Genomic DNA, 56,621 nt, shown 5'->3' with positions numbered 1-56,621 from the left:
TGGCCAAGAAGAAACGCGAGGAGGCGCACGGCGGTCACGGTTGGTTCGTGACGTTCGCCGACCTGATGGCGCTGCTTCTCGCGTTCTTCGTGATGCTGGTCGCGTTCTCCACCCAGGATACTCAGAAGCTGAAGATCGTCGCCGGCTCGATGCGCGAGGCGTTCGGCGTGCAGAGCGATGCGCGCTATTCCGGCATCATCGAGAACGACGGTCTGCCGACCCGGGGCAAGGTCAAGAACACCGAACACGTCAATCCGGAGCTGTCGACCGCCAAGCCGTCGCCCGGCGAGGTGACGCGCGACGAAGGCATCAACACCAAAGAGGATCGCGAGTTCGCGATGGCGTCGGCGTCGCTGCGGCAGGCGCTGCAGAACATGCCGGAAATCGCCGAGCTGTCGAAGAACATCATGTTCGAGGAGACCAAGCAGGGGCTCAACCTCGAAATCATGGATCAGGACGGCCGTCCGATGTTCGCCGACGGCTCCAAGGTGCCGTTCGAGCGAACGCGGCTGCTGCTGCAGCGGCTCGCGGTGCCGCTACGCGCCACGCCGCTGCGGGTCAGCATCGTCGGCCACACGTCGTCCGGCTTGCTGCCGGAGCGCAGCGACTACAATGGCTGGGACCTGTCGTCGGATCGCGCCAATTCGGTACGTCAGATCCTGCAGCGGGAAGGACTGCCGGGCTCGCACATTTTCGCGGTGACCGGCAAAGCCGACAGTCAGCCGCTGTTTCCCGAAGATCCGTCGATTTCCGCCAATCGCCGCGTGACGATCACGTTGATGCGCGAGAGTCCGGCGCTGCCGCCGGGCTTGAAGCCGTAGCGCGCTGGCTGTAGCGCACTTTCTCGACGCCCGCCGCAAACGATCCGATCTCTTCCGCATCCGACATTGTCGGAACGCATGGGCCGTGGTTGCGTTGGCGACGACATCACCGCTAGTTTTGTCGGTGCCTTGGCGGTCGGCGTGGCTTGTGCGAGCGGAAACTCCACAGAGACGGTCGCGGAGGTTCGGATCAGGACCGGAATCGAGCGTTTCACCGCAGCCATGGCCATCGCCACCGCGACCAGCGAAGCCCCCGACAAGACCGGTTTCTGGGCGCTGACGCTCGGCGGAATCGGGGTGGTGTTCGGCGACATCGGGACCTCGCCGCTGTACGCCTTCCGCGAGGCGGTCGCCGGTGCGACCCATGGCGGTCCGGCCGGCCGTGTTCTGGTGCTCGGCGTTCTGTCGCTGATCCTGTGGTCGCTGCTGATCGTGGTCACCGCAAAATACGTGCTGCTTCTGCTGCGTGCCGATAACAACGGCGAGGGCGGGACGCTGTCGTTGATGGCGCTCGGCCAGCGTGCGCTCGGCCGCCGCAGCACGGTGCTGCTGGTGCTCGGCGTGATCGGCGCTTCGATGTTCATCGGCGACTCGATGATCACGCCGGCGATCTCGGTGCTGTCGGCGGTCGAAGGCTTCAAGGTCGCAGCTCCCGCGCTCGAGCCCTATGTGGTGCCGCTGACGGTGGTGATCCTGCTGGCGTTGTTCGCGGTGCAGAGCCACGGCACCGCCGTCGTCGCCCGCGCTTTCGGCCCGGTGATGCTGGTGTGGTTTTCCGCGCTGGCGGCACTCGGCGCGATGCACATCATGGACGACCCGACCGTGCTCGCCGCCATCAACCCTTGGTACGCGGCGCAATTCCTCGCCAGCCACGGTACCATCGGGCTGGTGACGCTGGGCGCGGTGTTTCTGGCCGTCACCGGCGGCGAGGCGCTGTACGCCGATCTCGGCCATTTCGGCCGTGGCCCGATCCAGACCGGTTGGCTCGGCTTCGTGCTGCCGGCGCTGTTGATCAACTATTTCGGCCAGGGCGCGCTGGTGCTGGCGCATCCCGCAGCCCTGGAGAATCCGTTCTACCGAATGGTGCCGGACGTCATGGTATTGCCGTTGACGCTGCTGGCGACCGCGGCGACGGTGATCGCCAGTCAGGCGGTGATCACCGGCGCGTTCTCGCTGATCAGCCAGGCGGTCCAGCTCGGCCTGCTGCCGCGGTTCGAAGTGCGCTACACGTCGGAGACCCACGCCGGGCAGATCTATCTGCCGCGCGTGAACGCCATGCTGCTGATCGGCGTATTGGTGCTGGTGCTGGTATTCCAGACCTCCAGCGGACTGGCCTCCGCCTATGGCATCGCGGTGTCGACCACCATGGTGGTCGACGGCATCATGGGTTTCGTCGTGATCTGGAAGCTGTGGCATTGGAGCACGGCGGCTGCGGCGCTGCTGATCGTGCCGTTCGTGCTCGTGGATGCGATGTTCTTCAGCGCCAATCTGATGAAGCTGCTCGAAGGCGCCTGGCTGCCGCTGCTGTTCGGTCTGTCATTGGCTGTGTTGATCTGGATCTGGCGACGCGGCGTGGGGGTGCTGATGATCAAGGCGCGCCGCGCCGAGGTGCCGCTCGACGATCTGATCGTCAGCCTGGAGAAGCACCCGCCGCACATCGTGAAGGGCACTGCGGTGTTTCTGACCGCCGATGCCGAGTTCGTTCCGCCTGCGCTGCTGCACAATCTGAAGCACAACAAGGTGCTGCACGAGCACAACGTCGTCCTGACCATCGAGACCGTCCACACGCCGCGTGTCGATCCCGCGGATCGAATCCGGCTGGAGCGGGTCAGCGACAAGTTCAGCAAAGTCCGGTTGCGGTTCGGCTTCATGGAGAGCCCGAATGTGCCGAAGGCGCTGGTGCTCGCGCGAGAGTTCGGCTGGGAGTTCGACATCATGTCGACCTCGTTCTTCGTCTCGCGCCGATCGCTGAAGCCGGCGGCCCGGTCGGCGATGCCGATATGGCAAACCAAGCTGTTCATCGCGTTGTCGAAGTCCGCCAACGACGCCACCGACTACTTCCAGATCCCGACCGGGCGGGTCGTCGAGGTCGGCGCCCAGGTCACCATCTGACCGGGGCGGGCCGAGGGCTTCGACCAAAGCGGCGGTGATTTTCCGCGGCGGTTCGCTTATCCAGCAAAGATGGCCGCCAAGACGCTGCAGAGCTTGATTTTCCTCGCGCTAGGGGCAACCCTGGCGCCGCAATGGTCGAGCCTCGTTCTCGGTGTTGCGCTCATCGATCCGGGCAGTGCGATCGCGGGAGATTTGAGAGTGGTAGGCCAGGTTGAAGATTTGACACCGCAGGACGTCGCCAAGGGCATCGCCGATGGGCGCTACCTGCTGGTCGACGTTCGTGAGCCGAACGAAGTGGCGGTGGAGGCCTATCCCGACGCCGTGGTGGTTCCGCTGTCGACCTTCGACCCCAAGGCGATCCCCGATCCGGCAGGCAAGCAGGTCGTATTTGCCTGCCGCTCCGGCAAGCGCTCGGTCACCGCCTCGATGGCCGCTCAGGCTGCTGGGCTGGCCTATACCCGGCACCTCGCCGGCGGCATTCTGGGCTGGAAGGCGGCTGGTCTGCCGACCAAGCCGGGTCGCTGATCCGAACCGCCGTCCGATGAGCAACAAGGTCTTCGCCGATCTGCCGGTCACCGTATTCGAAGCGATGTCGCAGCTCGCGCGCGACAACGATGCGATCAATCTGGGGCAGGGTTTTCCCGACGATCCGGGGCCGGAAGACATCCGCCGCGCCGCCGCCGACGCGGTGCTGAACGGCTACAACCAGTACCCGTCGATGATGGGGTTGCCGGAGCTGCGCCAGGCGATCTCGACCCACTACGCGCACTGGCACGGCGTCCAGCTCGATCCGATGACCGAGGTGATGGTGACGTCCGGCGCCACGGAAGCGCTGGCGAGCGCCATCCTGTCGGTGGTCGAGCCCGGCGACGAAGTGATCGTGTTTCAGCCGGTGTACGACTCCTATCTGCCGATCATCCGGCAGGCCGGCGGCATTCCGCGCCTGGTGCGGCTCGAGCCGCCGCACTGGCGGATCACCGAGGAATCTCTGCGGCGGGTGTTCAACGCCAAGACTAAGGCGATCGTCTTCAACAATCCGCTCAACCCGGCTGCGGTCGTCTATCCCCGCGAGGATCTCGAATTGTTGGCGCGCTTCTGCCAGGAGTTCGACACGGTGGCGATCTGCGACGAGGTGTGGGAGCACGTCACCTTCGACGGTCTCACCCACATCCCGCTTATCGCGATTCCGGGGATGCGCGATCGGACCATCAAGATCGGCTCTGCCGGCAAGATCTTCTCGCTCACCGGCTGGAAGGTCGGCTTCGTCTGCGCCGCGCCGAAGCTGCTGCGGGTCGCCGCCAAGGTTCACCAGTTCCTGGCGTTCACCACCGCGCCGAACCTGCAGGTCGCGGTCGCCTACGGGCTCGGCAAGTGCGACGATTACTTCCTGCAGATGCGCAAGGATCTCGCCCGCAGCCGCGATCGGCTGGCGCAGGGGCTGTCCAGCATAGGCTTTCCGGTGATCCGCTCGCAGGGCACCTATTTCCTCACCGTCGATCTGTCGCCGCTCGGTCTCAACGAGACCGACGAGGCGTTCTGCAAGCGGATCGTCACCGACTACAAGGTCGCGGCGATTCCGGTGTCGGCGTTCTACGAGGAAGAGCCGGTCACATCTGTGGTGCGGTTCTGTTTCGCCAAAAAGGACCAGACGCTCGACACTGCCCTCGAGCGCCTGTCGGATGCGGTTCACGGGCGATAGGGATTCGATGATGCGTGACACGATGCGGCGGCGACTGCTGACTTTGGGCGCGGGGATCGCGTTGTCGGTGTCGCTCATCCTGCCTGGCTCGGCGCAGGACCGCACCGTCAATTTCTACAACTGGTCGAACTACATCGCACCGGGCGTCCTCGACGACTTCACGCGCGAGACCGGCATCAAGGTGGTGTACGACACCTTCGACGCCAACGAGACGCTGGAAACCAAGCTGCTCGCCGGCAAATCCGGCTACGATGTCGTGGTGCCGACCGCGTATTTCCTGCAGCGGCAGATCACCGCCGGTGTGTTCCAGAAGCTCGACAAGTCGAAGCTTCCCAATCTCAAAAACGCCTGGGACTTCGTCACCGACAAGCTGGCGCTGTACGATCCCGGCAATCAGTTTGCCGTCAACTACATGTGGGGCACCACCGGGATCGGCTACAACGTCGCCGCGGTGAAGCGGGTTCTCGGCGACGATGCCGCGATCGACAGTTGGGAGATGATCTTCAAGCCGGAGAACCTGGCGAAGTTCAAGGAGTGCGGCGTCCATATGCTGGATTCCGCCGACGACATCCTGCCGGCGGCGCTGACCTATCTCGGCCGCGATCCGAATTCGACCAACAAGGACGACCTCGAAAAGGCCGCCGAAGTCGTCGGCAAGGTGCAGCCGTCAGTCCGCAAGTTCCATTCTTCCGAGTATCTGAGCGCGCTGGCGACCGGCGAAATCTGCCTCGTGGTGGCATGGTCGGGTGACATCAAGCAGGCGCAGTCGCGCGCTGCCGAAGCCCATAACGGCGTCGAGATCGGCTATGTGATCCCCAAGGAAGGGGCGCAGATGTTCTTCGACAATCTGGCGATCCCTGCCGACGCCAAGAACGTCGCCGAAGCGTATGAACTGATCAACTTCTTGTATCGGCCGGACATCGCCGCGCGAAATTCCGACTTCCTGTCCTATGCCAACGGCAACAGGGCCAGCCGCGAGTTCATCAACCCGCGGGTGCTGAACGACAAGGCGGTTTATCCGGACGATGCGACGCTGGCGCGGCTGTTCGTCATCACCGCGCGCGATCCGGCGACACAGCGCAGCATCAACCGGCTGTGGACGCGGGTGAAGACGGGGCGCTGAGCGCCCCGCAAGCAATCAGCGGCTCGCCACCTTCCGCGCCGGCGGCTCGATACCGCCGGCCGGTTCGAGGTCTCTGAGATCGACCGTTCCCGGCAGCGCATGGTCCGACCGTTTGTCGCCGACGCCGCGCATCGGGATCGGGCTGACCGGCGCGCGGTCGTGCCGTTCGATATCGCCGCGCAGTAGTCGCCACGCCCATCCGGCGGTGCGCCGATAGGTCTGGGCCAATCCGATCATGCCGTAGATCTGCGCGCCGGCATCGACGATATGCGCGCGGAATTTCAGCCAGGCTCGCCGCCGCATCCGCTTGGCGGGCGAGAAGTGCGCGACCTCGTGGGCGGGCCGGGTTTCGGCACTGGAGAACACGTCGGCGGACTTCGAGAACACCAGCGCGCTGAGGAAGCGGATCGGGTTGAAGAAGTAGGTGTAGGCGATCAGCAGATTGAGCTGCTTGAGCCAGGGCCGAGGATGCTTCGATGCGACGACGTAGTTGCCGTCCATGATGTGCGGCTCGACGGTGACATCGCCGGCGCGGCTGAATGCCATGCCGGACTGGAACACGTTCTCGTACCACTTCGAGCCGGGAGCGGGCGTCAGCATCATCACCTGGGTGGTGATCGAGCCCGATTGCCGCAGCAGCCGGATCTGATTGATCAGGCCGTAGTTCGATTTCCACGTCACCAGCGGCTGGCTGTCGTGGTGCATCATCATCGGCATCGGCAGGATGTTGTTTTCGCGCAGCAGCCGGAAGGCGAGCTGGGTCTTGTCCTTGTCCTGCGCCTTCTTGACCAGCGTTGCGGTCATGTCCTCGACGCCGAGCCATACCGCGGCGAAGCCTGCGTCGCGGATCAACGGCAGATGATCGCGCATCCCGACGGTGTCGTGCACGGTGACTTCGGTACCAAGGCGCACCTTGCAGAACGGCCGTTCCGACCGCTTGCGCGCCAGCGTACCGGCGATGTCCAAGGTGCGCTTGGTGTCGTTGAAGAAATTATCGTCGGCCCCGAAGAAATGATAGATGCCGAAGGTGCTGGCGATCTGTCCGATTTCCTCGGCGATGCGCTCGCCGCTCTTGGCGCGGAACTGCGATTGGTTGTAGGCCGGGATCGGACAATACGAGCACCGGAACTTGCAGCCCGCGGTCATCACGATGCTGGAGATCGGACTGTACCGCTTCACCCGGTTGGCCGGCAGCGCTTGGCTCGCGAGCGTGGCGCCGTTGCTCGGTGGCTCCAGCAGCTTGTAGCCGTGCACCGGGTCTGGCAGCTCGTCGAGATCGCCGAGCAGGCGCTGCACACCGGTGTCTACCAGTTCCTCGATCCGATCGCCGCGCGGCGAGGGGCGGCCATAAACGAGCCCCGCGACCTCGTCCAGCGCGCCGCCGTCGCGGGCGCGCTGGAATACCGACCGCATCGACTCGCCGGCCGCCCGCATCGACAGCAGCACTTCCAGCAGTTCGAGGAAGACGTACTCTTCGCCGCTGACGGCGACGTCCGCGGACGCGCCCGGGCCGACATTGAACACATGCCAGGGCTCGTAACGGATGCGCGGGCCGCCGACCATGATCAGGGGCCGCTTGTCCGGGTCGATCTGGCAGGCCTCCCGGATCAGGCGATCGCATTCGGCCGAATGCAGATGCATGCTGGAGATCAGGAACAGATCCGGCATGCGGCCGTCGAGGCGCATCTGCAGCGGGCTGAAGTTCCGGTTCCACTGCTGCAGCACGATCCGGGTCTTGTCGAAGCCGACATCCGCGAGCGCTGATCCGATCGCCCGGACCCCGCCGGGCGCCATGCGGGTATCCGCGAGCACGAAGGGGAGGACTCGGGTGCGATGATCGAAAGCACTGACGATGACGCTCGTCAGGTCATGCTGCCCTGAGAGCCGGCGAAGGCGCGCGCGCAAGCTTGCCATCTTGCCGGGAACCAGGAGTTCATCACCACGGGCACGCCTTGGAAGTTCCATGTATTTCCTCGATCCAGGTGGACGGCCGCAAAGTGATTTGCGCGCGCCACTGTGAGGTTAATACCGGGATGGGTCAAGTTGACCGCCGGCCGCAGGAATATCGGTTCTGTCGGTTCCTTTGCTGTCCGGGAGCTTCACTATGTGAGCAGATCGGATCAGTCAGCGCGGACATTCCGGCAATGAACGGCGCCGTCGCGGTCAGGCTTGGTGGGCCGGGCACGCCCAGGACGGAGCGCACCATGCACGAACTAAGCCGAACTCGAACAATCAGACGGCGCCGAAGGTACTAAGCGCGGACTATGCGGATGACTAGCGCCACCTGCGGTGCAGCCAGAGCCATTGCTCGGGCGTTTCGCGGATCCAGCTCTCGACCACCGAGGTGACGGCCTGCATCGTGCCCTGAATGTCGATCCGGCCGTCGGCGCCGCGGATCGGTTCGATCTCTTCGGTGAGCTCGGCACGGAATCGGCCGTCGGGCCGGCGGATGACGCGCGCGCCGTGCAGCGGGCACTCGATCTGCCGCAGCAGCTTGGCCAGCAACGGATTGGCTTTGGCTGTGCGGCCGAAGAAGGTGACGTCGACCCCTTTGGTGAAGTGCTGATCGATCAGCATGCCGACGTGCTTGCCGTCCTGCAGCGCCTTCGCCAGCTTGAACGGCGCGCTGGAGCCGGCAGCGACGAGCTGCCCCATCTTCACCGAACGGATTTCCTCGACGATACGGTCGGCGGCTTCGATATTCGGCCGGCGGTACAGCACTGCGGTGTCGAGATCGTGCGCGACCGCGGCGACCGCGGGCAGTTCCCAATTACCGAGGTGGCTGGCGAAAATCAGCGCCGGCTTGCCGTCGTCTCGCAGCTTTTCGAACAGTTCGAGGGACCGCGGCGTGATCTCGATGCGGCTGCGCTCTGGATACTCGACGTCGTAGTCCCACGCCGAATCCAGATGCGCGAATTCGGCTACGGCGCGCCCTAGATTGTCCCAGACGCCGGAGAGGATCGCTTCGATCTCCTCGGGCGACTTCTCGGGAAACGCTGCGGTCAGATTGTCGCGGCCGATCCGCTGCTCCGGGAGCCATGGGCCGAACTTGCGGGCGATCGCGCCGAACAGCCTGGCGCTCTTGTCCGGATCGAACTTCCGCGCCAGATGCACCGCTCCGATCGCCACCGGGCCGACGATCTTGCTGACGAGGCTCTTGGCCGCGCGCTGGGCGCGCAGCTTGGCGCGATAGAGGGCGACCTTCATCAGAACCGGACGATGATCTTGCCGAAGACCTGCCGGCTTTCCATCCGCTTCAGCGCCGCACCGACATCGTCGAGCGGCACTTCGGTGTCGATCACCGGCAGCATCCCGGCAGCCATCTTGTCGAGGCTTTCGGCGATGTTCTTCATCGTCGCGCCGAACGAGCCGAAGATCTTGTACTGCTGCTGGAACAGCTGCATCAGGTTGATCGTGGTGGTCGGACCCGAGGTCGAGCCGCAGGTCACCAGCCGGCCGCCGCGCTTCAGGCTGAGCAGCGAGCCGTTGAAGGTGTCGGCTCCGACGTGTTCGAACACCACGTCGACACCCTTCTTCTTGGTGATCTTGCGGCACTCGTGCTCGAAACGGTCCTTGCGATAGTTGATCACGTGATCAGCGCCGAGCTTCTTGACGCCTTCGATCTTGGAATCGTCACCGACGGTGGTGATCACCGTGCAGCCGATCGCCTTCGCCATCATGATTGCGACGGTGCCGATGCCGGAGCCGCCGGCGTGCACCAGCACGGTCTCGCCGGGCTGCAGCTTGGCATTGTCGAACAGCATGTGCTGCACGGTCGAGAACGCGATCGGCGCGCAGGCGGCGTCGCGCAGGTCGACATTGTCAGGAACCAGGATCACCAGACGTGCCGCGATATTCATCAGTTCGCGTGCGAAGCCGTCGACGTGAAAGCCGATCAGCCCGCCGACGTTTTCGCACAGATTGTCGCGACCTTCCTGGCACGCCTTGCAGTGACCGCAGGTCAGCGCGCCGTACATCACGACCTTCTGTCCCGGCTTAAACGCGGTGACGCCTTCACCGACCGCTTCGATCGTGCCGGAGGCCTCGGCGCCGACCACGATCGGCAGCTTGCGCTTGACGAAGGCCATGCCGCGATAGCCCCACACGTCGATGTGGTTCAGCGCCACCGCGGCGATGCGGACCTGCACTTCGCCGGCCGCCGGGGGTGGGGGAGACGGCAGGTCGGCGACCACGAGATTGCGATCGGCAACGAGGGTGAGCGCGCGCATGGGTATCGTCCGAACGGTTGGAGGCTTGCGCCCTGCGTATCGCCGCTGGCGGCCGCGGCGTCAACCGCGGCTGCCGGAACTGCGAATCGCAGGCGATCAGGCCGGTTCGCGGGTCAGGATCAGCGAGGCGTTCTGGCCGCCGAACCCGAACGAGTTCGACATCACGGTCGTGACGCGGGCGTCGCGGGCCTGATTGGGCACCACATCGAGCGGGATCGCCGGATCCGGCACGTCGTAATTGATGGTCGGCGGAATCCGCTGATGCTCCAGCGTCAGTAGCGAGAAGATCGCTTCGACCGCGCCGGCGGCGGACAACGTGTGGCCGACCATCGATTTGTTCGACGACACCGGGAGCGACGAGGCGCGTTCGCCGAACACGCTGGAGATGCCGAGATACTCCATCTTGTCGTTCTCGGGCGTGCCAGTGCCGTGGGCGTTGATGTAGTCGATCTGATCCACGCTCATGCCGGCGTCGGCCAGCGTCTTGTTGATGCAGCCGATGATCGGCTTGCCGTCCGGGCTCGAGCGGGTGCGGTGGAAGTTGTCGGCGAGTTCGCCGCAGCCGGCGATCACGCCGAGGATCGCGGCGCCGCGCGCCACCGCCGACTCGTAGCTCTCCAGCACCAGCGCGCCGGCGCCTTCGGCCATCACGAAGCCGTCGCGGTTCTTGGCGAAAGGCTTCGAGGACGCCTGCGGCGGATCGTTCTGGGTCGACAGCGCCGATAGCAGCGAGAACCTGATCAGCGCTTCGGCGTTGACCGAGCCGTCGGTCGCGACGCACAGCGCGGCATCCGCTTCACCGCGCCGGATCGCTTCGACACCGAGCTGAATCGCGCTCGCGCCCGAGGCGCAGGCGGTCGACAGCGAGATCGGCGAACCCTTGGTGCCGAAGGTATCGGCGAGATGATCGGCGACCGAGCCGAACAGAAAACGATGGTGATATTGCGTGAAGGCACCACCGCCGCTGACACGGAGCAGGGCGTCGTAGTCGATCGCGGTGTTGGCGCCGGTGGCGCGCGCCAGTTCCTGCCGCGGCAGCCATTCCAGCTCGACCGGCGCGACCGCGAGAAACAGCGGGCCGGGGAAGTCACCCTTGCGGCCGATACCGGACTGCGCAATCGCCTCCTCGGTGGCGAGGTCGGCGAGCTTTTCACCGAGCACGACCGAGGAAAACGGCTCGACCGGGACGAAGTCCACCGTGCCGGCCATCGTGCTCTTCAGCCCGTCGATCGGGAAGCGGGTGATGGTGCGGATGCCGGATTCCCCGGCGGTGAGCTTGGTCCAGTTGTCGGTCTTGCCGGCGCCGAGCGAGGTGACCACGCCCATGCCGGTGACGACCACGATCGGCCTGCCGAATTTGTCCCGCGTCACGGTCATTACGTCCCCCTTACCGAACGGCTTCGACCAGCGCCATGCCTTCGCCGCGCCAGTGGCCCGCCCCGATCACGACAATCTGGTCGGGGGTCTTGTTCATTTCAACTTCGAGTCCGGTCGGGTCGTTCGGCGGATACAGCGCGCCGCGCGAGAGCGACAGCGCCGCCAGCGCCAGACCAAGCGGGAATTGCGCTTCCATCACATGGCCGAACGGCGTCGCGGTGCCGCGCACCGGCGCGTTCGGATGATTGCGCAGGAACGCAGTTTCTTCGCCGGTCACCGGCTCGGCGCCGGTCGCGCCGGTGATGATCGCGGCCGAGCCGTCGCGGGGGCCGAGCTGCGCCCACAGCTTCTCCAGCGAGGCAGTGACGTCGCCGGCATTGCGGCGGCGCGACAGGTCGGCGACGACGTTCTTCAGCCGCGCATAGGGCTTGGCGCCGCGCGCTTCGGCATGCGCCTTCGACTCGATCACCAGGAACGCCGCGCCCGAGCCGAGCGCGAAGCCGCCTTTGGGGCCGCGCGCGAACACCGGCGCGTAGTCGTCCTTCAGATTGAAGTCGCCGAACTCATAGAGCATCAGCAAGTCCTTGCGCTCGCCGTTCTGGGCGGCGCCGATCAGCGCGATGTCGCTCTGGCCGGCAGCGATCCGCGCCAGCGCGATCCGCGCGGCGTCGACGCCGGCTTCCTCTTCGCCCATGAAGGTGCGGGACGAGCCGGTGACGCCATGCACGATCGCGATGTTGCCGGCGAGCAGGTTGGAGAGCTGCGCCAGAAACAGGGTGGGGCGCAGGTCGTTCATCAGCCGGTCGTTGAGCGCGCCGGGCGGCACGGTGCCGTAGCCCTCGGCGTTGAGCACGGCGGAGTCGACCGCGAGGTCACGTTCACCGCCGCCGGCCGCGACGATCATGTCCATCCGCGACAGGATTTCAGTGTTGCCCTTGATGCCTGCGGAATCGAGCGCGAGACCAGCCGCGTAGGTGCCGATCCGCTGCCAAGCTTCCATCTGGCGCTGATCACCCTTCTTGGGGATCTGCTTGTCGAAGCTGAGCGGCGCCAGCGGGTGCACCACATAGGGCGAAAAGCCTTTGGTATCGACGTTGATGCGGCGCTCGTTGAGCGCATCCCAATGCGCGTCGAGCCCTTCGGCCAGCGAGGTGGCGAGGCCGATGCCGGTGATCCATGCTTCGATCGGTTCGGCGCGGGACGTGTCGGTGTCAGCCATGGATCATCTGCTCCGGAAATCCGATTTGCTTCGCCATCGCTTCCATATGCCCGCGCAGATCGGGATGCGGAAACGGGACGTGGCGGAAGGTCAGCGTCGCATCGCACGCCAGCTTGCCGCCGCTCTTGATCTTCGCTTCGGTCATAGTGAAGCCGGAGCCTTCGTGCACCACCGAGACGTCGATCGACAGCGTCTCGCCCGGCGTCACGAAGCTGCGCATCTTGGCTTCCTTGACCGCGGCTAGAAACGGCATGCGCTGAAACTGCATCAGCGCGATCAGCAGCCACCCCGAACTCTGGGCCATGGTCTCGATCAACAGCACGCCCGGCATCAAAGGATAGCCGGGGAAGTGACCTTCGAAGATGGTGCTGGTCTCGGGCACCCGCGCTTCGACCGTGATGCTGCGGTCGGCGAGGCGAAGCTCGGCGATTCGGTCGATCAGGTGGAAATATTCAAGGTTCATGGCGTGGGCGGCTTTCGAACCGCGCCACTACGCGCCCTTGGCGGCAACCAGTTCGTCGATGCGAGCGGCCAGATTCTCGAGGACGAAGTACTGCTCGGTGGTCGCCTTGCCGTCGTTGACCTCTTGGGTCCACTTCTCGAGCGGCAGCTTGATACCGAACGCTTTGTCGATCGCGAATGCGATGTCGAGGAAATCGAGGCTGTCGATCCCCAGGTCGTCGATCGCATGGCTCTCCGGGGTGATCGTTTCACGCGGAATGTCGCAGGTTTCCGCGATGATGGTGGCCACCCGATCGAATGTGGAAGTCATTTTAAGCCTTTGATATTATGTCGGAAATGGCCGATTTACGGCGGCTTCAGCCGTCATCCTGGTGACAGTCGATTGCCCGTATAACGGAGCGTTGGCCTGAGTTCAATGGCAGGCAAATCCGCTCACTGCGCGGGTTTTGGGCAGCAGGTGGGGTGCTTCGGCGAATCGTCTAGCGCGGCGCTGCGATTGCCGCGCAGTCGTGGCGGCCCATCAGCACGCAGTCCTGAGTGCGGCGCATATCGGCGATGCTCGTGGCGAGCCAGATTCCCGTCACCGTTAGCCCGATGGTGAGGGCCAGCGCCACGATGTTGGTCAGCATGCGGTGACGAAAATCGCCCGGAGTCTCGTCGGAGACGGAAACTTCCTCGATCTGCTCGACCTGCGTGACGGCTCGGCGGAACGGCAGAATAGTCGCAGACGGCCGAGCATCATCCGGATCGGACGGCAAATCCGCTGCATCCCGGGGACGGAACTGCAGCACGCGGTGGTCGTCGGGAAGGGTAATGATGCGCTGATTCTTCATCGCTGTCGGTCCCAGCCGTCGCCCGGAACGGGTTCGACTCTTGCATCCTAGTAAGGATACGACGCCGGGAAAACTCCGCAATAGACCGGATGTCGTGGCCGCCCGATCCGCTGTTCTCGGCTGTCCTGCCGACTGCCTTTCGGGCCTACTTGAATTGAACGTGCCTGGCTGCCAACGGCACGCTACGTTGCTGGAGGGGAGGCCAAGACGACACAGTCCGGCCGGACCGGGGCCTTCAGGAGATCAGCGATGACCAATCCGCGCGAACCGGTGCTGCACACGATCCCGATCCTGTCGCTGCGGCCAACTCAGATGACGGTCGGCATGCGCGAGGTGAAGGAGAAGCGGCTGCGCTGGCGCCAGCACAAGTCGAAGAAGCAGGCCGAACTGCTCGGCCAGCACATGATTCCGGTGGTGCTCGGCCCGGGCAAGAAGCACTACGTCATCGATCATCATCATCTGGCGCGCGCGCTGCACGACGAGGGCGTCAAGGAGGTGTTAGTGACGATCATCGCCGATCTCACCATGGTCGACCGCGATGCGTTCTGGGTGGTGCTCGACAGCCGGCGCTGGGTGTATCCTTACGACGCCAAAGGCGAACGGCATCACTACCGGGAAATTCCCAAGACCGTCGCAGGCCTGAAGGACGATCCGTTCCGCAGCCTCGCCGGCGAACTCCGTCGCGTCGGCGGATACGCCAAGGACACCACCCCGTTCAGCGAATTCCTGTGGGCCGACTTCCTGCGTCGACGGCTGTCGCGCAAGAGCGTCACCGCCAATTTTCAGAACGCGGCCGAAAAGGCCCTTGCGCTCGCCAAGAGCAAAGACGCGATCTATCTGCCCGGCTGGTGCGGACCGGCTGCGGATGGCTGAGTAGCCGGAGTATTCTCGGCACGGGCGCCGCCGTACCTATCGGCTACCTGAGAGCTCCGACTTCTGAAGCCTCAGCGCAGCGGCTTCTTCAACAGCGAGAACCGGTCCGGGTCGAGACCCAGCGAGGGCTGCAGCATCGGAGCGTCCAGCGTGCGGGCGAGCGGGCGCTCGTTGATGCCCGGATCGTTCGGCACGTCGCGATGCGAGGTGGCGCCGCGCCAGCGCTCCAGCACGGCGCCGACGAAGTGCATGTCGTTGCCGGCCGCGGCCGACGGCATGGTCGAAATCGCCGCCTCGCTGCGCGGCAATTGCTGCGCCGGGACTTCCTTGAAGCGCAGCCTGGTCGGCAGCGCCACGCCTTCGCCAAATGCCAGCACCTCGCGGGTGCCGAGCGAGGGCACGAAGGAGAGCAGGTTGGCGGCGGCGTCCGACACCGCCGATCGCAGCAGTGACTGGTCGCGGTCGTTGGCGAGCCGCATCGCGAACAACGTGTTGCATTGTGACAGGATGGTCGCGTCGAGTTCGGCCGGACGCTGGGTGACGAGACCGAGATAGACGCCGTATTTGCGGCCTTCCTTGGCGATCCGCGCGACCGCCTTGCGGGTCGGCCCGAAGCCGATATTGCGGTCAGCGGCTGCGTAGCGATGCGCTTCTTCGCAGACGAACAGCAGCGGCGACACGCCATCGCTCCACAGTCCGAAGTCGAACGCCATGCGGCACAACACCGACACCACCGAGTCGACGACCTCGGCCGGGAACCCCGCGAGCTGCATGATGGTCATGGGCTTGCCATTGGCGGGCAGGCGGAACAGGTGGCTGATCACCTCGGCCATGGTGTCGCCGCCGACGTTGGCGTTGTCGAACATGAAGGCGTAGCGCGGATCGTTGCGCACGGCCTCGATGCGCGAGATCAGCTTGTGGTAGATGATGCGCGAGGAGCGGTTTTCCAGCTTCCCCATCCGCTCGTCGATCAGCGAAATCAAGTCGACGAGCCGATACGGAACCGGCGTGTCCGCCGTGTAGCCGATCGTCTTCGGATCGACGCGCTTCAAGCCGAGCCGGTCGGTGTTGGTGTATTGTACGTACAGGCCTTTGGCGATCGGGATCACCTCGGCGAGAATGTCGAGCTCCTCCGCCACGCCAGGGCGGCCGGCGAACAGCACGTCGACGATCTCTTCGAAGTTGAACAGCCAGAAGGGCAGCTTCAGATTGCGCGGGTTCAGCACCAGCGCGCGATCGCCGAAGCTGCGGCCATATTCGTTATGAACGTCGAGCAGGAAAATCCGCAGCGCTGGGCGCGATTTCAGGATCTCGTTCAGCAGCAGCGATACGTCGGTCGATTTGCCGACGCCGGTTGAGCCGAGCACGGCGAAGTGCTTCGAGAGCATCTCTTCGATATCGACATAGGCGACGACCGAGGGGTCCTGCTGCAGCGTGCCGACATTGATCTGATCGGAGCCGCTGGGCTCGTAGACGATGCGCAGGTCCTGACTCGAGATCAGTTCCACAGCGTCGCCGATGGTCGGGTAGTTGGTGACGCCGCGTTGGAACTTGGGGCGCAGTGGACCGGGCAGAATCTCGCCGAGCAGATCGACCGACGCAACCGCGATGTGCTCGTCGGTATCGGCGAGGTTTTCGCTGGAGACCTCCGTGATGATCGCAATGATGGTGGAACTCGCGGTGCGGATGCTGATGAAGCGGCCCACGGTGGCGCGGACGGCAGACGGCACCAGCCGGCTCGACGGCAGCAGCCCGACGCGCGCGCCGGAGCCGCGCACCGAGATGACCTTGCCGAACGACGCTTGAGCAACAGCTTCTGCCATGTCTCGCAACTCACGAATGCCGGATGAACGATCGAATGTTGCGGGCGACTATGGGCAGCGTTGCTGGACAAACTGTTAAGTGAGCGCCGTCGCGTCAGCCCTTGATAGGTTGGGTCTCGTGCGTTGGTGGGCTGTCGAGGCCTCTGGCGGGGTAACCGCCGACGCCGATGTGCGCCATTTGAATGACACTCGCGCGATCTGGATTAACGCGCTGTTGACGATGACAAGATGCGCCAATCATCACATTCGGCCTTGGCGAGAGGACGCGATGCCGCATTGGAGGATGGATCAATGGTGGAATCACCGCTGGAGACCGATACTCGGACGCGTGCCGTCGCCTCTTGCGCCGCACGAGCGTTCACATCCGGGCCGAGTTGGTGACCAGCGTCGACGAGTTTCTGAGAGTCATGAGAGATCACGACACCGCGACAGCGGCGCTGATCGCTTGGTGCCGGTGCTATCATCCTTGCGACGCAGAAGCGATCGCGATCACGCTGCGCGGCGATGAGGTGATGGCTGCGGATCGATATCACGGACCGCTGCGGCCCCAAGCAGACGAGACGCTGCGCCGCCGCCGGGTCTGGCTGCATTGGGGGAGGCGCGTCCTATCGGAAGCAGAGAACTGGTATATTCCCGAGCGATTGCCGTTGCCGATGCGCGAAGCGGTTGCCGACGGCGGCCGGCCTTATGGCGCCGTGGTGGCGGCCCTGCGGCCCGAGCGGATCCCGTTAGCTACGCTGCGTACCGATGAGGGCGGGGGCGACCGATCCGGGACGGCGGAGATGCTGGTGCAGCTAGCGCAGGCGAAGGGCTTTTCGCCGCCGGAGGCATTCGTGCTGCACATCCATGCGATCATGACCGCTTCCGGTGTCATGCTGGCCGAGCTGCGCGAGCACTATCGCCGGGACCTGCTGCCATAGGTGAGGGGACGCTGCCGCTGCACGACGATGCGCATGCGGGCGGATCAGTCCTCGACGAATTCGTCGCGGCGATAGCCCTGCGCGTACAGCAGCGCCGTGAGATCGCCATGGTCGATGCGGCCGTGAGCGGCAGCGGCGACCGCCGGTTTGGCGTGGTAGGCAATGCCGAGACCTGCAGCCTGGATCATGCCGAGATCGTTGGCGCCGTCGCCGACCACCAGCGTATCGATCGCGTCGAGATCTTCGGCTTCCCGCAATTCGAGCAGCGTCGCCAGTTTGGCGTCGCGGCCCAGGATCGGCTCAGCGACGGTTCCGGTCAGCTTGCCATCCCGGCTCAGCAGTTCGTTGGCGCGATGCTCGGCGAAACCGAGCCGCTCGGCGACCACATGGGTGAACTGGGTGAAGCCGCCGGAGACGAGGCAAGTGTAGGCGCCGTGCTTGCGCATCGTCTGGACTACGGCCCGGCCGCCCGGCGTCAGCGTGATCCGGGTGTCGAGCACCTGGCCGATCACCTCGAGCTTCAGGCCCTCGAGCAGCGCGACGCGCTCGCGCAGTGCCGGTTCGAACTCGATCTCGCCGCGCATCGCCCGCTCGGTGATCGCAGCAACATGGTCCTTCAGCCCGACGAAGCCGGCCAGCTCGTCGATGCACTCCTGGCCGATCATGGTCGAATCCATGTCGGCGAGAAAAAGCTTCTTGCGCCGGGTCGCAGCAGGCTGCACCACGACGTCGACCGGCAGGTCGCCGCGGGCGGCGCGGAGCCGGTCGGCGAGCACCAGGGGGTCCTCGGTGCTGGCAAAGAAGATGTCGGCGGCGATCTCGTCGTGCAGCCAGACTGCTTCATTGGGCTGGGGCAGCACCGCACGCGCCCCCTCGATCACGGTCGAATCCAGCGCGGGATTGTTCGGATTGCAGATGAGCGTGGCGACGAGCGACATGACAGCGGAAGGTCCGGAACGGCACGGCCGGCGGCCGGCGGCCGTGCTTATCGCAGGGCCGACCGCCAGCGGCAAGTCGGCCTTGGCACTGAGATTGGCACAGGCGGCCGACGGTGTCGTCATCAACACCGATTCGATGCAGGTCTACCGCGACCTCCGCACCATTACCGCCCGACCGACGCCGGACGAGGAAGCGCTGGCGCCGCATCGGCTGTATGGCACGGTGGATGCGGCGGTGAATTTTTCGGCCGGCGCATATGTCGAGGTAGCCGCTGCGGCGTTGGCGGACGCGCGCGCGGCCGGGCGGTTGCCGATCCTGGTCGGCGGCAGCGGGCTGTATTTCAAGGCGCTGACGAGGGGATTGTCCACTGTGCCGCCGGTGCCGGCCGAGGTCCGCGACGCTGTGCGGCTGCGGCTCGACCAGGACGGGGTCCAGGCGCTGCATGCCGAACTGGCGCACCACGATCCGGAAGCGGCGGCGCGATTGGCGCCGGCGGACCGGACTCGAATCGCGCGGGCGCTAGAGGTGGTACTGGCGACCGGTCGACCTCTCGCCGATTGGCACAAGCAAGCCTCGCCGCCGCTGTTGCCGCCGGACGACGTCGTGGCGGTGTTTCTGGCGCCGGAGCGGGAGGCGCTCTACGCCCGGATCGACGCACGATTCGACGCTATGCTGCAGGCCGGCGCACTGGATGAGGTTTCAGCCCTGGCCGAACGCCGGCTCGATCCGCTGCTGCCGGCGATGAAGGCCCACGGCGTGCCCGCGCTGATCCGGCATCTGCGCGGCGAGATTACCCTGGAAGAGGCTGCCGCGATCGGTGCCGCCGACACCCGGCACTACGCCAAGCGGCAGTTCACCTGGTTTCGGCATCAGTTGCCGGAATTCAGTTGGGTGAGGCCGGAGGAGGCGGGTGCCTTCCTGAGCACGGTCATTCCGGCGCGCGAGTGACACACGCGCGCCTCGGTGCTCGCAGCGTCCCATCTGCCTCTTATTACCGCTCGCGAGCATCCTGGAATCCGGCTAAGGTTTGATCCGTTCGGGTCTTCTCCGCCTTGACATTCAGGGTTTGAGGGGTATGGTCCGCGCGCAACCTTTGGGAAGCCGAGCCGGCCACATGCGACACAAAATTTCCGACCTGCTTCTCGTCATCGTACCCAGGCGCACCGCCGGGGGTGGATAGACTCCACCCTGCGAACGGACGGTGCGCTGAGGGCCTTCGACGGGCCCTTTTTTATTGCCTGAACACGGTTCTCCTGAATCGAGCTTGTCCGAACCACCCGAACGTCAGCGCCAGAGGCGCATCCGGAGCCTAAACATGAGCGACAGCAACAGCCACGATCCGAACCAGATGACCGGTGCGGCGATGATCGTCCGCGCGATGAAGGATCACGGTGTCGAGCACATCTTCGGTTATCCGGGCGGCGCGGTCCTTCCGATCTACGACGAGATCTTCCAGCAGTCCGACGTCCAGCACATCCTGGTCCGGCACGAACAGGGCGCCGGCCACGCCGCCGAGGGCTATGCGCGTTCGACCGGCAAGCCGGGCGTGGTGCTGGTGACCTCGGGGCCGGGCGCCACCAATATGGTGACGCCGCTCGCTGACGCGTTGATGGATTCGATCCCGCTGGTGTGCATCACCGGCCAGGTGCCGACCCATCTGATCGGCAACGACGCCTTCCAGGAGTGCGACACCGTCGGCATCACCCGGCCGTGCACGAAGCACAACTGGCTGGTGCGCCGGATCGAGGATCTGGCGAAGGTGCTGCACGAAGCGTTCTACGTCGCCACCTCCGGCCGTCCGGGCCCGGTGGTTGTCGACGTGCCGAAGGACGTGCAGTTTGCCACCGGCACCTATCATCCGCCGCGCAAGGCCGACGTTCACGTCTCCTACGTCCCGAAGACCAAGGGCGACCCGGCGCAGATCCGCAAGGCGGTGGCGCTGCTGGCGAATGCCAAGCGGCCGGTGATCTATTCCGGCGGCGGCGTGGTGAATTCCGGTCCCGAGGCGTCGCGGCTGCTGCGCGAGCTGGTCGAGATCACCGACTTCCCGATCACCTCGACGCTGATGGGGCTCGGCGCCTATCCGGCCTCGGGCAAGAACTGGCTCGGCATGCTGGGCATGCACGGCACCTACGAAGCCAACATGACGATGCATGGCTGCGACGTCATGCTGTGCATCGGCGCGCGGTTCGACGACCGCATCACCGGCCGCACCGACGCGTTCGCGCCGAATGCCAAGAAGATCCACATCGACATCGATCCGTCGTCGATCAACAAGAACATCCGCGTCGACGTGCCGATCATCGGCGACGTCGCCACGGTGCTCGAGGATCTGCTCGGCGTGTTCAAGGCCGAGGCCAAGAAGCCCGACATCAAGCAGTGGTGGCAGCAGGTCGCGACCTGGCGGGCGCGCAATTCGCTTGCGTACAAGAAGAGCAGCGACGTCATCATGCCGCAATACGCGATCCAGCGGTTGTACGAGGCGACCCGCGGCCGTGACACCTACATCACGACCGAGGTCGGTCAGCATCAGATGTGGGCGGCGCAGTTCTACGGCTTTGAACAGCCGAAGCGCTGGATGACCTCGGGCGGTCTCGGCACCATGGGCTACGGCCTGCCGGCGGCGCTCGGCGTGCAGGTGGCGCATCGCGACAGTCTCGTCATCGACATCGCCGGCGACGCCTCGGTTCAGATGACGATGCAGGAGATGGCGACGGCCGTGCAGTACGAGCTGCCGATCAAGATCTTCATCCTCAACAACCAGTACATGGGCATGGTCCGGCAGTGGCAGCAGCTCCTGCACGGCAACCGGCTGTCGCATTCCTACACCGAAGCGATGCCCGACTTCGTCAAGCTTGCCGAGGCTTACGGCGCTGTCGGCATGCAGGTGTTCAAGCCGTCGGATCTCGACGGCGCGATCCAGGACATGATCAAGGTGAACAAGCCGGTGCTGTTCGACTGCCGCGTCGCGACGTTGGAAAACTGCTTCCCGATGATTCCGTCGGGCAAGGCTCACAACGAAATGCTGCTGCCGGCAGAAGCCACCGACGAAGCCACCGCAGCCGCCTTCGCCGGCGGCAAGGCGCTGGTGTGAGGTGATTGCTACCAGGCAGCGCCTCTTGCACGGCCGTCATCGCCCGGCTTGACCGGGCGACCCAGTATTCCAGAGCGAGTGCTCGCGACGCGAGGCCCTGGAATACTAGATCCCCCGCCTTCGCGGGGGATGACGGTGAGCGAGTGGGGCGAGGCCGGTCATCAACTAGCTACTCGCCATCGAAACAATCGAACGACAGATCCACAGGCAAACCAATGACCCAGCCCGCATCCGCGTACTTCATGGAAGAGCGTCACGATCCGAATGAGACCCACACGCTGTCGGTGATCGTGCAAAACGAGCCCGGCGTTCTGGCCCGGGTGATCGGGCTGTTCTCGGGCCGCGGCTACAACATCGAGAGCCTGACGGTGTCGGAGACCGAGGCGCAGAAGCACCTGTCCCGGATCACCATCGTCACCACCGGCACCCCGATGGTGATTCAGCAGATCAAGAACCAGCTCGACCGGATGGTGCCGGTGTATCGCGTCGTCGACATGACGCTGAGCGGCCGCTCGATCGAGCGAGAGCTGGCGATGGTCAAGCTTCGGGGGGTCGGCGAACATCGCGTCGAATCGCTTCGACTCGCCGAAGCCTTCCGCGCCCGGGTGATCGACGCCTCGACCGAGAGCTTCGTGTTCGAGATCACCGGCAACTCGTCGAAGATCAATCAGTTCATCGAACTGATGCGCCCGCTCGGGCTGGTCGAAGTCGTCCGCACCGGCGTCGCCGCGATAGGCCGCGGCGCCGAGGGAATGTGACCGCTACGCCGCGATCGCCTCGGCGATCTGATCGAGCGGGTGGTTGGTGAGGTCCTTCGCCAGCGAGCGGATCAGCGAGGCCTCGACGGTTTTGTGCAGGATCGGCCGCATCTGGCCGAGCGTCTGCGGGTCGGCGACCAGCACGAGCTGATCGAACTCGCCGTCGAGCTTCATCTTGTTCAGCGTATTGGTGAGCTGCTTGGCGAAAGTCGCCTCGTCGGTCTGACTTTTGGTCTGATCCTCGGGGCGCGAGCCCGACGGGCCGTCGTCTTCGAGATTGGTCGGCTCGAGTTTGCGTTCGTGGCGCAACGTCACCTCGGTCGGATTGCCGGTGTTGCGCAGCAGAATCGCGCCGCGACCATCAGCGACGACGACGAGGGCGTTGTGCGGGATCAGTGTCATGATGAGAATGAAGCTCCGTTGTTGGTTCACGGCGGCCGTCGTCGGATCGCCGTTCGGAGAGGCAACCAGCTCTGCCGGCGTTTCGTTCCGTGGGTGCGGCATCGTTGCGCGGAACAGCTCCGCGCTCGGCAGGCTAACGCGCGGGCCCTCGATCAGCTAGAAACCGTCAACGGCACGCGGCCCTCGCGGCCGAGCAGGGCGGAAACGAAATGAAGCCAGCCGACACGGCCCTCGCGCTGACGGTCGCGTTGATCTGGGGCCTCGGCTTTGTGTTCACGCGCTACGCGCTGACCGAGATGTCGCCGACGGTGCTGAATCTGCTCCGTTTCGCCATCACCGCATTGCCCTGCCTCCTGCTGCCGCGGCCGAAGCTGGCATGGACGGTGTGGATCGGCATCAGCCTGCTCTTGGTGTGGCAGTATCTCACCCAGAGCTGGGGGATTTCGCAGGGCGTGCCGGCGGGGCTGACCGCGGTGATCGTACAGAGCCAGGCGTTGTTCACGATCGCCTTTGCGGCGGTGCTGCTCGGCGAGCGACCGACCCGGGTGCAACTGATCGGAATCGGTGTCGCAGCCTGCGGCCTGCTGATGATCTGCTTGACTGTTGGTTACGATTTCACCCTGGTGGCCTTCGCCGTCACCATGACGGCGCCGATCGCCTTCGCCTTTTCCAATCTGCTGCTGAGGCAGGCGCGCAACGTACCGATGCTCGATCTGTTCGCCTGGATCAGCCTGGCGTCGCTGCCGCCGCTGGCGCTGGCCGCCTGGGTGACGGACGGCGGGCCGGCGATCTGGCACGAACTGACGCATCTGTCGCCGGGGGTGATGGCGGCGATGCTGTCGCTGTCGATCGGCTCGACCACCATCGGCTATTGGATCTGGGGCCGGCTGCTGCATGCCTACAGCGCCGCCCAGGTTGTGCCGTTTGCGCTGCTGGTGCCGTTCATCGGGGCGGGGGCGTCGAGCCTGGTGTTCGGGGAGACGTTCGGGCCGCTGCGGCTCGCCGGGATGCTGATCGTGGTCGCGGGCCTCGCCATCATGCTGCTGTTCGGCCGCGCCCGGCCGGCGCTGCCGGAGGTGGGCTGAGGGCCGTCAAAAGTCGAAGGCGCCCGGATTTCCGCATCGCGGCAGCCATGCTGTCCTAACCGCCACAATTCGCTGCCGCGGGCTTGTGTCCGGACACCCGGACCCCTAAAAACCAGCGGCAATTCAACGGTCGGCCGGCTTGGCCCGATCATACCAGCACGGGCGGGACGGGCCGCCGAGAAAGAGGAACGAGGATGCGAGTTTACTACGATCGCGACGCCGATCTGAACCTGATCAAGGGCAAGAAGGTCGCCGTCATCGGCTATGGCAGCCAGGGCCATGCCCACGCGCTGAACCTGAAGGATTCGGGCGTCAAGGACGTCGCTATCGCGCTGCGCAAGGGCTCGGCGTCGGCCAAGAAGGCCGAGAACGCCGGCTTCAAGGTGATGGACGTGGCCGAGGCCGCCAAGTGGGCCGACGTGATGATGATGCTGACGCCGGACGAGCTGCAGGCCGACATCTATCGCGAGCATCTGCACGACAACATGAAGCAGGGTGCGGCGCTGCTGTTCGCGCACGGCCTCAATGTGCACTTCAACCTGATCGAGCCGCGCGCCGACCTCGACGTGCTGATGGTCGCGCCGAAGGGCCCGGGCCACACCGTGCGTTCCGAGTATCAGCGCGGCGGCGGCGTGCCGTGCCTGATCGCGATCCACAAGGACGCTTCGGGCAACGCCCACGACCTCGGTCTGTCGTATGCGTCGGCGATCGGCGGTGGCCGCGCTGGCATCATCGAGACTTCGTTCCGCGAGGAATGCGAGACCGACCTGTTCGGCGAGCAGGTGGTGCTGTGCGGCGGTCTGGTCGAACTGATCAAGGCCGGCTTCGAGACGCTGGTGGAAGCCGGCTACGCGCCGGAAATGGCCTATTTCGAGTGCCTGCACGAAGTGAAGCTGATCGTCGACCTGATCTATGAAGGCGGCATCGCCAACATGAACTACTCGATCTCCAACACCGCGGAGTACGGCGAGTACGTCACCGGTCCGCGCATCGTCACCGCCGAGACCAAGGCGGAGATGAAGCGGGTGCTGGAAGACATCCAGAACGGCATCTTCACCCGCAACTGGATGCTCGAGAACAAGGTCAACCAGACCTCGTTCAAGGCCACCCGCGCCAAGCTGGCGCAGCACCCGATCGAGGAAGTCGGCGCGAAACTCCGCGACATGATGCCCTGGATCAAGAAGGGCGCTCTGGTCGACAAGAGCAAGAACTAAGCCTGGTAGTTACCTCGCCCCGCTCTTGCGGGGAGAGGTCGGATTGTGCGGCAATCCGGGTGAGGGGACGCTTCAACGGAGCCGAGACTCCGTGCTCGCATCGCCCCTCACCCCAACCCTCTCCCCGCAAGAGCGGGGCGAGGGAGATCGTTGTGCTCTGCCCTGGGCTTCCAGCTACCCCCAATGCAAACGGGATCGCGGCGACGCGGTCCCGTTTTCGTTGGGGCGCCGGTTCAATCCGCCGCAGGTCGCTTGCCTTGATCTGGTCTGACCAGATTGGTAGGGTCAGATATGTCCACCCCGCTCAATTCCGAGACCTCGCATACGGTCCGCAAGACGCTGGAGTTCGTGCAGCATCACCGGCTGGCGAAGGGCGACCGGCTGCCATCGGAACGGGAACTGTCGGACCGGTTCGGGGTCGCGCGCAGCTCGGTGCGCGAGGCGCTGGCGGTGCTGGATGCGATGCGCATCACCGAGCGTCGGCCAAAATCCGGCATCTATCTGCGCAACGCCGTCGAGGACGGCGGGCTCGACGCGCTGGTGCTGCAAGCAGATCTCGGGCTCACCTTCGATCCGCAAGTGACGCGCGACGTCACCGAGGCGCGGATCATCTGCGAGGAACAGGCGCTGCGGCTGGCCTGCCAGCGGCGGACCCACGCTGATCTCGCCAAGCTCCACCAGACTCTGCAATCCTACGCGGCGACGATCGAGGCCGGCGGCGATATGGCCGAAGCCGATGTTGAATTCCATCTCGCGCTGGTCGCCGCCAGCCAGAACCGCATTCTGGTGCGCACACTGACGCCGTTGATGCTGATGAGCCGGCGCTGGCGGCAGCGCTATTTCGAGTCCGAGGCCATCCGCCACCGTTCGCTCGCGGATCATCGCGCCTTCGTCGCCGCGATCGAAGAGCGCGACGAAACATCCGCTGCGATGTTGGTGCGTCGCCACGTCGAGACTGCCGCCGCCGACGTGCGCGCGCTGGCGGAGCAGGGCGGCGCAGCCACCACCCAAACGAACGACTTGAAACACACGCGTCGCTGACGCGCCACAACAGCCCCGGTCAACGGGAGAGCTTCGCACGGCGCCTGCCGTATCGAGGAAACGCAAGAAGAAGGATCAAAAATGCGTAAGACGACGACATCCGTGGCTGCGCTCGCGGCCGCGATCGCGATGCTGGCCACAGGCCCGGCGCTCGCTCAGAAAAAATACGGCCCCGGCGCCAGCGACACCGAGATCAAGCTCGGCAACACTGTGCCGTACAGCGGCCCGGCCTCGGCCTATGGCATCCTCGGCAAGACCTATGCGGCCTATTTCAAGAAGATCAATGAAGAAGGCGGCATCAACGGCCGCAAGATCAACGTGATCTCCTACGACGACGCCTACTCGCCGCCGAAGACGGTCGAGCAGACCCGCAAGCTGGTCGAGAGCGACGAGGTGCTCGCGGTGTTCGGCAATGTCGGCACGGCTTCGAACGTCGCGATCCAGAAATATCTCAACGCGCGCAAGACGCCGCAACTGTTCCTCGCCACCGGCGCCACACGCTGGAACGACCCGAAGCAGTTCCCGTGGACGATGGGCTGGCTGCCGAGCTATCAGGCCGAAGCTACCGCCTATGCCAAGTATCTCCTGAAGGAGAAGCCGGATGCCAAGATCGGCGTGCTCTATCAGAACGATGATTTCGGCAAGGACTATATCCGTGGTCTGAAGGAAGGGCTGGGTGACAAGGCCGCATCGATGCTCGTCGCCGAGGCCAGCTACGAAGTCGCCGAGCCGACCATCGACTCGCAGATCGTCAAGCTGAAGGCGTCCGGCGCCGACACGCTGTTCTCGTTCGCCACCGGCAAGTTCGCCGCTCAGTCGATCAAGAAGGTCGCCGAACTCGGCTGGAAGCCGCTGCACATCGTGCCCAACGCTTCGTCGTCGCTCGGCACCGTGCTGAAGCCGGCCGGCCTCGAGAACGCGCAGGGTCTGGTGTCCGCGACCTTCGCCAAGGACCCGACCGATCCGCAGTGGAACGACGATCCCGGCATGAAGAAATTCCACGCCTTCGTCGAGAAATACATCCCCGAAGGCAAGGCGATGGAAAGCACGGTGCTGTCCGGCTACAGCATCGCGCAGACCATGGAGCAGGTGCTTCGGATGTGCGGCGACGATCTGTCCCGCGCGAACCTGATGAAGCAGGCGGCCAACATGCAGGGCGTCCAGCTCGACGGTCTGCTGCCTGGCGTTACCGTCAACACCTCGCCGACCGATTTCGCCCCGATCGATCAGTTCCAGACGATGAGCTTCAAGGGCGAACGCTGGCAGCGCTTCGGCGACGTCATCAAGGGCGAAGCGGCCGTCGCCGGCAATTGATTGCACGGCGGCAATCACCTCTCCCCGCGCGCGGGGAGAGGTCGGATTGCGCGGCAATCCGGGGGAGGGGCGCTTCCCCGTGGCGCAGCGCTTGGGCTTGATCTCGAAGGCTCGGCCCCTTGGCGACACGAACGACAACGGGATCGCGGTGACGCGGTCCCGTTTTGCTGTGATAGGATGCGGGCGTTCGAACGGAGCGAGCCATGAAGTCTGTCGTCGTCACCGGCGTGTCCAGCGGGATCGGCCATGCCATTGCACGGATGCTGCTGGAGAAGGGATTCCGCGTGTTCGGCAGTGTGCGCAAGCACAGCGATGCCGAGCGGCTGATCATCGAATTCGGCAGCGGCTTCAAGCCACTGGTGTTCGATGTCACGGATGAAGCCGCGATCCGTGCCGCGGCGGACGAGGTGCGGGCGGCGCTGGACGGCGAGACACTCGCCGGGCTCGTCAACAATGCCGGCATCGCGGTGGCGGGCCCGGTGCTGGATCTGCCGGCCGACGAATTCCGCCGCCAGTTCGAGGTCAATGTGATCGGGCCGATCATCGCGACCCAGGCGTTCGCGCCGCTGCTCGGCACCGACCGGTCGCTGCGCGGCGCGCCGGGACGGATCGTGATGATGTCGTCGATCGCCGGCAAGTTCGGCAATCCACTGATGGCGGCGTACTCCGCCTCCAAGCACGCGCTGAACGGCCTATCGGACGGGCTGCGGCGCGAACTGATGCTGTTCGGCATCGATGTTACGGTGATCATGCCAGGAGCGGTCAAGACGCCGATCTGGGCCAAGGCGGAGCGTGAGGACGTGTCGCGGTTCGCGAACTCGCCGTTCTACCCGGCGCTGCAGAAGGTGCGCGCGCTGCTGCCGCAGATGGACGAAAGCGGTCTGCCGCCGGAGACGATCGCCCAGCACGTCTATGACGCGCTCACCGCGCCGTCGCCCAAGGCACACGACGTCATCACTCCGGGACCGCTGCAGTTCTGGCTCTCGACCAAGCTGCCGCCGCGCTGGATCGACAAGGTCGTGGCGAAACGGCTGGGGTTGAAGCCGAAGACGTAGTTTGTCATCTCGGCTACACCGATCAGTGCCGCTTCACGCGCTCCCAGAGCTCCCGTGCGGATGCGTCCGGCGTTTCGCCCGATCCTGCCTTTAGGTTTGCGGCGCGCATCGCTTCGATGTCGATACGGCCGAGCAGGGGCTGCAGGGCGGTGCGCAGTTTAGTGTCGTTCGCGCGCTTCGGGGCGAGCAGCAGCACCGCGTCGTAGGGTGGGATCGCCTGCTTCGGGTCATCGAGCACGACGAGGTCGTATTTCGCGATCAGCCCGTCCGAGGTGTAGCCGGCGATGAGATCGACTTCGCCGGAGGCGACCGCGGCGTACATGAAGTCCGGCTGCATCTGCCGCTCGGCCTTGAACGCCAGGCCGTAGGCGCTGCGCAAGTTGGCCCATTCCGGCCGCGAGAAGAACTCGTAATCGCCGGCGATCGTCATTGACGGCGCGCGCGCGGCAAGGTCGGCGATCGAGCGGATCTTCAGCGCCTCGGCCTTGGCGCGCGGCATCACCAGCGCATAGGCGTTGGCGAAGCCGAGTTCGCCGAGCAAGGTGACGCCGTCTTTGGCGAGATCCTGTTTCAGGTCGGCGAGCACCTGATCGCGCGCGGCGATGCCGGGGTGTTTGAACTGGTTAGCCCATAGCGTGCCGGAGTAATCCACATAGGCGTCGATGTCGCCGCTTCTGAGCGCGTCGTAGATCACGCTGGAGCCGAGCCCGGCGCGTGTCTTCGCTGCAAGGCCACTGGCATCGAGGCGCTGCTGCAGCAGCGCGGCGAGCACATATTGCTCGGTGAAGGTCTTGGCGCCGATCACATAGGTTGCCTGTGTTGCACCGCCCGGCATCAACGTCGCGATCACGATCGCGGCGCCACCTGCCGCGCCGAGCCCGATGCGCCGACGGCTGCCGCGACGCAGACCGGCTTCGACCAGCGCCAGCAACCGATCGACCACCAGCGCCAGCGCCGCGGCGGCGGCGCAGCCGAACAGCACCAGCACCCAATTCTGGGTCTGCAGGCCGGCGAAGATGTAGTTGCCGAGGCTGGTCTGGCCGATCGGCGTCGACAGCGTCGCGGTGCCGATCACCCACACTGCCGCAGTACGGATACCGGCCATGATCACCGGCATCGCCAGCGGCAGCTCGACCATCGTGAGCACCTGACGCTCGGTCATGCCCACGCCTTGTGCGGCTTCGATCAGCGCCGGATCGATCCCGTCGAGCCCGGTGATGCTGTTGCGCAGCACCGGCAGCATCGAATACAGCGCCAGCGCCAGCACGGCGGGCAGGAAGCCGAAGGCAGAGAAGCTCACGCCGAATGCGCTCATCGACAATGCCGCCAGCGCCAGCAGCAGCGGATAGAACAGCGCCAGCAGGGCGAGACCTGGGATGGTCTGGACGATGCCGGCGAAGCCGAGCAGGGTGCCGCGGAGCACTGGGCGATGCCGGGCGAAGATTGCCAGCGGCAGGCTGACGATCAGCCCGAGCGCGAGCGCCGCGAGGCTGACACGGATATGCGCGCCAAGATAGTCGGGCAGATTGTTGAGCGCGTTATGCCAGCGCGGATCGGCGAACAGGCTCATGTCGCGCCGTCCCGCGGCAGCAACGCGCCGAGCCGCTGCGCCTGCCGGCGCGGCGTCCGCAGCAAGTCGGCGACGTAGGCGTCTCGGCTGCCCGCAAGCTCGCTCGCGGTGCCGAGCGCCAGCAGTCGTCCACGATGCATCACCGCGACCCGATCGGCCAGCAGCAGCGCCTCGGTGATGTCGTGGGTGATCAGCACGGTGGTGAGCTGCAGCCGGTCGTGCAGGGCGCGAAAGTCATCGCCGAGCGCATCGCGGGTCAGCGGATCGAGCGCGCCGAACGGCTCGTCCATCAGCACGATTTCTGGTCTAGCCGCGAGCGAGCGGGCGACGCCGACGCGCTGGCGCTGGCCGCCAGAAAGCTCGTGCGGGAAGCGGCCCCGATGCTGGGCGGGATCGAGCCGCACCAGCTCGAGCAATTCGTCGACGCGCGCGGCGATCTCCGCCTTCGACCAGTTCAGCAGCTTCGGCGTGATGCCGATATTGCCGGCGACGGTGAGGTGGGGGAACAGCCCGCCATTCTGGAACACCATGCCGATGCCGCGCCGGAGCGCGATCGGATCGGCGATTTGGATATCGCGGCCGTCGATCGCAATCGCGCCGGCATCGGCGTCGATCAACCGATTCGTCAGCCGCAGCAGTGTGGTCTTGCCGGAGCCCGAACCGCCGACGATGGCCAGCAGTTCGCCACGCTGCACCGCAAGCGAGACGCCGTCGATCGCCTTGATCCGGCCGCCGCCGAAACTCTTGGCGACACTTTCATAGGCGATCATCGGCGAAGCTGCGCGCGTCATGGGCGCAGCATGGCTGTCGGAGGCGGTGGTGCGCAAGCCGCACTTGCATGTCGGCGCGCAGCGTTGAATGGTCGCGGCAAGAGGCGAGCGGGGAGAGGGCGTGACTCAGACGGACAATGTGGCAGTGGCGCTGCAGGACGCCACGGTGGCGTTTCGGCTCGCCGATGCGCGGACCTATACGGCGGTGGAGCATGCGACGCTGACGGTGGCGGACGGCGAGTTCGTCGCCATCGTTGGGCCGACCGGCTGCGGCAAATCCACATTGCTCAACGTCGCCGCCGGGCTGCTGCGTCCCGCGTCCGGAACGGTGCGGATCTTCGGCGCGCCGCTCGACGACCTCAATCCGCAGGCTGGTTATCTGTTTCAGGCCGATGCGCTGTTTCCGTGGAAGACCGCGATCGACAACGTCGCGATTGGTCTGGAGATCGCCGGCACGCCGCGCAGCGAGGCGCTGGCGCGCGCGCAAGTTTGGCTGGAGACGGTCGGGCTCGGTGCGTTCGCGCAGCGTTATCCGCACATGCTGTCGGGCGGTCAGCGCAAGCGCGTCGGTCTCGCCCAGGTGCTGATCCGCGATCCGAAGATCCTGCTGATGGACGAGCCGTTCGGCCCGCTCGACGCGCAGACGCGGCAGATCATGGGCAATCTGCTGCTCGAGCTGTGGAGCGCGCACAAGAAGGCGGTGCTGTTCGTCACCCACGATCTGGAAGAGGCGATTGCGCTCGCCGACCGGGTGGTGATCATGTCGGCGGGGCCCTCGGCGCGGATCGTCGGTGATTGGCGGATCGAACTGCCGCGCCCGCGCGACATCTTCGAAATCCGCCTGACCCACGACTTCCACACGCTCCACCGTGAGATCTGGGCCGTGCTGCGCGAGCAGGTGATGAAGGCGTATGGGCAGGTGGCGTGATGGCGTTGATATTGAAGGCCGCTGACTCGCACCACGCACAGCGCGCTCCCTCTCCCGCTTGCTGGGGAGGGTTGGGGTGGGGGCGCCACGCGGATAGCGCCTCGGTTCGGCGAAGCTCCAAGGATAGGCTCCCGCTGTGGCCCCCCACCCCCGACCCCTCCCCGCAAGGGGGAGGGGAGAAGAGGGCGCCTCGCTTCGGTGCTACCTGGTCACTTGGAGGGGCTGCGGCATGTCTCGCGTAAAGCTCCTGACGCTGCAATTTCTCGTCGCGATTGTCGCGCTGACGGTTTGGCAGGTGCTCACCACGGTGCCGATCGCCGGCAAGCTGCTGCTGCCGCCGTTCTTCTTCTCGACGCCGGTGGACGTGGCCAAGCAGGTGTTCGCCTGGTTCGCCTCCGGAATGATCTGGAAGCATCTGCTGATCACGCTGTGGGAATCGCTGCTCGCCTTCGTGATCGGCTCGGTCGCGGGCGTGCTGGTTGGGTTCTGGTTCGCTCGGCAGCCGCGGGTGGCGGCGGTGTTCGATCCCTATGTGAAGATGGTCAACGCGCTGCCGCGCGTAGTGCTGGCGCCGATCTTCACGCTGTGGCTCGGGCTCGGGATCTGGTCCAAGGTCGCGCTCGGCGTGACGCTGGTGTTCTTCGTCGTGTTCTTCAACGTCTATCAGGGCGTCAAGGAGACCAGTTCGACGCTGGTCGACAACGCCCGGATGCTCGGTATGAGCGAGCGTCAGATGATGCGCCACGTGTTCTGGCCGTCGGCTCTGTCGTGGATGTTCTCCTCGCTGCACACGGCGATCGGTTTTGCGGTGGTCGGTGCGGTGGTCGGTGAATATCTCGGCGCCGCCGCCGGGCTCGGCTATTTGATCCAGCAGGCCGAGGGCACCTTCGATGTGGCCGGCGTGTTCGCCGGGATGTTCGTGCTGTCGGTATTCGTCATCCTGATCGACCTGGCGGTCAGCCTGGTGGAGCGGCGCCTGTTGGTATGGCGGCCGCAGCCGAGCGGCGGGCCGCAGGCGGACTAGAGCAGGGCGCGGCTTTGGCATATGGTTCTTACCGTTTCGTCTGGGGGGGACCAACACCATGAAGGTCGGCTTTCGACACGTCATCGCCGCGCTCGCCGCAATCCTGCTCACCGCCGGGACTGCGCAGGCGCAGAGCAAGGTGACGATCGCGATCGGCGGCGGCGCCTGCCTGTGCTATCTGCCGACCGTGCTGGCCAAGCAACTCGGCGAGTACGACAAGGCCGGGCTCAGCGTTGAACTGGTCGATCTCAAGGGCGGCTCGGATGCGCTGAAGGCCGTGCTCGGCGGCAGCGCCGACGTCGTCTCTGGCTATTTCGACCACACCGTCAATCTCGCCGCCAAGAAGCAGGAGATGCAGTCCTTCGTGGTCTACGACCGCTATCCCGGTCTGGTGCTGGTGGTGTCGCCGAACCACACCGCAGAGATCAAATCGGTCAAGGACCTCGCCGGCAAGAAAGTCGGGGTCAGCGCGCCGGGCTCGTCGACCGACTTTTTCCTGAAGTACCTGCTCAAGAAGAACGGCGTCGACCCGAACAACGTTTCGGTGATCGGCGTCGGCCTCGGTGCCACCGCGGTGGCGGCCATGCAGCAGGGCCAGATCGATGCCGCAGTGATGCTCGATCCGGCAGTCACGATCCTGCAGGCTGCACACGCCGATCTGCGCATCCTCAGCGACACCCGCACCGAGCACGACACCCGAGAAGTGTTCGGCGGCGACTATCCGGGTGGCGCGCTGTATGCGACCACGGCGTGGATCAAGGCGCATCCGAAGGAAGCACAGAGCCTGACCAATGCGATCCTGGCGACTCTGAATTGGATCCACGCGCATTCGGCCGAAGAGATCGCCGACAAGATGCCGGCCAACATCGTCGGCAAGGATAAGGCCCAGTACGTCGCCGCGCTGAAGAACACGATCCCGATGTATTCGACCACCGGCCTGATGGACCCGAAGGGCGCGGACGCCGTACTGGCGGTGTTCAGCGCCAGTTCGCCGGATGTAGCGAAGGCGAAGATCGACGTCACCAAGACCTACACCAACGCCTTTGCCGAGCAGGCGGCGAAGGGCTCTGCTGGCTCGAAATGAAGGTGCGTGCGTGATCGATCCTGGGCCCGTCACGATCCATCGGGTGAACAATCTCGATCTGTGGGTCAGCGGCTTTGCCTGGCCGTTTGCCGACAAGCGCCGCGCCGAGATCGATGCGCATTTTGCCGAGCGCCAGGTCGCGCAGCCGAAATTGTGGAACGGCCGCGTGCTGCTCGGCCGCCTGCCGCGGTTCGACGGCGGCAGCTTTAGTGCCGAGTATTTCGAGGTCGACTACGCCAGCTTCCTGTCCTGGCGGGATTGGGACTTTCCCGACCCGTCCGTGTTCAACGGCTTCGGCATGGGGGTGATCCGGGCCGCTGACGGCGCGATCGTGCTGGGCGAGATGGGCGCGCACACCGCCAACGCCGGCAAGGTGTATTTCGCCGGCGGCACGCCCGATTTGTCCGACGTCCGCAACCACCGCCTCGACATCGCCGCCAGCGTGACGCGCGAGGTCAAGGAGGAAACCGGATTGGTGCGGTCCGACTATCGCGCGGCCGATCATTGGCACTGCGTCGAGGCCGGTCCGCTGGTGGCGATGCTGCGGATCCTCGACGTCTATTTGCCCAGCGATGCGCTGAAGGCACGGATCGAGGCGTATCTGGCGCGGGAGGAGGAGCCGGAGTTCAGCCGCGTCCATCTGGTGCGCTCGAAAGACGACTTCCTGCCGACGATGCCGCGCTTCGTCACCACCTACCTGACGATGTTGCTGCGCGGCGATGATTAGTAGCTATCGGCCGGTCATATCCTGACGTCGCTGCACTCATCGCCGAAGTCGCCAATGACAACACGCCGAGATCCGAGGGCGGGGCCGCAGCGGCGGGGATATATCGCGCTGTGTGCAAAATGTCTTGACAATGTCTGGCGCATCGGCAGGGTACGTTCAGGAGACCGCATCATGGCCCCACGCATCAACCGCACCGAAAAGCTCGATCTTCGCCTGACGGCGGAGGCCAAGCATACCCTGACGGCGGCTGCACAAGCGCAGCGCCGCTCCCTGAGTGACTTTGTGCTCGAGAGCGCCCTCGGCCGCGCCGAGGAAGCTCTTGCCGACCGTCGCGTTTTCCAGCTTCCCCCGGAGAAGTGGAAAGCCTTCGTCGCCGCGCTGGATGCGCCACCGCGAGATCTGCCGCGGCTGCGCAAGCTGTTGGAAGAGCCGGGCGTGTTTGTGCACGGCAAGTAGGCGTGACGGGCTTTCACATCGAAAAGTTGCACCGCCGTCACGCCGTCGAGACATTTGATTGCGGCGAGGACGGACTGAATCGTTTTCTGGTTCGCTTCGCACTGCCGAACCAGATGGCGAACGCCTCGCAGACTTATGTCGGCCTTGCGGATGACGATGCCATCGCCGGCTTTTACACGCTTGTTGTCGGAGAGGTTCGCTATGAGGGCGCGCCGGAACGGCTAACCAAGGGTCTGGCCCGGCATCCTGTTCCGGTCATGCTTCTGGCCCGGCTCGGGGTAAGCCGGCAGTGGCAGGGAAAGAGAATTGGCGCGGGGCTGTTGCGCGACGCCGTCCTGCGCACGCTGCAAGTGGCTGACATTGCCGGCGTTCGCGCGCTTGTGGTTCATGCCAAGAACGAGGCCGCACGATCGTTCTATGAGCGGTTCGACTTCCAGCCGTCTCCGACCGATCCGCTGCATCTGTTCGCGCTTATCAAGGATTTGAAGAGCCTCTGAACAAGAAAGACGTCGCCACGTTCCGTGTCGACGGTGCTACCCGCTACTCATCTGGCGAACAGCGAGAACTTTTCGTCGATGAGCAGTTGCGCCACTGCCGCGAACGCGCCGGGTGCAAAGCGCCGTCTCGAACCATGAGGCCATCGACGACGCTCAGCACGATGTCGTGTTCGTGGCGCCTGCCTCTCAGCCGTGCGCGTGGACGCCGAGGTCGTCGCGCGGGGTGATGCCGAGGCGATTGAACAGCATGCGGTCCTTGCTGTCGCCCGGGTTCGGGGTGGTCAGCAGGGTGTCGCCGATGAAGATTGAGTTGGCGCCGGCGAGGAAGCACATCGCCTGCATCTCGTCGCTCATCGCGGTGCGGCCGGCGGCGAGGCGGACATCCGATTTCGGCATCATGATCCGTGCCAGCGCGATGGTGCGGACGAATTCGAAGGGATCGACCGGCGTCGCGGTCTTGGCGATCGGGGTGCCTTCGATCGGGATCAGCATGTTGATCGGCACGCTCTCCGGGTGCTGCGGCAGGTTGGCGAGCGTGCGCAGCATCTCGACACGATCGGTCGGCTTCTCGCCGAGGCCGAGGATGCCGCCGCAGCAAACCTTGATGCCGGCGTCGTGGACCTTCTCCAGCGTATCGAGACGGTCCGAGTAGCTGCGAGTCTTCACCACGGAGGAATAGAATTCCTCGGAGGTGTCGACGTTGTGGTTGTAGTAATCGAGACCGGCGTCGGCGAGCTGCTTGGCCTGATCGTCGCTCAGCATGCCGAGCGTCATGCAGGCTTCCATGCCGAGCGCCTTGACCCCCTTCACCATCTCGATGATCGGAGCCATGTCGCGCTCTTTCGGCGAGCGCCATGCCGCGCCCATGCAGTAGCGCGTCGCGCCGGCGTCGCGCGCCGCCTTGGCGGCCTCGATCACCTTGGCCGGCTCCATCAGCTTGGAGGCGGGCAGGGCGGTGTCGTGATGGGCCGACTGGCTGCAATAGCCGCAATCCTCGGCGCAGCCGCCGGTCTTGACGTTGAGCAGCTGATTGCACTGGACCTGATTGGGATCGAAGCTCTGGCGGTGGATGGTCTGCGCCCGGAACATCAGATCGGCGAAAGGCGCGTTGTAGATCGCCGCCGCTTCCTCGCGGGTCCAGTCGTGGCGGATGGTGGGGCTGGCGGCGGCGAGCGTGGAATGGGCGATCGAGTTCAAAGCAGGTGCTCCGGTCGGGGTCGTTCGGCTGGGGGACAGCCATAAGCGGTTTCGGCGGGTGAAGAAACCCACGGCGGTGCATCGCCAACCCGACCATGGTTTAGGTCAGTGTTTCTGACGCTTTATCGCGGGTTTTGACCATGATTTGGCGTTGCGAAACGGTGGCGAGGTCGTTTACAAGATTAACTGTTCGGTCCGTCGGACACTTGCGTCAACCTTCTCTCAAGAGATGTCGACGACGATCGGGCCATGAAGGTGTCGGGAATGACGATGGGTCGCGCGAGCATCGGGATGGAAGGAACGGCGGTCTTCGCCGCGTCCGCGATTCCGACCGCGCTGATCTCGACCCTCGCGCTCGAAACCCTCGCGCTTGGCGGGCTGCTGCTTCTTAGCCGCCCCTGAGGGCCGTCTGGGCAGCTTTGCCTGGGCACTCAGGGGATCGCACGACAGCCAGCCCCTCATGCGCCCGCGCGGCGCCCCGACCAAAGGACATTTTTCATGACCACCACCACCCAGTCCGAGCAGGACCGCGTCATCATTTTCGACACCACCTTGCGCGACGGCGAGCAGTGCCCCGGCGCCACCATGACGTTCGAGGAGAAGCTGAACGTCGCCCGGATGCTCGACGATATGGGCGTCGACGTCATCGAGGCCGGCTACCCGTTTGCCTCCGATGGTGACTTCGAAGCGGTGCACGAGATCGCCAAGCGCTCGAAGAACTCGGTGATTTGTGGGTTGTCCCGCGCGGCCCACAAGGACATCGACCGCTGCGCCGAGGCGATCAAGCCGGCCGAGCGCGGCCGCATCCATACCTTCCTGTCCACCTCGCCGGTGCACATGAAGTACAAGCTGCAGATGGAGGCCGCGCAGGTGTACGAGATGGTGATCTCGTCGGTCACTCGCGCGCGCAACCACACCGACGACGTCGAGTGGTCGGCGGAGGACGCCACCCGCACCGAATTCGACTTCCTGTGCCGCTGCATCGAGGCGGCGATCAAGGCGGGCGCCACCACCATCAACCTGCCGGATACGGTCGGCTATGCAGTGCCTGAGGAATATCGCGAGCTGTTCCGTAAGGTTCGTGAAACCGTGCCGAACGCCGACAAGGCGCGATTCTCGGTCCACTGCCATAACGACCTCGGCATGGCGGTGGCCAATTCGATGGCCGGTGTCGCCGGCGGCGCACGCCAGATCGAATGCACCATCAACGGCATCGGCGAGCGCGCCGGCAATGCCGCGCTGGAAGAGCTAGTGATGGCGATGCGGGTGCGGCAGGACAAGTTGCCGTATTGGAACCGGATCGAGACCACGATGCTGACCCACGCCTCCAAGACGGTGTCGGCCGCGACCTCGTTCCCGGTGCAGTACAACAAGGCGATCGTCGGCCGGAACGCGTTCGCGCACGAGAGCGGCATCCACCAGGATGGCATGATCAAGAACGCTCAGACCTACGAGATCATGACGCCGGAGACGGTGGGCGTGAAGGGCACCTCCCTGGTGATGGGCAAGCACTCCGGCCGCGCCGGCTTGATCCACAAACTGGAGGACCTCGGCTACAAATTGTCGCGGAACCAGATCGAGGACGTGTTCGTGCGGTTCAAGGCTTTGGCCGACCGCAAGAAGGACGTCTACGACGAGGACATCGAGGCACTGGTCGACGAGCAACTGCTGCACGGTCAGGACCAGATCAAGCTGATGTCGCTGACGGTGATCGCCGGGACCCATGGTCCGCAGCGCGCCACCATGAAGCTGGATGTCGACGGCCAGGTCCGGATCGAAGAGGCTGAAGGTAACGGCCCGGTAGATGCGGTGTTCAACTGCATCAAGGCGCTGGTGCCGCACGACGCCAAGCTGGAGCTGTATCAGGTGCATGCCGTGACTGAAGGCACCGACGCGCAGGCGGAAGTCTCCGTGCGGCTCAGCCACGAGGGCCGTTCGATGACCGCCCGCGCCGCCGATCCGGATACCCTGGTGGCGTCGGCGAAGGCTTATCTGGGCGCGCTCAACAAGATCGTTGCCAAGCGCCAGCGCAGCGTCCGAGAGGACGCGACGACCGTGGCGGTGGCTGGCTGATTGCGCAATTAAGTCGCACAACCGCGGCTGACAGCTACAACTTCTGGAACGACTCGAAAGGGCGATGCCGTTGTGCATCGCCCTTTTTTCGCACTGCGGCAGTTGTTGACGACGCCCCTGCGAAGGGGCAATAGCCTTTCGTAGTGCTTCTCTGTATTGGTGCGGCTGGTAATCGAACGGGGCAGGGACGCGGGTGCGTTCCTCAAAAGGAATCGGGAGAAAACATGCGTAAATCCATTTTCGCACTCGCATCGATCGCCGTGCTCGGGCTGGTAAGCCCGGCCGCCGCGCAGTCGCCGATGGTCATCAAGTTCAGCCATGTGGTGGCGGAACATACCCCGAAGGGTCAGGCCGCGCTCAAGTTCAAGGAGCTGGCCGAGAAGTACACGAACGGCAAGGTCAAGGTCGAAGTCTATCCGAACTCGCAGTTGTTCGGCGACGCCAAGGAGATGGAAGCGGTCGCACTCGGCGACGTGCAATTCATCGCGCCGTCACTGTCGAAGTTCGACAAGTTCACCAAGAAGATCCAGTTGTTCGACCTGCCGTTCCTGTTCAACGACATCGACGCCGTCGACCGCTTCCAGGAAGGCAAGGCCGGGCAGGATCTGCTGAAGTCGATGGAAGCCAAGAACTTCCTCGGTCTCGCCTACTGGCACAACGGCATGAAGCAGATCTCGGCCAACAAGCCGCTGCTGCTGCCGGAAGATGCCAAGGGCCTCAAGTTCCGCATCCAGGCCTCCGATATCCTCGCCGCCCAGTTCCAGCAACTCGGCGCCGTGCCGCAGAAGCTCGCCTTCTCGGAAGTGTATCAGGCGCTGCAGGTCGGCACCGTCGACGGCCAGGAGAACACCTGGTCCAACATCTTCTCCCAGAAGTTCTACGAGGTGCAGAAGGATATCACCGAATCCAACCATGGCGTGATCGACTACATGGTCGTCGTCAATGCCAAGTGGTGGAACGGCCTGCCCAAGGACATTCAGGGTGAGCTGAAGAAGGCGATGGACGAGGCCACCAAGGTCAACAACGACATTGCCAACAAGCTGAACGAAGAGGCCAAGCAGAAGATCCAGGCCGCCGGTACCAGCAAGATTCATCAGCTCACCCCCGAGCAGCGCGCCAAGTGGGTCGAGGCGATGAAGCCGGTCTGGGCCAAGTTCGAAGGCGCGATCGGCAAGGACCTGATCGAAGCCGCAGTTGCATCGAACAAGTCGAACTGATCCAACGCGTCGGCCGCGGTGATCCGCGGCCGACGTCGTCCGGACGGACATAGGGGGGAGTCGTGTCGCTGCGGAAGATGTTCCACCGCGTCGAGGAGGGGCTGATCGCTCTGATCCTCGGCGTGATGACTATATTGACCTTCGTTCAGGTCGTCCTGCGCTACGGCTTCAACTCCGGCTTCATCTGGGCTCTCGAGGCGAATTTCTATCTGTTCGCCTGGCTCGTCATGATCGGCATCGCCTATTGCGTGCGGGTGCGCGCGCATATCGGCGTCGATGCGGTCGTCAATCTGCTGCCGCGCAACGGCCGGCGCGCCGTCGGCCTGCTGGTGGTGGCGCTGGCGCTGCTCTACGCCGGGCTGATGATCTACGGCTCCTACGACTACATCAACCGGCTGATGATCATCGACGTCGAGGCCGAAGACATTCCGATCAAGCGCTGGATCCTGTCGCTCTGCCTGCCGCTCGGCTTCCTTGCGCTCGCCGTCCGGCTGATCGAGATGGGCTGGCGCATCGTCACCGGTCGCTCGAACGGTTACGAGCTCGCCGACGAGGCGCGCGAAGCGGTCCACCACGTCCAACACCATCCCGAACTCGACGCCACGACGGTGCAGCGATGAACACCATTTTCCTGTTCGCTTCGCTGTTCAGTTTTCTGCTGATCGGCATGCCGATCGCGATTTCGCTCGGCCTATCCTCGATCCTCACCATTCTGTTGTTCCAGAACGACAGCCTGGCGTCGCTGTCGCTAAAGTTCTTCCAGACCACCGAGCAGTTCACGCTGCTGGCGATCCCGTTCTTCATCCTGGCCGGTAACTTCCTCACCACCGGCGGCGTCGCCAAGCGGATGATCAATTTCGCGATCGCCGCGGTCGGGCATCTGCCCGGCGGCCTGGCGATCGCATCGGTGCTGGCCTGTATGCTGTTCGCAGCGGTGTCGGGCTCGTCGCCGGCCACCGTGGTGGCGATCGGTTCGATCGTGATCGCCGGCATGGTGCGGGTCGGCTACACCCAGGCGTTCGCCACCGGCGTGATCGTCAACGCCGGCACGCTCGGCATCCTGATTCCGCCGTCCATCGTGATGGTGGTGTACGCGGCGGCGACCGAATCCTCGGTCGGCCGGCTGTTCATCGCCGGCGTGGTCCCGGGATTGCTGCTCGGTCTCGGGCTGATGGTCGCGATCTACGTCGCGGCGCGGATCAAGAAGCTTCCCCGGCAGCCGAAGGTGCCGTGGCGCGAGCGGCTGACCCTGTTCCGTGAGGCACTGTGGGGCCTGCTGCTGATCTTCATCGTGATGGGCGGCATCTACGGCGGCGTGTTCACTCCGACCGAAGCGGCTGCGGTCGCCGCGGTCTACGCCTTCATCGCGGCGGTGTTCATCTATCGTGATCTGAAGATCACCGACGTGCCGCAGGTGCTGCTGGATTCCGGCCGGGTGTCGGTGATGCTGATGTTCATCATCTGCAACGCGTTCCTGTTCGGCCATGTGCTGACCACCGCGCAGATACCGCAGGACATCGCCCGGCTGATCACCGACGCGCAATTGTCGCCCTGGCACTTCCTGCTGATCGTCAACATCATCCTGCTGGTCGCCGGCAACTTCATGGATCCGACGGCGATCGTGCTGATCACCGCGCCGATCCTGTTTCCGACCGCGATGCAGCTCGGGATCGATCCGATCCACCTCGGCATCGTCTATGTCGTGAACATGGAGATCGGGCTGGTGACGCCACCGGTCGGGCTCAACCTGTTCGTGGCATCCGGTATCACCGGCATGCCATTGATGCAGGTGGTGAAGGCGGCGCTGCCCTGGCTGATGGTGCTGCTGAGCTTCCTGATCCTGATCACATACGTGCCGATCATCTCGACCTTCCTGCCAGATCTATTATTCGGCAGCGCGATCAAGTAGCGGCGGGTTTGTTTCGGATGGGAAGCGCTTTGTTTCAACTCGTGAACGAAACGCTTCCTTTCCAAACCTTAAGTTGATTGCGGCGCGGCGTGGACCCATCTTCACGGCTACCCTTCCAGAGGAGGTTGCCATGAAGAAGGTTCTGCTCGCCGGCGTCGCTGCGCTGGTGTTCGCCGGTTCGACGGCGGCTTTTGCCGAGCATCGCGGCTGGTTCGATCATGGCCGGCACGCGTTCGACGCTCAGGATCGTAGCGCGTTCGCCGACGCCAAGATCGCGGCCGTGAAGGCTGGGCTGCGGCTCTCCCCGGATCAGGAAAAGCTGTGGCCGCCGGTCGAGGCCGCGGTGAAGGATCTGGTCAAGCTCCGGATCGACCGCGCCGAGGCGCGGATGAAATCCCGCGACGACGACCGCGATCCGCGCGACGGCGATCCGGTGATGCGGCTGCGCGACCGCGCCGATTCGATGGCTGCGACCGCGGCTGCGATGAAGAGGATCGCCGACGCGGCCGACCCGCTCTACAAGTCGCTCGACGACGGCCAGAAACGCCGGCTGCGCGTGCTGACCCGGATGGAGGGCGGCTTCGGCTGGCGCCACCATCATCACCGTTTCATGCACCGTGATGGCAACCGCGACGATGAGCGCGGCCCGCGTTGGGATCGCGGTGATCGCGGCGACCGCGACCGCGGCCCGATGATGGACCGCGGCGGCCCGATGGACGATGGCGACGGCCCGAGCAGGCTCTGAGGCTCCATTCAGAACAGGCTCCGGCGGGCCTCTATGCTCGCCGGAGCCTCGCTTTGCCGACTTGCCATGCGCCCTCGGCGCAGCACGAGCGGGGCGGTCCAGCGATCCCACCGCCGCGTCCGTCGGTTTCGAGCAAGGGCCGTGCGCATCAGCGCACGTCCAGGCGCGGTCTCGTCGCCTTGAAACACTCTGGACCGGCAGCGGTTTTTACGCGCCGAAGTTTCTCGTCACAGAACTGAAAAAAGTCGCCTGCATTGCTGGACATCACGGGTCGGCTTTGCTAAACGACGCCGTCCCCGCAAGGGACCCAGCCGAAACGGCTGCGGGCGCATAGCTCAGTTGGTAGAGCAGCTGACTCTTAATCAGCGGGTCCCAGGTTCGAGCCCTGGTGCGCCCACCAAAGCCACCCTTGAAGTCGCGAATTTGCATCAAAGGGTCGGCGCCGGTGGTGTCTTCATGCCACATCTGCGTGCATCACTTCCACGATCTCATCGATGTTCAACCGACATCAGGCGGCGCGGGTGACGCATTTGTCCGCGGCCCGTCAGGTCGGCGCGATGTGCTCGGCCGTCTCGGTGATCTTGGGACCGGGCGATTAGCGCGCAGGAGTTCTTCGTCCGCATTGCGACCTCGTAAACTCGCAGCAGAAGCCCATGGGGGTCGAACCAATCCGCCGTGTTCGCCGTTGGCTGTCGCAGCCGACCGCGCGCCATCCGGCGCATCGGCGGTTCGCGTCACCACGCTGTCACACAACGCGGCGACAGAGTGACGGCAACTCAATCGGGCACCCTCATGGACTATTTCAGGCGCTTCACCTTTCTGTTCTCGGCTCCCACCTTCGACGCGGATGATCTCGAAGGGCTTCGGTTCAACCAGATTGTCGCCGAGATCGAGCGCTCCGGCTTCGAGATCGTCAAGGCACGCAAGCTCGAAGATGCCGAGATCGCGGTGCAGACCGACGCCGCGATCGGCTGCATGGTGGTCGATTGGGGCAAGAAGGGGCTCGAGGGCAAGACCGCCGCGCTGATCAACCTGATGCGCCGGCGCGGTCTGGATTTCCCGATCGTGCTGTTGATCCGCCGCAAGCGGTTCGAGGAAGTGCCGGTCGAGGTGCTGGATTTCATCGACGGCTACGTCTTTCTCTCCGAAGAGACGCCGACCTTCATCGCCCGCAATCTGATCAGCCGGCTGAAGCAATATGCCGACACGCTGAAGACGCCGTTCTTCGGCGCGCTGGTCGACTACGCGGAGGAGGGCAACCAGCTCTGGACCTGCCCCGGCCACAACGGCGGCATGTTCTACAGCCGCAGTCCGATCGGCCGGGTGTTCATCGAGCATCTCGGCGAGGCGGTGTTTCGCGACGACCTCGACAATTCGGTGCTCGATCTCGGCGATCTGTTGACCCACGAAGGGCCGGCGCTGCGTGCGCAGAAGGAAGCTGCGCAGATCTTCGGCGCCGAGAAGACTTACTTCGTGCTCAACGGCACCTCGACTTCCAACAAGGTCGCGCTCGGCGCGCTCGTCACCGACGGCGACCTCGTCCTGTTCGATCGCAACAATCACAAGGCGGCGCATCACGGCGCGCTGATGATGGGTGGCGGGATTCCCGTCTACATTCCGACCGTCCGCAATGCCTGGGGGCTGATCGGGCCGATGGCGTGGGACGCACTGGATGAAGAGGCGCTGCGCGAACGCATTCGCAGCCATCCATTGGTCAAGGACCCGGAAGCGTGGCGCAAGCCGCGCCCGTTCCGCGTCGCCGTGGTCGAGCAGTGCACCTATGACGGCACCATTCACAGCGCCGAGATGATCCTGCGCCGCATCGGGCACCTGTGCGACTACATCCTGTTCGACGAAGCCTGGGCCGGCTTCATGAAGTTTCATCCGTTGTATGCGGGCCGCTTCGCGATGGGGCTGGCGAATCTCGGTGACGATGCGCCGGGGATCATCGCGACGCAGTCGACCCACAAGCAGCTCGCCAGCTTCTCGCAGGCGTCGCAGATCCACATCAAGGATCGCCACATCCGTGGCCAGAAGCGGCGGGTGGAGCATCGGCGTTTCAACGAGAGCTTCATGCAGCACGCCTCGACGTCGCCGTTCTATCCGCTGTTCGCCTCGCTCGATGTCGGCGCGCAGATGATGAAGGGCCGCTCCGGCGAAGTGCTGTGGGACGATACTATCCGGCTCGGCATCGAGCTGCGCAAGAAGATCCGCGCCGTGCGGAGGGAGTTCGAGGAGAAGGAAGCGCGGCCGGAACGGCGCTGGTTCTTCGATCCGTTCGTGCCGGATCGGGTGACGATCGCGGACGCCGCGCGCGAGGGCGCGGTGCACGACGTCGCCTGGGAGGCGGTGAGCACCGATCAGCTCGCGACCGATCCGGCGTTCTGGAGGATCGCGCCGGGCGCCGCCTGGCATGGCTTCGCCGACATGGCGCCGGGCTTTGCCATGACCGACCCGAACAAGCTGACGTTGCTGACGCCCGGCTTCGATCGGGCCACCGGCCGCTACGCCGAGCACGGTGTGCCGGCGCCAGTAGTCGCGCAATATCTGCGCGAGAACCGCATCGTGCCAGAGAAGAACGATCTCAACTCGCTGCTGTTTCTGCTGACGCCGGGCGTCGAGGCGAGCAAGGCCGGCACGCTGATCAGCGGGCTGGTCGCGTTCAAGAAGCTGCACGACGACAACGCGCTGCTCGAAGACGTGATACCGGAATTCTGCCGGCGCCGGCCGGCGCGCTATGCCGGCGTGCGGCTGCGCGATTTGTGCGGGCAGATGCATCGGTTTTTCCGAGACGCCGACGTCAGCGCGCTGCAAGCCAAGCAATTCCTGCCCGAACATCTTCCCGAGATCGCGATGTCGCCGCACGCCGCGGCGCGCTTCTTGGTGCGCAACGACGTCGATTATCTGCCGATCAGCCAGATCGCGGGCCGGATCGCCACCACGCCGTTCGTAGTCTATCCGCCCGGAATTGCGACCATCGTGCCCGGCGAGCGGCTGAGCGAGCGGGCCAAGCCGATGCTCGATTACTTGCAGATGTTCGAGCGCAGCTTCAACGAATTCCCCGGCTTCGATGTCGAAATCCAGGGCGTCTATCGTGAGGCCGACGAAGCTGGGCGTGTTCGCCTCTACACCTACGTCGTGGCCGAATAGTCAGCTCGCCTGCATCTGTCGGAGTTGCCGTGGACAGCGTTTTGCCGATCCTGATCCGTCCGTCGCACGACGGCGATGTCGAGGCGATGCTCGACATCTATCGCTACTACATCCGGCGCGGTCTCGACGAAGGGATCGACGACCACGGTACGCCGCAACCCGACGACCTCAAGGAGCGGCGCAAGAACTTGCGCAACCGCCGCTTCCCGCATCTGGTGGCGATCCGCGGCGGGGCCGTGGTGGGCTATGCCTACGTCGTGCTGTTTCGGAAGCGGCCCGCCTATCGCCACACGGTCAAGCATTCGATCTATGTGCATCCGGATCATCTCGGCCGCGGCATCGGCAGGGACCTGATGCGCGAGCTGATCGATGCCTGTGCCGCGGCCGGCTTCCGTCAGATGATCGGCTATATCGACGCCGACAACACCGCGTCCCTCGGTCTTCACCACAGTTTCGGCTTCGCCACCGTTGGGCGGCTCCCCGGCGTCGCTTATCGTTACGGACGCTGGGCCGATACGGTGATGGTGCAGCGCTCGCTCGGCGCAGGCGCGACGATGCCTCCGGTGGTGTGACCGAGCGCAGCGGGTTCCACGGCTGCGACAGATCGATCCGCCGCGATTGTGTTACGTTATTGCGGATCGACATCGATGCGAACTGCGTGTTATCCGCTTGCCTCGACCCATGAGAGACACCGTGCCGCTGTTCGCCCGCATCTTCCGGCATCGCTCGCTGCGCATTTCGCGCCGTGCGATCGCTGTGCTCGTGCTGGCGACGTACCTTGTTGCGGGAGCCTTGCATGGCATTTGCGGTCTCGATCTAACCACTGGTTCCGCAACGGCGATCGTGACAATGGCGTCCTCTGGCGCCGATCATTCCGACAACGTGATCGCGGGCGAGCATCATTGTCACGGCTGCTTCTCGGTGTCGCTGCCGAGCCCGGGCGGTACGGCTGTCGCAGATCTAGTGGCCGGTGAAACGGCCGTACACCAGGATGCCGAGCGCAACAGCATCCTGCGCGTCATCGACCCCCCGCCACCGAAAGCTCTGATCTGAACATGACCGCTGGGCGCCTCGCGCCCTGAATCCGTCGTTCGTCAGGTCTACATCATGCAATTTTCGATCGCCACGCGGCTCGCGTGCGCGGCTGCTGTGCTCGCCAGCTGTGTGCTGGCAGGAGAGGCGCGCGCGCAAACGCTGACCATGGGCAGCGCGCTGCAGCGCGCGCTCAACGCCAGTCCGCGGCTCACGGCCGCCGAGCGCGACATCGGCATCGCGCGGGGGCAACGCATCCAATCCGGCGCGTTGATCAATCCCGCGATCTCTTACGAGCAGGACAATTCGTTCGGCTCCGGCGCCTATCGTGGCACGCGCGCGGCCGAGACCACGCTGCAGATCAGCCAGATGTTCGAATTGTGGGGCAAGCGCGACGCCCGCATCGCCGCCGGGCAGGCCGGGCTCGACGCGGCCTCGATCGGCCGCCAGGCGGTCCGCCTCGAAGTGCTGTCGGAGACCGCGATCGCCTTCGTCACCGTGCTCGGCCTGCAGCGGCGGATTCAAATTCTCGACGAGCAGATCGCCGCGATCGACTCGATTACGCCGCTGCTGCAGCGCCGGGTCGAAGCCGGCGCGTCGTCTGTCGCTGAAACCGGCCGGGCGGAGGTCGCTTCCGCCTTGGTGAAGGCGGATCGCGAGCGCACCAAATCGGCGTTGCACACCGCGCGCCGCGAGCTGGCGATCCTGATGGGAGATTCTTCACCGCGATTTTCGTCCGTGTCCGGCCGCCTCGAGGCGATCGGCAAGCCGCCGTCGTTCCGTTCGGTAATCGCGGCGATCGACGCCAACCCGCAATTGGTTCGCTGGAAGGCCGTGTACGCCCAGCGCAATGCCGAGCTGCTGCTGGCGCGGCTGAAGCCGTATCCGGACGTCACCGTGTCGGCCGGGGTGCGGCGCTACAACGAAACCGGCGACAGCGCCGTGCGGCTTTCCGTATCGGTTCCGATCCCTCTGTTCGATCAGAACCAGGGCAACATCCTGTCGGCGCAGGAAAACCTGGCGAAGATCGCGGCGGAGCGCCAAGCCAATCGCAACACGCTGATCGTCGTCGCCGGTCGCGCCTACGACTCGCTGCAGGGATCGCTGCGCGAACTGGCAATCCTGCGCGATGCCGCGATCCCGAAAGCCAGGGGTGCGGCGACCGCGATTTCCGAAGGCTACGGCCAGGGCCGCTACTCGCTGCTCGAAGTTCTCGATGCGCAAGCCAGCGTCGCCCAGGCGCGGCTGCGCGAGCAGGAGGCGCAGCAGAATTTCCACGTCGCCGTCGCCACCATCGAGGGACTGGTCGGCAATCCGTTCGCCTTGGCGCGGGGAGGCGCACGATGATGAAGCCGCTCCTGATAGTTTGCGGCGGCGCCGCGATGTTCGTCCTCGGTGCGGCGGTTTCCGCCTACGCACCGGTCGGATCGCGCCAGCCGGCGCGGCAGGTTGAGATGAAGACCGAGGGCCATGCCCACGCCGGGGGCGAGAAGGGGCATGATCACGACGGGCACGACGAAGAGGGCAAGGTCGAACTGAGTGACGCCAAGGTGGCGGCGTCGGGCATCGAAATCCGAACCGCCCAGGCCGAGACGCTGCGCGACTCGCTCGTCCTCAACGGCATCCTGCAGCCCAACCAGGAGAAACTGGTTCAAGTCACACCGCGGTTTGCAGGCGTGGTGCGCGAGATCAAGAAGCGGATCGGCGATGCCGTCGAGAAGGGCGAGCTGCTCGCCAGGATCGAGAGCAATCAGAGCCTCAGCGTGTACGAGATGCGCGCGCCGATCTCCGGCATGGTGATCGACCGTCAGATCTCGCTCGGTGAATACGCCTCGGAGCAGAAGCCGGCGTTCATCGTCGCCGACGTCTCCACCGTGTGGGTCGATTTCTCGGTATATCGCCGCGACCTGCCGCGGGTGCGGATCGGCGACAAGGTGCTGATCGATGTCGCCGATGGCGGCAAGCCGATCGAGGCGAGCCTGTCCTACATCTCGCCAGTCGGCAGCAGCGACACCCAGAGCGCGCTCGCCCGTGCCGTGGTGCCCAACGACGGCTTGCGCCTGCGTACCGGGCTGTTCGTATCGGCGCGGCTGATCCTCTCCGCAAAGCAGGTCGCGGTCGCGGTGCGCGCCTCGGCGATCCAGAGCGTCGAGAGCCGCAGCGTAGTGTTCGTTCGCAGCGGTGACGACTTCGAGGTGCGTAACGTGCAGCTCGGCGCACGAGACGCCGAGAACGTCGAAATCGTATCCGGCCTGCAGGCCGGCGAGCGCTATGCGAGCGCCAATAGCTTCGTCGTTAAAGCGGAACTCGGCAAGGGATCGGCGTCGCATGAGCATTGATGTGATCCGGCTGACCGCAGGAGGCTGCGCATGATCGACAAGGTGCTCGCCTTCTCCGTCCGCCAGCGCTGGCTGGTGATGATCGGCGCGCTGATGATGGCCGCATTCGGCGCCTGGAACTTCACCCGACTGCCGATCGATGCGGTGCCGGACATCACCAACGTCCAGGTTCAGATCAACACCAACGCGCCCGGCTATTCGCCGCTCGAAGTCGAGCAGCGGATCACGTTCCCGATCGAGACCGCGATGGGCGGGCTGCCCAGCCTCGTCAACACGCGGTCGCTGTCGCGCTACGGGCTCAGCCAGGTCACCGTGGTGTTCAAGGACGGCACCGACATCTACTTCGCCCGCCAACTGGTCAACGAGCGCATTCAGCGCGCCAAAGACGTGCTGCCGACCGGAATCGACACTGCGATGGGGCCGGTCTCGACCGGTCTCGGCGAAATCTACATGTACACGGTCGAGGCGAAGCAGGGCGCGACGCGCGCCGATGGCAAGCCGTTCACGCCGAGCGATCTGCGCACCGCGCAGGATTGGATCATCAAGCCGCAACTGCGCAACGTCCCCGGCGTCAACGAGGTCAACACGATCGGCGGGTTCGCCAAGCAATTCCACGTCCTGCCGGACCCGGCAAAGCTGATGGCCTACCGCCTCAGCTTTCGCGACGTGATGACGTCGCTTGCAGCCAATAACGCCAATGTCGGCGCCGGCTATATCGAGAAGAACGGCGAGCAGTATCTGGTGCGCACGCCGGGTCAGGTCAGTGACGTCGACGAGATCCGGCAGATCGTGATCGGCTCGCGCAGCGGCGTACCGGTTCGGATCATGGACGTCGCGGAGGTGAAGGAAGGCACCGACCTGCGCACCGGCGCCGCGACGCTGAACGGCGAGGAGGTCGTGCTCGGCACCGCCATGCTGCTGATCGGCGAGAACGGCCGCACCGTGGCGCAGCGGGTCGCCGCCAAGCTGCAGCAGATCGAGAAGTCGCTGCCGGACGGGATGTCGCTGCGCGCAGTCTACGATCGCACCCATCTGATCGACGCCACCATCGCGACGGTCGAGAAGAACCTCGTCGAGGGCGCGCTGCTGGTGATTGCGATCCTGTTCCTGATCCTCGGCAATTTCAAAGCGGCGTTCGCCACCGCACTGGTGATCCCGCTGGCGATGCTGTTCACCGTCACCGGGATGTTCGAGAACAAGGTCAGCGCAAATCTGATGAGCCTTGGCGCGATCGACTTCGGCATCATCATCGACGGGGCGGTGATCATCGTCGAGAACTGCCTGCGGCTACTGGCGCACGAGCAGCATCGGCTCGGCCGGCTGCTCACCCGCCAGGAACGGTTCGACACCATCATCGCCGGCTCGCGCGAGGTGATCAAACCCAGCCTGTTCGGCACGTTGATCATCGCGGTGGTTTATCTGCCGGTGCTGACGCTGACCGGCGTCGAAGGCAAGATGTTCACGCCGATGGCGCTGACCGTGCTGATGGCGCTGCTCGGCGCCAGCCTGCTGTCGATGACCTTCGTGCCGGCCGCGGTCGCGCTGTTGGTCACCGGCAAGGTCTCGGAGAAAGAGAACTGGTTCATGCGGCTGGCGCACCGGGCGTATCTGCCGCTGCTCGATCTCGCGATCCGGCTCCGCTGGGCGGTCGTCGTTGCGGCCGTCGTGCTCGTGGTGGTGAGCGGCACTGCTGCGACGCGGATGGGCGGTGAGTTCATCCCGAGCCTCGACGAGGGCGACGTTGCCGTCCAGGCGATGCGCATTCCCGGGACCAGCCTGACGCAATCGCTCGACATGCAGATCGCGCTGGAGAAGCGCATTCTGGCGATTCCGGAGGTGAAGGACGTGTTCGCGCGCACCGGCACCGCCGAGGTCGCAACCGACCCGATGCCGCCGTCGATTTCCGACGGCTACGTGATGCTGAAGCCGCGCGCGCAGTGGCCGGATCCCAAAAAGCCAAAGGCCGAAGTGGTCGAACAGATCGAGCAGGCGGCCGAACAGGTGGCGGGTAGCCTGTATGAGCTGTCGCAGCCGATTCAGCTGCGCTTCAACGAGCTGATTTCCGGCGTCCGCAGCGACGTCGGCGTCAAGATCTTCGGAGACGATCTCGACGTGCTGACGCAGCTCGCTGGTCAGGTGCAGGCGGTGCTGCAGACCATCAAAGGTGCGGCAGACGTCAAGACCGAGCAGGTAGCGGGGCTGCCGGTACTCACGGTGAAGCTCGATCGCCAAGCGCTGGCGCGGTTCGGGATCAGCGTTGCCGAGGTGCAGAATCTGGTCGAGATCGCGGTTGGCGGCAAGTCGGCCGGGCTGGTGTTCGAAGGCGACCGCCGCTTCGATCTCGTGGTTCGGCTGCCGGATCGGATCCGCACAGATATCGAAGCGATCAAGGCGCTGCCGATCCCGCTGCCGCCGATCGAGGGGCAGGTGAAAGCGACACCGGCCGCGTTCGGCTCGTCGCCTCTGCAACAGATGCGTTACGCTCCGCTCTCCGAGCTCGCCGAGATCGTGGTGGCGCCTGGGCCGAACCAGATCAGCCGGGAAGACGGCAAGCGCCGCATCGTGGTCTCGGCCAATGTGCGTGGCCGCGACCTCGGCTCGTTCGTCGCCGAGGCCCAACAACTGATCGGCGACCAAGTGAAGCCGCCTGCGGGCTATTGGATCGGTTGGGGCGGACAATTCGAACAGCTCGTCTCCGCGACGCAGCGCCTGACCATTGTGGTGCCGATTGCGCTGCTGCTGATCGTCCTGCTGTTGTTCATCAGTCTGGGGTCGGTGGCCGATGCGCTGCTGGTGTTCAGCGGCGTGCCGTTGGCCCTGACTGGCGGCATCTTCGCGCTACTGCTGCGAGACATCCCACTGTCGATCAGCGCCGGCATCGGCTTCATCGCGCTGTCCGGCGTCGCGGTGCTCAACGGCCTCGTAATCATCACCTTCATCGAGCGGTTGCGCGGCGAAGGCCGCAGGATCGTCGAGGCGGTGCGAGAGGGCGCGCTGACGCGGCTGCGCCCGGTGCTGATGACCGCGTTGGTGGCCTCGCTCGGCTTCGTACCGATGGCGCTGGCGACAGGCGCCGGCGCCGAAGTCCAGCGCCCGCTCGCCACCGTGGTGATCGGCGGCATCGTGTCGTCGACCATTCTGACGCTGCTGGTGTTGCCGGCGCTCTACATCCTGTTCCGCCGTGAGCCGAGCGACGAGGCTGTGCGATGACCGGCCGTCTCAGTTCCGTTCGGCCGCCGCAAGTCCCTGGGTTCGCTCGATCCGCTCGATCGCGGCGGTCAGCCGATCGATCGCCGCCGGCAGCATCGGTCCGCCGCAGATGGTGAGCTGATCTGGAACGACGATCCGGCGGTTCGCCGGATAAGCCTGTTGGATCGCGGGATGCAGTAACAATGCCTTGCCCTGGTCCTCGGCGGGGGGCTGGTCTTCGGCGACCAGCAGCAGGTCCGGCCGCGATGCGACGATAGCTTCGAGCGATGCGAAGCCGCCATAATCGAAGCCGAGCGCTGAGGCGCCGTTCGCCAAGCCGACGGTTTGCAGCAACGAGCTGATCAGGCTGTCGCCGCCGCTGACCCAGCCGCGCCGGGACAGCACCAGCACATGCCGATGTCCGTGCGCCGTCGCGAGCTTGGCATGGTCGACGGAACGCTCGATCGTCGCGATCAATGCGTCCGATCGCTCCGGATGTCCGGCGATGTCACCGACCCGCCGGATCTGCGCCTTCACCTCATCGATCGTCCGCGGCACGTCGAACTCTTCGAGCGCAATGTTCTGCGCTTTGAGTATTTCGCGGGTGGCGCGCTTGCCGTAACGGCCGGCCAGAACCACGTCCGGCGCCTTCACCAGCAGATCTTCTGCCTCGCCCGAGAGCGCCGGAAACCTCTCGGCCTCGGTCGCCAGCCACGATAGACGCGGATCCCGCGCGTAAGGGCCGAGGCCGACAATCTGCTCCGGATCGGCCAGCGCGATCAGAAGCTGATCCGTACACATGTTGATCGACGCAATGCGTTTGGTGGCGGCGAGCACCGGCGACGACGCCATCGCCATCAAGCCGAGCGTCACCAGCAGCTTCGCGCAGCGGCGGCGCGCACCGCGCATCCGGCCGGCGGTCGTTCCCTCCGTCGCCGTCATCGCTGCTCCTCCAGCGCGGCGCCGTACAGGATCATGCAGGGGCCGGTCGGCCGGTCGGCGGTGAGGCGAGCGGCAATCTCGCTGACGGTGCCGCGTTCGACATTTGTGGTGTCGGAGCCGAGGCTCTCGACCATCACGGCCGGCGTCGCTGCGTCCAAGCCTCGGGCGATCAGTTGCGCCGCGAGGGCCGGGAAGGTGGCCTTGCCCATATAGACGCAGGTCGTTGCCGTCGCATCCGCCAGCGCTGCGAGATCGAGATCGCGCGGCAGGCGGCCGTCGACATCGTGGCCGGTGACGAACTGCACCCGGCGCGCGACGCCGCGCTTGGTCAGCGATGCTCCGATCGCGGCCGCGGCGGCGGTCGCCGTGGTGATGCCGGGCACGATCTCGACGGCGATGCCGGCCTCGCGCGCGGCCCGCAGCTCCTCGTCGGCGCGCGCGAACAGTGTCGGATCGCCGGCCTTTAGCCGCACCACATGTTTGCCGCGCAGCGCGTAGCTGATCGCGAGACGGCTGACTTCGTCCTGGCGCGGTGAGGGATGACCGGCGCGCTTGCCGACCGCGACGAGCTCGGCGTTGGGATCGAGATACGCCATGAAGTCTTCGCCGGCGAGGTCGTCGTACAGCACGACGTCGGCGGCCTGCAGCCGCTTGATCGCCCGCAGCGTCAGCAGGTCGGCATCGCCCGGGCCGGCGCCGACCAGCGTGATGCGGCCGTTGGCGGCGGCGCTTTCGATTGACTTGGACATCAGGCGATCGCCTCCTCGGCGACATCGATCAGATGGAAGAAGGTGCCGGTGACGTGTCCGCGGCGGCTGCCGGTCTCATCGGTGAGCTGTCCGGCGGGATCGCGGATCTCGGAGAGCGGCTCGTCCGCCACGGTGACGACGCGCGCGTAGTGATATTCGTGGCCGCGCAGCACGCTGCCTGCGGCGTGGCCGGCGGCTGCGGCCTGCAAGGTCGCGAGGCGGTAGCCGAGATGCAGCTTGCGACTGGCGAAGTCGGTTTCGAGGCCGAGCAGTCCGGCCATCGCATGGCGCGTACCGTCGGCGTCGATCAGGCCTGTACCGAGCGTCATGTAGCCGCCGCACTCGCCGTGCACCGGGCGGGTTTCCGCGAAAGCGCCGAGCTCCGTCTTGAACCGCGTGGCGACCGCGAGCCGCCCGGCGTGGAGTTCGGGATAGCCGCCCGGCAACCACGCAGCGTCGCAGGATGGATCGGGGCCTTCATCGTTCAGCGGCGAGAACGGCACGACCTCGGCGCCGGCCGCGCGCCAGCCGGCGACGAGGTGCGGATAGATGAACGAGAACGCATCGTCATGCGCCAGCGCGATGCGCTGGCCGGGCGGCGGCAGCGGACGTATCGTCGATGCGACCGGGCGTGCCGGTTGCGCAGCGCGGATCAGCGCGTCGAGGTCGATACCGCGCGTAGCGCTGTCGGCGAGCTGCTGCAGGCGGGTGTCGAGCTTCGCGGTCTCGCGCGCCTGCACCAGGCCGAGATGACGGTTCTTCAGCGTGAGATCGCGTTGTCGCTCGAAACTCCCGAGCACCGGAATGTCGTGCGCGGCGAAGCCACCGCGGACCAGCGCTTCATGGCGTGCGCTCGCAACGTTGTTGAGGATGACGCCGCCGATGCGGACGTCGTTGCGATAGCGGGCAAAGCCGAGCGCGAGCGCGGCGGCCGACTGCGCCTGACCGGCGACGTCGATCACCAGCACCACCGGCCAGCCGGTGAACGCGGCAATATCGGCGGTCGCGCCATTGCCCCAGGCGCCGATGGCGCTGCCGCCATCGAACAGCCCCATTACGCCCTCGGCGAGACAGAGATCGGCATCCGCCGCGGCATCGAGCAGGGAGGTGATGCGATCCTGGCCGAACGCCCAGGAGTCCAGATTGTAGCACGGGCGGCCGGCGGCGATCTCGTGAAACGCCGGATCGATGTAGTCGGGTCCGCATTTATAGGGCTGCACGGTGAGGCCGCGGCGGCGCAGCGCTGCATGCAGCGCCAGCGTCACCGTGGTCTTGCCGCTGCTCGTCGACGGCGCAGCGATGATCAATCCGGGCGGCCGGCCAATCTTCGCTGTTGCTGGTCCGGGATCAGTCGCGGTCACGGCCGTCCTCCGCCGAGCGGCGATAGCGGCGATCGTAGTCGGGGGCGTACAGCGAGCTCTCGCGGAAATCGTTGGCGGCGAGCGACGGCCCGACCAGGATCAACGCGGTGCGGTCGATGCCTTCGGCGGCGACCTGCGCGGCAATCGAACTCAAGGTGCCGCGGATCACCTGTTGCTCCGGCCAGCTCGCACGTACCACCACCGCGACCGCGCCGTCGTCGCCATAATGCGGGCGCAGCCGTTCGACGACATCGGCAAGGACGTGGATCGACAGATGGATTGCCAGCGTCGCGCCGGTGGCGGCGAAGGCTTCCAGAGTCTCGCGTGGCGGCATCGCCGAGGCGCGGCCCGAGGTCCGGGTCAGCACCACGGTCTGGGCGACTTCCGGCAAGGTGAGTTCGCGGCCGAGCACCGCAGCGGCCGCCGCGAACGACGGCACGCCGGGGGTGACGGTGTAGGGGATGCCGTGCTGCTCCAGCCGGCGGATCTGTTCGCCCATCGCGCTCCACACCGACAGGTCGCCGGAATGCAGCCGGGCGACGTCGTGGCCTGCTTCGGCAGCGGCGACGAACTCCGCGGTGATGGCATCGAGGTCGAGCGGGGCGGTATCGACGACGCGCGCGTCCTTCGGGCATAGCGCGACGATCTCGCGCGGGACTAATGAGCCGGCATAGAGGCACACCGGGCAGCGCATCACCAGGTCGCGGCCGCGCACGGTGATCAGGTCGGGCGCGCCCGGGCCGGCGCCGATGAAGTGGACGGTCATGGCAGCGGCTCCTCGATCGCCACCGCGGCCGTCGCGAGGCGATCCTGTGAGATCAAACGGGACACGATCAGCCGCGCGGTCGGTCCGGCGGCAGCTAGCGCCGCGGCTTCGCAGACGCTGCCGACACTGCGGTGATGCGCGACGACGGCGGACGACGTGGTGATACGCGCAGCGGCTTGATCGAGCGCAGTCGCTTCGATCGGCAACACCGGGAGAGCCGTTGCCGTCGCTGCCTCACGTAAGCCATTGTGAGCGGCCTTGTCGGCAGCGGTTGCCAGCGCGGATGGCTGGTGCGGGGCGGCGGTGCGGCGCGCGCTCTCGATCACGTCGATGATCGACGACGCGGATGCGGCGGAGCGAAAGCCGATGCCGATCACGACCGCGCTCATTTGCGGACGCTCCATTGCACCACCGGCATTGCCGCGCGCCATCCTGTGAGGCCGCCGACCGGGGAGGCGCGCTCGACGCCGAGCCGCAGCAACTCGCCGCCGTGGCGATGATGC

Annotated in this window: 53 protein-coding genes and 1 tRNA gene (2 of these 54 only partly in view); 34 read left to right on the top strand and 20 right to left on the bottom strand. The window is 65.3% G+C overall.

Annotation, left to right across the window (positions count from 1 at the left end; translation table 11 throughout):
* The 5 genes from M9H71_RS04285 to M9H71_RS04265 form a co-directional block, all read left to right on the top strand.
* Positions 1–821, top strand: partial view of an OmpA/MotB family protein gene (locus M9H71_RS04285; RefSeq protein WP_455403847.1) — the 3' portion only. It extends 1 nt beyond the left edge of the window; 821 of the gene's 822 nt are visible here — the last part of the coding sequence; only part of the start codon is in view: it crosses the left edge, with 2 bases visible at positions 1–2; it ends in the stop codon at positions 819–821.
* Between the two features lie 222 nt (positions 822–1,043).
* On the top strand, positions 1,044–2,933 hold the full coding sequence (locus M9H71_RS04280) for a potassium transporter Kup (protein ID WP_455403846.1): 1,890 nt from the start codon (positions 1,044–1,046) through the stop codon (positions 2,931–2,933).
* Positions 2,934–3,131: 198 nt separating this feature from the next.
* The gene (locus M9H71_RS04275; protein ID WP_455403963.1) at positions 3,132–3,458 is read left to right on the top strand and encodes a rhodanese-like domain-containing protein; all 327 of its coding nucleotides are present in this window, start codon (positions 3,132–3,134) and stop codon (positions 3,456–3,458) included.
* A 16-nt stretch (positions 3,459–3,474) separates the two neighbouring features.
* The gene (locus tag M9H71_RS04270; protein ID WP_455403845.1) at positions 3,475–4,632 is read left to right on the top strand and encodes an aminotransferase; all 1,158 of its coding nucleotides are present in this window, start codon (positions 3,475–3,477) and stop codon (positions 4,630–4,632) included.
* A gap of 7 nt (positions 4,633–4,639) precedes the next feature.
* On the top strand, positions 4,640–5,755 hold the full coding sequence (locus M9H71_RS04265; protein ID WP_455403844.1) for a polyamine ABC transporter substrate-binding protein: 1,116 nt from the start codon (positions 4,640–4,642) through the stop codon (positions 5,753–5,755).
* Between the two features lie 15 nt (positions 5,756–5,770).
* Here the strand turns inward: M9H71_RS04265 and M9H71_RS04260 are convergent, their stop codons facing one another.
* The 8 genes from M9H71_RS04260 to M9H71_RS04225 form a co-directional block, all read right to left on the bottom strand.
* Complete coding sequence (locus tag M9H71_RS04260) at positions 5,771–7,549, bottom strand: B12-binding domain-containing radical SAM protein (RefSeq protein ID WP_455403843.1); 1,779 nt, start codon at positions 7,547–7,549, stop codon at positions 5,771–5,773.
* Between the two features lie 480 nt (positions 7,550–8,029).
* Positions 8,030–8,962, bottom strand: coding sequence for a lipid A biosynthesis lauroyl acyltransferase (locus M9H71_RS04255; RefSeq protein ID WP_455403842.1), 933 nt, complete (start codon positions 8,960–8,962; stop codon positions 8,030–8,032).
* Positions 8,962–9,984: a zinc-binding dehydrogenase gene (locus M9H71_RS04250; RefSeq protein WP_455403841.1), complete on the bottom strand. Its 1,023-nt coding sequence runs from the start codon at positions 9,982–9,984 to the stop codon at positions 8,962–8,964. Before M9H71_RS04250 ends, M9H71_RS04255 begins: the two co-directional genes overlap by 1 nt.
* A gap of 96 nt (positions 9,985–10,080) precedes the next feature.
* Positions 10,081–11,361: a beta-ketoacyl-ACP synthase gene (locus M9H71_RS04245; protein ID WP_455403840.1), complete on the bottom strand. Its 1,281-nt coding sequence runs from the start codon at positions 11,359–11,361 to the stop codon at positions 10,081–10,083.
* A gap of 10 nt (positions 11,362–11,371) precedes the next feature.
* Positions 11,372–12,580 carry a beta-ketoacyl-ACP synthase gene (locus tag M9H71_RS04240; RefSeq protein WP_455403839.1) on the bottom strand — a complete coding sequence of 403 codons (1,209 nt, stop codon included), beginning with the start codon at positions 12,578–12,580 and terminating at the stop codon, positions 11,372–11,374.
* On the bottom strand, positions 12,573–13,043 hold the full coding sequence (locus M9H71_RS04235) for a 3-hydroxyacyl-ACP dehydratase FabZ family protein (protein ID WP_455403838.1): 471 nt from the start codon (positions 13,041–13,043) through the stop codon (positions 12,573–12,575). The genes M9H71_RS04240 and M9H71_RS04235 overlap by 8 nt, the downstream gene beginning before the upstream one ends.
* A gap of 27 nt (positions 13,044–13,070) precedes the next feature.
* On the bottom strand, positions 13,071–13,352 hold the full coding sequence (locus tag M9H71_RS04230; RefSeq protein ID WP_455403837.1) for an acyl carrier protein: 282 nt from the start codon (positions 13,350–13,352) through the stop codon (positions 13,071–13,073).
* 169 nt (positions 13,353–13,521) lie between these two features.
* On the bottom strand, positions 13,522–13,875 hold the full coding sequence (locus tag M9H71_RS04225; RefSeq protein WP_455403836.1) for a hypothetical protein: 354 nt from the start codon (positions 13,873–13,875) through the stop codon (positions 13,522–13,524).
* 249 nt (positions 13,876–14,124) lie between these two features.
* Between M9H71_RS04225 and M9H71_RS04220 the strand changes: the two genes are divergently transcribed.
* The gene (locus tag M9H71_RS04220; RefSeq protein WP_455403835.1) at positions 14,125–14,748 is read left to right on the top strand and encodes a ParB-like protein; all 624 of its coding nucleotides are present in this window, start codon (positions 14,125–14,127) and stop codon (positions 14,746–14,748) included.
* A 71-nt stretch (positions 14,749–14,819) separates the two neighbouring features.
* Here the strand turns inward: M9H71_RS04220 and M9H71_RS04215 are convergent, their stop codons facing one another.
* Entirely contained in the window at positions 14,820–16,571 is a 1,752-nt protein-coding gene (locus M9H71_RS04215; protein WP_455403834.1) for an ATP-binding protein, read from the bottom strand.
* A gap of 377 nt (positions 16,572–16,948) precedes the next feature.
* Here M9H71_RS04215 and M9H71_RS04210 point away from each other — a divergent pair, with 377 nt between their 5' ends.
* Positions 16,949–17,491: a hypothetical protein gene (locus M9H71_RS04210; RefSeq protein ID WP_455403833.1), complete on the top strand. Its 543-nt coding sequence runs from the start codon at positions 16,949–16,951 to the stop codon at positions 17,489–17,491.
* Between the two features lie 44 nt (positions 17,492–17,535).
* Here the strand turns inward: M9H71_RS04210 and serB are convergent, their stop codons facing one another.
* The gene (serB, locus tag M9H71_RS04205; RefSeq protein WP_455403832.1) at positions 17,536–18,429 is read right to left on the bottom strand and encodes a phosphoserine phosphatase SerB; all 894 of its coding nucleotides are present in this window, start codon (positions 18,427–18,429) and stop codon (positions 17,536–17,538) included.
* On the opposite strand from serB, the gene miaA reads away from it, so the two are divergent.
* From miaA to ilvN, 3 genes are all read left to right on the top strand, one after another.
* Positions 18,428–19,378 (top strand): tRNA (adenosine(37)-N6)-dimethylallyltransferase MiaA, encoded by a 951-nt coding sequence (miaA, locus tag M9H71_RS04200; protein ID WP_455403962.1) that lies wholly within the window; start codon positions 18,428–18,430, stop codon positions 19,376–19,378. The genes serB and miaA overlap by 2 nt on opposite strands.
* A gap of 367 nt (positions 19,379–19,745) precedes the next feature.
* On the top strand, positions 19,746–21,524 hold the full coding sequence (locus M9H71_RS04195) for an acetolactate synthase 3 large subunit (protein WP_455403831.1): 1,779 nt from the start codon (positions 19,746–19,748) through the stop codon (positions 21,522–21,524).
* A 215-nt stretch (positions 21,525–21,739) separates the two neighbouring features.
* Positions 21,740–22,282 carry an acetolactate synthase small subunit gene (gene ilvN, locus M9H71_RS04190; protein ID WP_107343983.1) on the top strand — a complete coding sequence of 181 codons (543 nt, stop codon included), beginning with the start codon at positions 21,740–21,742 and terminating at the stop codon, positions 22,280–22,282.
* 3 nt (positions 22,283–22,285) lie between these two features.
* Here ilvN and M9H71_RS04185 read toward each other — a convergent pair whose 3' ends face one another.
* Positions 22,286–22,684, bottom strand: a complete 399-nt coding sequence (locus M9H71_RS04185) for a host attachment family protein (RefSeq protein ID WP_455403961.1) — start codon at positions 22,682–22,684, stop codon at positions 22,286–22,288.
* A gap of 209 nt (positions 22,685–22,893) precedes the next feature.
* On the opposite strand from M9H71_RS04185, the gene M9H71_RS04180 reads away from it, so the two are divergent.
* From M9H71_RS04180 to M9H71_RS04160, 5 genes are all read left to right on the top strand, one after another.
* Positions 22,894–23,769 (top strand): EamA family transporter, encoded by an 876-nt coding sequence (locus M9H71_RS04180; protein ID WP_455403830.1) that lies wholly within the window; start codon positions 22,894–22,896, stop codon positions 23,767–23,769.
* 194 nt (positions 23,770–23,963) lie between these two features.
* Complete coding sequence (ilvC, locus tag M9H71_RS04175) at positions 23,964–24,983, top strand: ketol-acid reductoisomerase (protein ID WP_110785263.1); 1,020 nt, start codon at positions 23,964–23,966, stop codon at positions 24,981–24,983.
* A gap of 291 nt (positions 24,984–25,274) precedes the next feature.
* Positions 25,275–26,024 carry a FadR/GntR family transcriptional regulator gene (locus M9H71_RS04170; RefSeq protein WP_455403829.1) on the top strand — a complete coding sequence of 250 codons (750 nt, stop codon included), beginning with the start codon at positions 25,275–25,277 and terminating at the stop codon, positions 26,022–26,024.
* Between the two features lie 81 nt (positions 26,025–26,105).
* The gene (locus M9H71_RS04165) at positions 26,106–27,338 is read left to right on the top strand and encodes an ABC transporter substrate-binding protein (protein WP_455403828.1); all 1,233 of its coding nucleotides are present in this window, start codon (positions 26,106–26,108) and stop codon (positions 27,336–27,338) included.
* 203 nt (positions 27,339–27,541) lie between these two features.
* Positions 27,542–28,393, top strand: coding sequence for an SDR family oxidoreductase (locus M9H71_RS04160; RefSeq protein ID WP_455403827.1), 852 nt, complete (start codon positions 27,542–27,544; stop codon positions 28,391–28,393).
* A 22-nt stretch (positions 28,394–28,415) separates the two neighbouring features.
* On the opposite strand, the gene M9H71_RS04155 is transcribed toward M9H71_RS04160, so the two are convergent.
* Positions 28,416–29,963 carry an ABC transporter permease/substrate-binding protein gene (locus tag M9H71_RS04155; protein ID WP_455403826.1) on the bottom strand — a complete coding sequence of 516 codons (1,548 nt, stop codon included), beginning with the start codon at positions 29,961–29,963 and terminating at the stop codon, positions 28,416–28,418.
* A complete protein-coding gene (locus M9H71_RS04150) occupies positions 29,960–30,754 on the bottom strand; it encodes an ATP-binding cassette domain-containing protein (protein ID WP_455403825.1) in 795 nt (264 codons plus the stop codon). Before M9H71_RS04150 ends, M9H71_RS04155 begins: the two co-directional genes overlap by 4 nt.
* Before the next feature lie 100 nt (positions 30,755–30,854).
* Here M9H71_RS04150 and M9H71_RS04145 point away from each other — a divergent pair, with 100 nt between their 5' ends.
* The 6 genes from M9H71_RS04145 to M9H71_RS04120 all read left to right on the top strand — a co-directional run bounded on the left by M9H71_RS04145 (position 30,855) and on the right by M9H71_RS04120 (position 35,449).
* Positions 30,855–31,661, top strand: coding sequence for an ABC transporter ATP-binding protein (locus tag M9H71_RS04145; RefSeq protein ID WP_455403824.1), 807 nt, complete (start codon positions 30,855–30,857; stop codon positions 31,659–31,661).
* Positions 31,662–31,890: 229 nt separating this feature from the next.
* Positions 31,891–32,685 (top strand): ABC transporter permease, encoded by a 795-nt coding sequence (locus M9H71_RS04140; protein WP_455403823.1) that lies wholly within the window; start codon positions 31,891–31,893, stop codon positions 32,683–32,685.
* Positions 32,686–32,743: 58 nt separating this feature from the next.
* Complete coding sequence (locus M9H71_RS04135; RefSeq protein WP_455403822.1) at positions 32,744–33,769, top strand: ABC transporter substrate-binding protein; 1,026 nt, start codon at positions 32,744–32,746, stop codon at positions 33,767–33,769.
* A 10-nt stretch (positions 33,770–33,779) separates the two neighbouring features.
* Positions 33,780–34,496: an NUDIX hydrolase gene (locus M9H71_RS04130; RefSeq protein ID WP_455403821.1), complete on the top strand. Its 717-nt coding sequence runs from the start codon at positions 33,780–33,782 to the stop codon at positions 34,494–34,496.
* A gap of 171 nt (positions 34,497–34,667) precedes the next feature.
* Positions 34,668–34,952 (top strand): type II toxin-antitoxin system TacA family antitoxin, encoded by a 285-nt coding sequence (locus M9H71_RS04125; RefSeq protein WP_455403820.1) that lies wholly within the window; start codon positions 34,668–34,670, stop codon positions 34,950–34,952.
* A gap of 2 nt (positions 34,953–34,954) precedes the next feature.
* Positions 34,955–35,449 carry a GNAT family N-acetyltransferase gene (locus M9H71_RS04120; protein ID WP_455403819.1) on the top strand — a complete coding sequence of 165 codons (495 nt, stop codon included), beginning with the start codon at positions 34,955–34,957 and terminating at the stop codon, positions 35,447–35,449.
* A gap of 186 nt (positions 35,450–35,635) precedes the next feature.
* Here M9H71_RS04120 and bioB read toward each other — a convergent pair whose 3' ends face one another.
* A complete protein-coding gene (gene bioB / locus M9H71_RS04115) occupies positions 35,636–36,646 on the bottom strand; it encodes a biotin synthase BioB (RefSeq protein ID WP_455403818.1) in 1,011 nt (336 codons plus the stop codon).
* A gap of 249 nt (positions 36,647–36,895) precedes the next feature.
* On the opposite strand from bioB, the gene M9H71_RS04110 reads away from it, so the two are divergent.
* The 13 genes from M9H71_RS04110 (at position 36,896) to M9H71_RS04050 (ending at position 52,321) form a co-directional block, all read left to right on the top strand.
* On the top strand, positions 36,896–37,048 hold the full coding sequence (locus tag M9H71_RS04110; protein ID WP_455403817.1) for a hypothetical protein: 153 nt from the start codon (positions 36,896–36,898) through the stop codon (positions 37,046–37,048).
* A 96-nt stretch (positions 37,049–37,144) separates the two neighbouring features.
* Complete coding sequence (locus M9H71_RS04105) at positions 37,145–38,719, top strand: 2-isopropylmalate synthase (protein WP_455403816.1); 1,575 nt, start codon at positions 37,145–37,147, stop codon at positions 38,717–38,719.
* Between the two features lie 224 nt (positions 38,720–38,943).
* Positions 38,944–39,936: a TRAP transporter substrate-binding protein gene (locus M9H71_RS04100; protein ID WP_455403815.1), complete on the top strand. Its 993-nt coding sequence runs from the start codon at positions 38,944–38,946 to the stop codon at positions 39,934–39,936.
* Positions 39,937–39,998: 62 nt separating this feature from the next.
* Positions 39,999–40,556 carry a TRAP transporter small permease gene (locus tag M9H71_RS04095; protein WP_455403814.1) on the top strand — a complete coding sequence of 186 codons (558 nt, stop codon included), beginning with the start codon at positions 39,999–40,001 and terminating at the stop codon, positions 40,554–40,556.
* The gene (locus tag M9H71_RS04090) at positions 40,553–41,845 is read left to right on the top strand and encodes a TRAP transporter large permease (RefSeq protein WP_455403813.1); all 1,293 of its coding nucleotides are present in this window, start codon (positions 40,553–40,555) and stop codon (positions 41,843–41,845) included. The genes M9H71_RS04095 and M9H71_RS04090 overlap by 4 nt, the downstream gene beginning before the upstream one ends.
* A 130-nt stretch (positions 41,846–41,975) precedes the next feature.
* A complete protein-coding gene (locus M9H71_RS04085) occupies positions 41,976–42,590 on the top strand; it encodes a Spy/CpxP family protein refolding chaperone (protein WP_455403812.1) in 615 nt (204 codons plus the stop codon).
* A gap of 324 nt (positions 42,591–42,914) precedes the next feature.
* Positions 42,915–42,990 (top strand) — tRNA-Lys (locus M9H71_RS04080).
* A gap of 392 nt (positions 42,991–43,382) precedes the next feature.
* Positions 43,383–45,740 (top strand): Orn/Lys/Arg family decarboxylase, encoded by a 2,358-nt coding sequence (locus tag M9H71_RS04075; protein WP_455403811.1) that lies wholly within the window; start codon positions 43,383–43,385, stop codon positions 45,738–45,740.
* A 29-nt stretch (positions 45,741–45,769) separates the two neighbouring features.
* The gene (locus tag M9H71_RS04070; RefSeq protein ID WP_455403810.1) at positions 45,770–46,312 is read left to right on the top strand and encodes an N-acetyltransferase family protein; all 543 of its coding nucleotides are present in this window, start codon (positions 45,770–45,772) and stop codon (positions 46,310–46,312) included.
* A 121-nt stretch (positions 46,313–46,433) separates the two neighbouring features.
* Positions 46,434–46,793, top strand: a complete 360-nt coding sequence (locus M9H71_RS04065; protein WP_455403809.1) for a hypothetical protein — start codon at positions 46,434–46,436, stop codon at positions 46,791–46,793.
* Positions 46,794–46,847: 54 nt separating this feature from the next.
* Complete coding sequence (gene ihpA, locus M9H71_RS04060; RefSeq protein WP_455403808.1) at positions 46,848–48,119, top strand: divalent metal ion exporter subunit IhpA; 1,272 nt, start codon at positions 46,848–46,850, stop codon at positions 48,117–48,119.
* Entirely contained in the window at positions 48,116–49,111 is a 996-nt protein-coding gene (gene ihpB / locus M9H71_RS04055) for a divalent metal ion exporter adaptor subunit IhpB (RefSeq protein ID WP_455403807.1), read from the top strand. Before ihpA ends, ihpB begins: the two co-directional genes overlap by 4 nt.
* Positions 49,112–49,141: 30 nt before the next feature.
* On the top strand, positions 49,142–52,321 hold the full coding sequence (locus M9H71_RS04050; RefSeq protein ID WP_455403806.1) for an efflux RND transporter permease subunit: 3,180 nt from the start codon (positions 49,142–49,144) through the stop codon (positions 52,319–52,321).
* A gap of 9 nt (positions 52,322–52,330) precedes the next feature.
* Here the strand turns inward: M9H71_RS04050 and M9H71_RS04045 are convergent, their stop codons facing one another.
* The 6 genes in view from M9H71_RS04045 to cbiE are tightly spaced (each overlapping or abutting the next) and all read right to left on the bottom strand, a layout consistent with a single transcriptional unit that may run on beyond the window.
* Positions 52,331–53,242 carry an ABC transporter substrate-binding protein gene (locus tag M9H71_RS04045; protein WP_455403805.1) on the bottom strand — a complete coding sequence of 304 codons (912 nt, stop codon included), beginning with the start codon at positions 53,240–53,242 and terminating at the stop codon, positions 52,331–52,333.
* On the bottom strand, positions 53,239–53,991 hold the full coding sequence (cobA, locus tag M9H71_RS04040) for a uroporphyrinogen-III C-methyltransferase (RefSeq protein WP_455403804.1): 753 nt from the start codon (positions 53,989–53,991) through the stop codon (positions 53,239–53,241). The genes M9H71_RS04045 and cobA overlap by 4 nt, the downstream gene beginning before the upstream one ends.
* Positions 53,991–55,352, bottom strand: a complete 1,362-nt coding sequence (locus M9H71_RS04035) for a cobyrinate a,c-diamide synthase (RefSeq protein ID WP_455403803.1) — start codon at positions 55,350–55,352, stop codon at positions 53,991–53,993. The genes cobA and M9H71_RS04035 overlap by 1 nt, the downstream gene beginning before the upstream one ends.
* Positions 55,339–56,118 (bottom strand): precorrin-4 C(11)-methyltransferase, encoded by a 780-nt coding sequence (gene cobM / locus M9H71_RS04030; protein ID WP_455403802.1) that lies wholly within the window; start codon positions 56,116–56,118, stop codon positions 55,339–55,341. The genes M9H71_RS04035 and cobM overlap by 14 nt, the downstream gene beginning before the upstream one ends.
* Entirely contained in the window at positions 56,115–56,507 is a 393-nt protein-coding gene (locus tag M9H71_RS04025) for a cobalamin biosynthesis protein (RefSeq protein WP_455403801.1), read from the bottom strand. The genes cobM and M9H71_RS04025 overlap by 4 nt, the downstream gene beginning before the upstream one ends.
* Positions 56,504–56,621: the end of a precorrin-6y C5,15-methyltransferase (decarboxylating) subunit CbiE gene (gene cbiE / locus M9H71_RS04020; RefSeq protein ID WP_455403800.1), read on the bottom strand. The gene runs 1,106 nt beyond the window's last position; the window shows 118 of its 1,224 coding nt (coding positions 1,107–1,224); the start codon falls outside the window, past its right edge; its stop codon occupies positions 56,504–56,506. The genes M9H71_RS04025 and cbiE overlap by 4 nt, the downstream gene beginning before the upstream one ends.

Source organism: Rhodopseudomonas parapalustris (genome assembly GCF_053772255.1).
Note: the sequence above shows the minus strand (reverse complement) of the source record. Positions and strands in the feature narration are given on the sequence as shown.

What these genes read in the sequence shown, in the direction of transcription:
- M9H71_RS04280 (WP_455403846.1), top strand. Translation starts at nt 1,044, where the DNA reads ATGGCCATCGCCACCGCGACCAGCGAAGCCCCCGACAAGACCGGTTTC.
- M9H71_RS04270 (WP_455403845.1), top strand. Translation starts at nt 3,475, where the DNA reads ATGAGCAACAAGGTCTTCGCCGATCTGCCGGTCACCGTATTCGAAGCG.
- M9H71_RS04265 (WP_455403844.1), top strand. Translation starts at nt 4,640, where the DNA reads ATGATGCGTGACACGATGCGGCGGCGACTGCTGACTTTGGGCGCGGGG.
- M9H71_RS04260 (WP_455403843.1), bottom strand. Translation starts at nt 7,549, where the DNA reads ATGGCGCCCGGCGGGGTCCGGGCGATCGGATCAGCGCTCGCGGATGTC.
- M9H71_RS04255 (WP_455403842.1), bottom strand. Translation starts at nt 8,962, where the DNA reads ATGAAGGTCGCCCTCTATCGCGCCAAGCTGCGCGCCCAGCGCGCGGCC.
- M9H71_RS04250 (WP_455403841.1), bottom strand. Translation starts at nt 9,984, where the DNA reads ATGCGCGCGCTCACCCTCGTTGCCGATCGCAATCTCGTGGTCGCCGAC.
- M9H71_RS04245 (WP_455403840.1), bottom strand. Translation starts at nt 11,361, where the DNA reads ATGACCGTGACGCGGGACAAATTCGGCAGGCCGATCGTGGTCGTCACC.
- M9H71_RS04240 (WP_455403839.1), bottom strand. Translation starts at nt 12,580, where the DNA reads ATGGCTGACACCGACACGTCCCGCGCCGAACCGATCGAAGCATGGATC.
- M9H71_RS04235 (WP_455403838.1), bottom strand. Translation starts at nt 13,043, where the DNA reads ATGAACCTTGAATATTTCCACCTGATCGACCGAATCGCCGAGCTTCGC.
- M9H71_RS04230 (WP_455403837.1), bottom strand. Translation starts at nt 13,352, where the DNA reads ATGACTTCCACATTCGATCGGGTGGCCACCATCATCGCGGAAACCTGC.
- M9H71_RS04225 (WP_455403836.1), bottom strand. Translation starts at nt 13,875, where the DNA reads ATGAAGAATCAGCGCATCATTACCCTTCCCGACGACCACCGCGTGCTG.
- M9H71_RS04220 (WP_455403835.1), top strand. Translation starts at nt 14,125, where the DNA reads ATGACCAATCCGCGCGAACCGGTGCTGCACACGATCCCGATCCTGTCG.
- M9H71_RS04215 (WP_455403834.1), bottom strand. Translation starts at nt 16,571, where the DNA reads ATGGCAGAAGCTGTTGCTCAAGCGTCGTTCGGCAAGGTCATCTCGGTG.
- miaA (WP_455403962.1), top strand. Translation starts at nt 18,428, where the DNA reads ATGACAGCGGAAGGTCCGGAACGGCACGGCCGGCGGCCGGCGGCCGTG.
- serB (WP_455403832.1), bottom strand. Translation starts at nt 18,429, where the DNA reads ATGTCGCTCGTCGCCACGCTCATCTGCAATCCGAACAATCCCGCGCTG.
- M9H71_RS04195 (WP_455403831.1), top strand. Translation starts at nt 19,746, where the DNA reads ATGAGCGACAGCAACAGCCACGATCCGAACCAGATGACCGGTGCGGCG.
- ilvN (WP_107343983.1), top strand. Translation starts at nt 21,740, where the DNA reads ATGACCCAGCCCGCATCCGCGTACTTCATGGAAGAGCGTCACGATCCG.
- M9H71_RS04185 (WP_455403961.1), bottom strand. Translation starts at nt 22,684, where the DNA reads ATGACACTGATCCCGCACAACGCCCTCGTCGTCGTCGCTGATGGTCGC.
- M9H71_RS04180 (WP_455403830.1), top strand. Translation starts at nt 22,894, where the DNA reads ATGAAGCCAGCCGACACGGCCCTCGCGCTGACGGTCGCGTTGATCTGG.
- ilvC (WP_110785263.1), top strand. Translation starts at nt 23,964, where the DNA reads ATGCGAGTTTACTACGATCGCGACGCCGATCTGAACCTGATCAAGGGC.
- M9H71_RS04170 (WP_455403829.1), top strand. Translation starts at nt 25,275, where the DNA reads ATGTCCACCCCGCTCAATTCCGAGACCTCGCATACGGTCCGCAAGACG.
- M9H71_RS04165 (WP_455403828.1), top strand. Translation starts at nt 26,106, where the DNA reads ATGCGTAAGACGACGACATCCGTGGCTGCGCTCGCGGCCGCGATCGCG.
- M9H71_RS04160 (WP_455403827.1), top strand. Translation starts at nt 27,542, where the DNA reads ATGAAGTCTGTCGTCGTCACCGGCGTGTCCAGCGGGATCGGCCATGCC.
- M9H71_RS04155 (WP_455403826.1), bottom strand. Translation starts at nt 29,963, where the DNA reads ATGAGCCTGTTCGCCGATCCGCGCTGGCATAACGCGCTCAACAATCTG.
- M9H71_RS04150 (WP_455403825.1), bottom strand. Translation starts at nt 30,754, where the DNA reads ATGACGCGCGCAGCTTCGCCGATGATCGCCTATGAAAGTGTCGCCAAG.
- M9H71_RS04140 (WP_455403823.1), top strand. Translation starts at nt 31,891, where the DNA reads ATGTCTCGCGTAAAGCTCCTGACGCTGCAATTTCTCGTCGCGATTGTC.
- M9H71_RS04135 (WP_455403822.1), top strand. Translation starts at nt 32,744, where the DNA reads ATGAAGGTCGGCTTTCGACACGTCATCGCCGCGCTCGCCGCAATCCTG.
- M9H71_RS04125 (WP_455403820.1), top strand. Translation starts at nt 34,668, where the DNA reads ATGGCCCCACGCATCAACCGCACCGAAAAGCTCGATCTTCGCCTGACG.
- M9H71_RS04110 (WP_455403817.1), top strand. Translation starts at nt 36,896, where the DNA reads ATGAAGGTGTCGGGAATGACGATGGGTCGCGCGAGCATCGGGATGGAA.
- M9H71_RS04105 (WP_455403816.1), top strand. Translation starts at nt 37,145, where the DNA reads ATGACCACCACCACCCAGTCCGAGCAGGACCGCGTCATCATTTTCGAC.
- M9H71_RS04100 (WP_455403815.1), top strand. Translation starts at nt 38,944, where the DNA reads ATGCGTAAATCCATTTTCGCACTCGCATCGATCGCCGTGCTCGGGCTG.
- M9H71_RS04090 (WP_455403813.1), top strand. Translation starts at nt 40,553, where the DNA reads ATGAACACCATTTTCCTGTTCGCTTCGCTGTTCAGTTTTCTGCTGATC.
- M9H71_RS04085 (WP_455403812.1), top strand. Translation starts at nt 41,976, where the DNA reads ATGAAGAAGGTTCTGCTCGCCGGCGTCGCTGCGCTGGTGTTCGCCGGT.
- M9H71_RS04075 (WP_455403811.1), top strand. Translation starts at nt 43,383, where the DNA reads ATGGACTATTTCAGGCGCTTCACCTTTCTGTTCTCGGCTCCCACCTTC.
- ihpA (WP_455403808.1), top strand. Translation starts at nt 46,848, where the DNA reads ATGCAATTTTCGATCGCCACGCGGCTCGCGTGCGCGGCTGCTGTGCTC.
- ihpB (WP_455403807.1), top strand. Translation starts at nt 48,116, where the DNA reads ATGATGAAGCCGCTCCTGATAGTTTGCGGCGGCGCCGCGATGTTCGTC.
- M9H71_RS04050 (WP_455403806.1), top strand. Translation starts at nt 49,142, where the DNA reads ATGATCGACAAGGTGCTCGCCTTCTCCGTCCGCCAGCGCTGGCTGGTG.
- M9H71_RS04045 (WP_455403805.1), bottom strand. Translation starts at nt 53,242, where the DNA reads ATGACGGCGACGGAGGGAACGACCGCCGGCCGGATGCGCGGTGCGCGC.
- cobA (WP_455403804.1), bottom strand. Translation starts at nt 53,991, where the DNA reads ATGTCCAAGTCAATCGAAAGCGCCGCCGCCAACGGCCGCATCACGCTG.
- cobM (WP_455403802.1), bottom strand. Translation starts at nt 56,118, where the DNA reads ATGACCGTCCACTTCATCGGCGCCGGCCCGGGCGCGCCCGACCTGATC.
- M9H71_RS04025 (WP_455403801.1), bottom strand. Translation starts at nt 56,507, where the DNA reads ATGAGCGCGGTCGTGATCGGCATCGGCTTTCGCTCCGCCGCATCCGCG.